The following is a 57671-nucleotide window of genomic DNA, read 5'->3' as shown; positions in this document are numbered from 1 at the left end:
TTGATGTGATGGTCCTGAAGGCGGAAGACCGCCCGATTGCCGAACGGATCGCCGCCACCACCGAGGTCAAGCCCCGGCGGGCCGATATCGTTGACCGCAACGGCGTGGTGCTGGCCACCAACCTGCCGACGGTCAACCTGTATGTTGACAGCACCAAGGTGATTGACCCCGCCGAAGGGGCGGACAAACTGGTTTCCGCCCTGCCGCACCTGAACCGCCATGACGTTCTGACCAAACTCAGTTCCGGCAAGCGGTTCGTTTATCTTGACCGCAACCTGACCCCGAAGGAACAGGCCGCCGTCAACGCCGAGGGCGTGCCCGGGGTGTTCTTTGAGAACTCCGAACGGCGGGCCTATCTGCAAGGGCCCCTGCTCAGCCATGTGCTGGGTGCCACCGACCCGGAAAACAACGGGATCGGCGGTCTGGAACTGAGTTTTGACCAGCGCCTGAAGCAGAATCCCGACCCGCTGCGGCTGTCGATTGATGCCCGCGTGCAGTTTGCCGTCCGCAGCACCCTGATGAAGGCCGTCGAGACGTTTCAGGCGATCGGGGCCATGGGGCTGGTGCTGGACGTGCGGACCGGGGAAATCATCTCGATGGTCTCCCTGCCGGACTTTGACCCGGAATCCTTCGGCAACTCCGACCCCAACACCCGCTTCAACCGCGCCACGCTCGGCGTGTACGAAATGGGCTCGACCTTCAAGGTGTTCAACACCGCGATGGCGCTGGAATCCGGCCAGATCCGGGCCACCGATGTCTATGACACCACCAGCCCGCTGAAGATTGCCCGCTTCACCATCAACGACGACCACCCGGCGCGCTATAACCTGAACGTCGGCGAAATCCTGATCAAATCGTCCAACATCGGCTCGGCGCGGATGGCGGTGCAGATGGGGCCGACCGCCCAGCGCAAGTTCCTCGGCGAGATCGGGCTGCTGGAAAGCGCCAAGATCGAGGTGCCGGAAAACGGCTTCCCGCTGGTGCCGCCGGTGCAGAACTGGAAGGAAATCGCCACCATGACGATTTCCTACGGTCACGGCATTGCCGTCACCCCGGTGCATCTGGCCAAGGGGCTGTCCGCCATGGTCAACGGCGGCGTGCTGCGCCAGCCGACCCTGCTGCTCGGCAATGTGCAGGATGGCAAGCGGGTGATCCGCGAGGAAACCTCGGCCACGGTCCGCAAGCTGATGCGGATGGTGGTGACTGACGGCACCGCCCGCAAGGCCGATGTGCCCGGCTATGAGGTCGGCGGCAAGACCGGCACCGCCGATAAGGCCGCCGCCGGGGGCTATGACACCAAGCGCCTGCTGACCACCTTCGCCGGGGCCTTCCCGATCAGCGACCCGAAGTATCTGGTGATCGTCTCGCTGGATGAGCCGAAGCCGCTGAAGTCCACCTATGGCTTTGCCACCTCCGGCTGGAACGCCGCCCCGACCGCCGGGGCGCTGATCGCCGAGATCGGGCCGATCCTCGGCGTACAGCCGACCAGCGTTGATGACCTGCCCAAGGGCGGGGCCGGTGCGCAGTCGGTCAGCCTGACGTCCCGCGTTGCGGCGGCGGTGGCCTCGGTGGTTCCGGCCTCTTACAACAAGCCCCGCCCGCCTGCTCCGCCCCGGCCAACGGGAGAGACCAATGCGCCTCGCTGATCTGATCACCGCCCCGGCCTTTCCCGGTATCCTGACAGGGGATGCCGGGACCGCCATTTCAGCCCTGACCGCCGACTCCCGGGCCGTGCGCCCCGGCACCCTGTTTGCCGCCCTGCCCGGGGTGAAGATGGATGGTCACAGCTATATCCCCGCCGCGCTTGCCGCCGGGGCCTCTGCCCTGCTGGTCAAAGCCGACTGGGACGGAGAAGCGCCGGTTCCGGTGATCCGTTCGGCGGAACCGCGTCTGGCGCTGGCATGGATGGCCGCCGCCTTCCACAGCGCCATGCCCGCCCATATTGCCGCCGTCACCGGCACCAACGGCAAAACCTCCACCGCCGTTTTCTTCCGGCAGATCTGGGGGCAGCTGGGCCAGCGGGCCGCCAGCATCGGCACCCTTGGCCTGACCGGCCCGGATTTCGAGACCTATGAAGGCCTGACCACGCCCGACCCCGTCACCCTGCATCGCTATCTGGCGGAAGCCGCCGGACAGGGCTGCGCCTATACCTGTATGGAAGCGTCCAGCCACGGGCTGGACCAGTTCCGGCTGGATGCGGTGCCGGTGGAGGCCGCCGCCTTCACCAACCTGACCCGCGACCATCTAGACTACCACAAAACGGTGGAGGCCTATTTCGCTGCCAAGGCCGGACTGTTCACCCGGGTGCTGAAAGCCGGGGGCATTGCCGTCCTGAATGCGGATATTCCGGAATTTCCGACCCTGAAGCGCCTGACCGAAGAGGCCGGACGCCGGGTATGGAGCTTCGGACGCAACGGCACCACCCTGCGCCTGACAGACCGGTCGATCCATACCGGCGGACAGACCCTGTCGCTGGAAGTGATGGGGGTCACCCACACCGTCGATCTGCCGCTGGTCGGTGAATTTCAGGCGATGAACGCCCTGACCGCGCTGGGGCTGGTGCTGGCCACCGGCGGTGCCCCTGCGGCGGCGGTGGACGCCCTGAACCACCTGACCGGCGTGCCCGGACGCCTCGAAAAGGCCGGGCAGCGCCGTAACGGGGCCTCGGTCTATGTTGACTATTCCCACACCCCGGACAGCCTGATCAACGTGCTGACCGCCGTGCGCCCGCATGCCAGCGGCCGGGTGATCGTCGTCTTCGGCTGCGGCGGTGACCGCGACCCCGGCAAGCGCCCGCTGATGGGCGAAGCCGCCGCCCGCTACGCCGATGTGCAGATCCTGACCGATGACAACCCGCGCAGCGAGGATCCGGCGACGATCCGCGCCGCCGCCCGCCCCGGATGCCCGGATGCCATTGAGATCGGGGACCGCCGCGCCGCCATCTTTGCCGCCGTAGACATGTTGCAGGAGGGGGATGTGCTGGTGATTGCCGGAAAAGGCCATGAAGACGGCCAGATCGTCGGCACCGTCACCCTGCCCTTCGACGACCGTCTGGTCGCCCGCGATGCCCTGAACCAGATGGAGGGTCCGGAATGAGCCTGTGGACAACCCGCACCATTGCCGACGCGGTCTCCGGGACCTGCCCGTCCGACATCGCCGTCCACGGTCTGTCGATTGACAGCCGCACGGTTGCCGTCGGGGATCTGTTCATCGCCCTTGCCGGGCCCAGCCATGATGGCCACGACCATGTCGCCGCCGCCCTTGCCGCCGGGGCGGTCGGGGCGTTGGTCCACCGGATCCCGGACGGGGTTGACCCGGCCCGCCTGATTGTCTGCGCCGATACGCTGGACGCCCTGACCGCCCTTGGCCGGGCCGGACGCGACCGTTTTACCGGCACCGTGATCGGCGTGACCGGCAGCGTCGGCAAAACCTCCACCAAGGAAGCGCTGGCCCATGTGCTGGGCACCTTTGCCCCGACCCATGCCGCTGTCGGCAGCTTCAACAATCACTGGGGTGTACCGCTGACGCTGGCCCGGATGCCGCAGGATGCCCGTTACGCCATCATCGAGATGGGGATGAACCACGCCGGGGAACTGCGGGCCCTGACCGCCATCGCCCGCCCCCATCACGGCATCATCACCTGGGTTGCCGGGGCGCATCTGGAGTTTTTCAACTCCATCGCCGAAATCGCCGATGCCAAGGCCGAGATGCTGGAAGGTGTTCAGCCCGGCGGTATTGCCATCCTGCCGCGCGATAATGAGTATTTCAGCCGTCTGAAAGAGCGGGCGCAGACCCTTGGCCTGCCGGTGCGCACCTTCGGGGCCGATCCGGAGGCCGATGTGCGGATGGAGTCGGTGACCATCGCCGCCGACCACACCACCGTCTCAGCCCGAATCGACGGGCGCGCGGTGCCGTATACGGTCGGTGCCGCCGGTCAGCACTGGGCCAGCAACTCGCTGGCGGTGATGGCCCTGATTGAGGCTCTCAGGCTGGATCTGACGCAGGCGGCACAGGCCATGCGCGAGGTCGGGCCGCCGAAGGGCCGGGGCGCACGCAGCAGCCATCCCCTGCCGTCCGGCGGGGTCTTTACCCTGATTGATGAAAGCTATAACGCCAACCCGGCATCCGTCACCGCCGCCCTGCGCACCCTTGGGGCACAGACCGCAGGCCCGGGAGGCCGCCGGATCGCCATTCTCGGCGATATGCGGGAACTGGGGCCGGATGGCCCGGCCCTGCATGCCGGTCTGGCGCAGGAAGTTGTGGCATCCGGGATCGAGCGGGTCTATACCGCTGGCCCCCTGATGACCAACCTGCACAATGCGTTGCCGTCAGCGGTCCGTGCTGAGCACGCCGCCGACAGCTCCGCACTCGCCGCATGGATCGGTTCGCACCTTTCCGACGGCGACGTGGTGATGGTCAAAGGGTCGCTTGGCATGCGTATGGCTACGATTGTGACCACACTCAAAACTCTGACCGGTTCCGGATCCACACACACACACCAGACCGGTTAGGGCGTATCCCGGATCCCCCCAAACGCCTTCCCCAAGGCGACCGGAGCGGGGGATACCGGGGTTTACCCTAAGACTCTGTAAACCATCGTCACGATGTAAATCACACACTTACAGTAAAAAGTTCGTTAATCAGATTAAGAAAGGCCCCTCCCCCCGATGCTCTACTACCTGTCGCAGCTTTCCGGCGACCTCAGCGTGCTGAATCTGTTCCGGTACCTGACCTTCCGGGCCGGGGGGGCCATCCTGACCGCACTGCTGGTCGCCTTCCTGATCGGGCCGGGGGTTATCCGCTGGCTGAAGCGCAAGCAGAAGGAAGGGCAGCCGATCCGCGCCGAGGGGCCGGAGAGCCACCTGCTGACCAAGAAGGGCACCCCGACCATGGGCGGGATGATGATCCTGATCGGCTGTCTGGTCTCCACCCTGCTGTGGGCGGATCTGGGCAACGGCTTCGTCTGGGCGGTGCTGCTGGTCACCCTGTCCTACGGCCTGCTGGGCATGGCGGACGATCTGCTGAAGGTGACCAAGCGCAACACCAAGGGTGTGCCGGGCAAGGTCAAGCTGCTGGTGCAGTTTGGGGTCGGGGCGATTGCCACCGCGTGGATTGTCCGGCTGTCCGATCCGGCCATTGCCGATGGCCTGTCCATCCCGTTCTTCAAGACCGTGATGCTGCATCTCGGCCTGTTCTACATCCCGTTCGGCATGTTCGTGATGGTCGGGGCGTCGAACGCCGTCAACCTGACCGACGGACTGGATGGTCTGGCCACCGTGCCGGTGATGATCGCCGCCGGGGTGTTTGCCCTGATTGCCTATTTTGTCGGCTCCGCCGTCTATTCGAATTATCTCGGTATCCATTACGTTCCGGGCACCGGGGAACTGGCGGTTTTTCTGGCGGCGCTGATCGGGGCCTGTCTTGGCTTCCTGTGGTTCAACGCCCCGCCGGCCATGGTGTTTATGGGCGACACCGGCTCGCTCGCCCTTGGCGGTGCCCTCGGGGCGGTGGCGGTGGCGACCCGGCACGAGATCGTGCTGGCGATCACCGGCGGCCTGTTCGTGCTGGAAACCGTGTCGGTGATCGTGCAGGTGGCCAGCTTCAAGCTGACCGGCAAGCGGGTGTTCCGCATGGCCCCGCTGCACCATCACTTTGAGAAAAAGGGCTGGGCGGAACCGACTATTGTCATCCGCTTCTGGATCATCGCCACCATTCTGGCGATTGTCGGCCTGTCGACCCTGAAACTGCGTTAATCCCCCGGAGAAACCGCCATGATCCCCGTCCTCCGTCATTTCCAGAACACCCTCGCCATCATCGGCCTCGGCAAATCCGGGCTGTCGGCGGCGCGTGCGCTGACGGCTGGCGGGGCAAAGGTGCTGGTGTGGGATGACAAGCCGGAGGCCCGCGAGCAGGCCGCCAAAGCCGGGTATACCGTCGCCGAGCCGACCCGGGAGAACTGGCGTCTGGTCAGGAAGGTGGTGTGGAGCCCCGGCATCCCCCACACCCATCCGGTGCCGCATCCGGCCGCCGATCTGGCGCGTTCGATGGGTATTCCGCTGGTGTGCGATGTGGATCTGCTGTGCGAAAGCCGGATTGATCCGTTCACCGTCGCCATCACCGGCACCAACGGCAAATCCACCACCACCACCCTGATCCATCACATTCTGGACACCGCCGGACACCGGACCGCCGTCGGTGGCAATCTGGGCATTCCGGCGCTGGATCTTCCGGCGCTGGACTTCACCGGAACCTATGTGCTGGAACTGTCGAGCTACCAGCTGGAACTGGTGCCGTCACTTCAGGCCTCCGTCGCGGTCTGGCTGAACATCAGCGCCGACCATCTGGGCCGTCACGGCGGGCTGGACGGTTATGTCGCCGCCAAAACCCGGATTTTTGAGAACCAGCGCCAGCCGTCCACCGCCATCATCGGCGTCGATGACGTGGAGAGCGCGCAGGTCTATGACACACTGGTGCGGGCCGGTCTCGGCACGGTGATTCCGGTGCGGATCGGCCGCCCGGTGCCGAAAGGCATCTATGTGATCGACGGCCGCCTGACCGATGCCACCGATGGCCGGGCGCGCGAGATCTGCGACCTGAAGGACATGAAAACCCTGCCCGGCAGCCACAACTGGCAGAACGCCGCCTGCGCCTATGCCGCCGCCCGGGCCCGCAATGTGCCGGTGGAGACCATCGTCGCCGCCCTGCGCAGCTTCCCCGGGCTGGCCCACCGCCAACAGCTGATCGACACCATTGAGGGTGTCGCCTTCATCAACGACAGCAAGGCCACCAACGCCGATGCCGCCGCCCGGGCGCTGGCCTGCTACGACAACATTCTGTGGATCGCCGGGGGACAGGCCAAGGAAGGCGGGATTGCCAGCCTTGAACCGCTCTTCCCCCGCATCAAGCACGCCTTCCTGATCGGCGAGGCGATGGAGGCGTTTGCCGACACCCTGCGCGGCAAGGTGCCCTTCACCCTCAGCAGGACCCTTCAGGCCGCCGTCGAGACTGCTGACGAAATCGCCGACCACGGCGACACCGTTTTGCTGTCCCCGGCCTGTGCCTCGTGGGACCAGTTCCGCAGCTTTGAGCACCGCGGCGAGGAGTTCGCCCGGATCGTCCACGATCTGGCCGACGACGGTGAGGATGACAGCGACGGCGATGACGCGGAGGGCGATGTATGAAAAACATCACCTTCGGACGGACAGACACCTCAATCGTCGGCCGCTGGTGGTGGACCGTCGACCGCATGCTGCTGACCGCCATCCTGCTGCTGATCGTCATCGGCATCATCCTGCTGATGGCCGCCGGTCCGGCGGCGGCGGGGCGCATCAATGCCGATCCGCTGCATTTTGTGCGGCGTCAGTTCGTGTTCCTGCCCCCGGCGCTGTTCGTGATCTTCATCGTCTCGCTGCTGTCACCGCAGGGGGTGCGCCGGGTTGCACTGGTCGCCTTTGCGACCGCCCTGCTGCTGCTGATGATCGCCCCGCTGACCGGTCCGGCGATCAAAGGGGCAACCCGCTGGGTGTATATCGGCGGCCTGTCGATTCAGCCGTCGGAATTCGTCAAACCGGCCTTTGCCGTGGTCTCGGCGTGGATGTTCTCCGAAGGGCGGATGAACCCCAATTTCCCGGGATTCCGGGTCTGTATGGTGCTGTACGCCATGACGGCCGGGCTGCTGATCATTCAGCCGGACTTCGGGCAGACCATGGTGATTTCCGCCATGTGGGGGGTCCAGTTCTTTCTGGCCGGACTGCCGCTGATTCTGGTGGTGGTGCTGTTTGCCCTGTCGCTGGTCGGGGCGGTTGGCGCCTACATGTTGCTGCCGCACGTACAAAGCCGTGTTGACCGCTTCCTGAATCCGGAAAGCGGCGACACCTACCAGATTGAAAAGGCAATGCAGGCCTTCCGCGACGGCGGCTTCCTTGGCCGTGGCCCCGGTGAGGGCCGGGTGAAGGAACTGCTGCCTGACAGCCATACCGATTTCATCTTCGCCGTCGCCGGGGAAGAGTTCGGCCTGATCCTGTGCCTGCTGGTGGTCGGCCTGTTCGCCTTTGTGGTGATCCGCGCCATGAGCCGGGCCATGAGCCGGGCCATGCAGGAAAACAACCTGTTCGTCATGATCGGCGTCGGCGGACTGACCGTGCAGTTCGGCATGCAGGCGCTGGTCAATATGGCCTCCAGCCTGCACATGATGCCGACCAAGGGCATGACCATGCCGTTTGTGTCCTACGGCGGGTCGTCGATGCTGGGTCTGGCGCTGGGGGTCGGCATGATGCTGGCCCTGACGCGCCGTCATGTTGGTGGTGTCCCCGGGAGTCCGTCGTAATGTCCGCACCTTCGCCCCTTATCCTGCTGACGGCCGGCGGTACCGGTGGCCACGTCTTCCCGGCGGAAGCACTGGCACAGGTTCTGCTGTCGCGCGGGTTCCGGGTTGGCTTCATCACCGACAGCCGGGGCACCGCCTATTCCGGCACGCTGGGCAGTCTGGAAACCTGGCGGGTCAGCTCGGCGCAGATGCTGGGGCGGGGCCTTGCCGATAAGGCCCGGGGGGCGCTGTCGCTGGCCGCCGGGGTTCTTCAGGCCCGCAAACTGCTGAAGGCGCTGCGCCCGGCGGCGGTGGTCGGCTTTGGCGGCTATGCCTCCGTCCCTGCCGTGGCGGCGGCGGTCAACCTGAAGATCCCGACGGTGATCCATGAGCAGAACGCCGTTCTGGGCCGGGCCAACCGCCTGTTCGCCCGCCGGGTCAGCCTGATCGCCACCGCCTACGAAGAGGTTGATCACCTGCCGGACAACCGCCCGGTGCGCCGGGTCGGCATGCCGGTGCGGGAGTCAATCCGCGCCCTGTCAACCGCGCCCTATGCGCCGCCGGTCAACGGCGACAGTATCTCGCTGCTGGTGCTGGGCGGCAGTCAGGGGGCACAGATTTTCTCCTCGGTGGTGCCGGAAGCCCTCGCCCTGCTGCCGGGAGAGCTGCGCCAGCGGGTGAAGATTGCCCAGCAGGCCCGCCCGGAGGATGTCGAGCGGGCCATCCATGGCTATACCAGCCACGGGATGACTGCCGAAGTTCAGCCGTTTTTCCATGACGTGCCGGACCGTCTGGCCGCCTGCCATCTGCTGATTGCCCGCTCCGGGGCCTCGACGGTTGCCGAAGCCACCACCGCCGGGCGCCCGTCATTGCTGGTGCCCTATATGCACGCCGCCGACGACCACCAGACCGCCAATGCCGAGGCGGTGGAGGATGCGGGCGGGGCGTGGGTGGTGCCGCAGCCGGACCTGTCCCCGACCATGCTGGCGGAAAAGCTGAAGGGGCTGCTCGGCTCCCCGGAAACACTGGCCGGGGCCGCCGCCGCCGCCCGGGCGTGGTCGATGCCCGATGCCGCTGACCATCTGGCTGATGCCGTTGAAACCCTGCTGCCATAAGGACACCGTGACGCCATGAACCGCTCTGTAGACGCCCGCACCGGCAAGACCATCGGCAGCATTCCGCTGGATATCGGCACCCTGCACTTTGTCGGGATCGGCGGCATCGGCATGTCCGGCATCGCGGAAATCCTGCACAATCTCGGCTACTCGGTGCAGGGATCGGACCTGACCGACAACGCCAACGCCCAGCGCCTGCGGGCCAAGGGCATCCCGGTGTTCGTCGGCCATGCCGCCGAAAACATCGGCGAGGCCCGGGTGCTGGTGATCTCCTCCGCCGTCAAGCCGACCAACCCGGAAGTGGAGGCCGCCCGCGCCCGCCTGATCCCGGTGGTGCGCCGGGCCGAAATGCTGGCCGAGCTGATGCGCCTGAAGTGGGCGGTCGCCATCGGCGGCACCCATGGCAAAACCACCACCACCAGCCTGATCGCCGCCCTGTTCGATGCGGCGGAGACCGACCCGACCGTTATCAACGGCGGCATCATCAACGCCTATGGCACCAACGCCCGCCTTGGCGACGGCGACTGGATGGTGGTGGAAGCCGACGAATCCGACGGCACCTTCACCAAGCTGCCCGCCACCATCTGCGTGGTCACCAACATCGACCCGGAGCATATGGACCATTACGGCAGCTTCGATAAGCTGCGTGATGCCTTCCATACCTTCGTCACCAATATCCCGTTCTACGGCTTTGCCACCCTGTGCATCGACCATCCGGAAGTGCAGACCCTGATCGCCCGGGTTTCCGACCGCCGGATCGTCACCTACGGCTTCAGCCCGCAGGCCGATGTGCGCGGCGTCAACGTCGATATCGGCGTTGACGGTGCCCGCTTTGATGCCCGCATCCGTGGCGCCAACGGCGAACCGGACCGCACCATCGAAGGCCTGCGCCTGCCGATGTTCGGTGAACACAACGTCCAGAACGCGCTGGCGACGATCTCCATCGGCGTGACCATGGGCTTCTCCGATGCGGTGATTGCCAAAGCCCTCGCCGGGTTCGGCGGGGTCAAGCGCCGCTTCACCAAGACCGGGGAAAGCAACGGCGTCACCGTGATTGACGATTACGGCCACCACCCGGTGGAAATCGCCGCCGTGCTGCGTGCCGCCCGCCATGCCAGCAAGGGCAAGGTGGTGGCGGTGGTGCAGCCGCACCGCTACAGCCGCCTGAACGACCTGTTTGAAGAGTTCTGCACCTGCTTCAACGATGCCGACCATGTGGTGGTCGCCGATGTCTACGCCGCCGGGGAAAGCCCGATTGAAGGCCGGAACCGCGATGCGCTTGTCAAAGGCCTGCGCGACCACGGCCACCGCTCCGTCACCCCGCTGGAGGGTCAGGCGGCTTTGGCCGGAGTGGTCCGCGGCCTCGCCGGTCCGGGCGATCTGGTGGTCTGTCTTGGGGCAGGCAATATCACCGCCTGGGCCCACGCCCTGCCCGCCGAGCTGGATGCACTGGCGGCGGAAGGAGTCCCGGCATGACCGCAGCCGCCCTTTCCTCGCCGCCCGGCGGCGGCCTTCTCGCCCGGCTTCCCGCCGTGCGGGGCCGCTACAGCGAAGGCTATGAGCTGGCCAAGGTGACGTGGTTCCGCGTCGGCGGCCCGGCAGAAGTGCTGTTCAAGCCCGAAGATGCCGACGACCTCGCCGCCTTTCTGGCCGGAACCCCGGACGACGTGCCGGTGACGGTGATCGGTGTCGGATCCAATCTGCTGGTGCGGGATGGCGGCGTCCCGGGTGTGGTGGTCCGGCTGGGCCGCGCCTTCGCCGGGATTGAGGTCCGCGATAACCTGCTGCATGTCGGCGGGGCGGCGCTGGATGTGAACATTGCGCAGGCGGCGCGGGATGCCGGTCTGGGTGGCCTTGAATTCCTGTGCGGCATTCCCGGCACCCTCGGCGGGGCCCTGCGGATGAACGCCGGTGCCTATGGCCGGGAAATCCGCGATGTGCTGGTCAGCGCCACAGCGGTTGACCGCAGCGGCCGCCTGCACAGCCTGACAGCGGAGCAGATGGGCCTGACCTACCGCCACTGCGCCATCCCCCATGACTGGCTGTTCACCGGCGCGGTGCTGCGCGGCGAAAAGGCCGATACCGCCGCCATCAGCGCCCGCATGGACGAAATCCGCACCAGCCGCGAAGACAGCCAGCCGGTGCGCAGCCGCACCGGGGGATCCACCTTCGCCAATCCGGTCGGGGCCAAGGCGTGGGAACTGATTGACCGGGCCGGATGCCGGGGCCTGCTCCGGGGCGGGGCGCAGGTTTCGGAAAAGCACTGTAACTTCCTGATCAACACCGGCGATGCCACCGCCGCAGACCTTGAGGATCTTGGCGAGGATGTCCGCCGCCGGGTCCGCGAGACCAGCGGGGTCGAACTGCGCTGGGAAATCCGCCGTATCGGCCTGCGGGCTGCCACTCCCCCTTCCGCCGGAGACGTCTGATGGCCGTCGAAATCACCGTAACCTCGGTTGCCCAGCCGCAGAATACCGCCGCCATCGCCACGGTGGCCGAAGCGGTGCGGACGCGCCGCCACCGCAAGGTGACGGTGCTGATGGGCGGCTTTTCGGCGGAACGGGAAGTGTCCCTGAACTCCGGGGCCAATGCCGTGCGGGCACTGGAAGCCGCCGGATACGCGGTGCAGGCCATCGACGTCTCCCGCGATGTCGGCAGCCTGCTGCACCATCTGGAACACACCAAGCCCGACGTGGTGTTCAACGCCCTGCACGGCCGGTACGGTGAAGACGGCTGCGTTCAGGGGATGCTGAACATCCTTGAGGTGCCTTACACCCACTCCGGCCTGCTGGCCAGCGCTCTGGCCATGGACAAGCCGACCGCCAAGCGGGTGTTTGCCACCGCCGGGCTGACCGTGGCGCAGGACCGTCTGGTCACCCGCGAGACCCTTATCGCCGGAGATCCGGTGCCCCTGCCTTACGTGGTGAAGCCGCATAACGAAGGCTCCTCAGTCGGGGTGACCATCGTGCGCGAAGGCGACAACGACCGCCCGTTCGCCCGTCACTGGCCCTATGGCCCGCAGGTGATGGTGGAGGAATACATCCCCGGGCGGGAACTGACCGTCGCCGTCATGGACCGCCATGCGCTGGGTGTGACGGAGATCAATACCCACCGCGGTTTTTACGATTATGAAGCGAAGTACGCCTCCGGCGGCTCGGCCCATACCCTGCCTGCCGATCTGCCGGAAGCGGTGTACCGGACCGTGCAGGAACTGGCGGTGAAGGCCCATCAGGCCCTTGGCTGCCGGGGCGTGTCGCGGTCGGACTTCCGCTATGACGGCACCCGTCTGGTGATTCTGGAAACCAACACCCAGCCGGGGATGACCGCCACCTCGCTGGTGCCGGAACAGGCGGCGCTGGCCGGTATTTCCTTCCCGGATCTGTGCACATGGATGGTGGAGACCGCCCAATGCGACATCTAGGCTTTCTGCAGAACCGGCTGGTCCGGGCTGCCCTCGGGGTTCTGGGGACGGCTGCCGTCCTCGGCGCCGCCGGGGTCAGCCTGTGGCTGAGCGGGCTGCCGCAGGCCTATTATGCGGAAACACGGCAGTCGGTCTCGATGTCCGTCACCGATTACTCGGCGATGGCCGGTGTCCGTTTGCGTCAGGTCGCGGTGGCCGGGCGCAAACGCACACCGGCGGTCGACGTGCTGGATGCGCTGGACCTGCCGCAGGGTGCCCCCCTGCTGGGGTTCAGCCCGGAGGAAGCGCGGGAACGGCTGGAAAGCCTGCCGACCGTCAAAGCCGCGACCGTGGAGCGCCGCCTGCCCGATCAGGTGTTCGTCACCCTGATTGAACGCACCCCGATCGCCATCTGGCAGAACGGGGACGATAACCTGCTGATTGACGCGCAGGGCATGGTGCTGGGCGAAATCAGCGCCGAGCATCTGGCCCTGCCGCTGGTCAGCGGCAAGGGGGCCCCGGAAGCCGCCAGTGATCTGCTGCTGATGTTTTCCACCGAACCGGCGCTGGCCGCCCGGGTGAAGGCGGCCATCCGCGTCGGGTCCCGCCGCTGGGACCTGTGGCTGGACGGCTACGCCGGCAGCGGCCTTCAGGTGAAACTGCCGGAAGTGGGTATGGAAAGTGCTTTCAACCGTCTGGCCATGCTGGAGAAAACCCAGTCCCTGCTGGAACGGGATCTGGTGATGATTGATATGCGGGTTCCCGACCGCCTGATCGTGCGGAACACCCGCGATCCGGAGGACGAAACCGGCCCGAAGGGTAAGGGAAACTTTAAACTTCCGGCCCAGAATGGACCGGGGGTCAAAGCCCCGGCCGCCAAAACCGCACCGCTGCCGATGAGCGGCGGGCGAGACGCCTGACGCAGAGGGAGGACGCCAAACCGTGGCACGACCGAGGCAAAAGACCGGCCCGATTACCGCCCTTGATGTCGGCACGACCAAGGTTGCCTGCTTCATCGCCCAGCCCGATGAAGACGGCACCCTGCGCGTGCAGGGGGTCGGCCATCACCGGTCGCGCGGGATGCGCAACGGCATGGTGTCTGACATGACCCAGCTGGAGGAATCGATTCGGTCTGCCGTCGATGCCGCCGAGCAGATGGCCAACCTGCGGGTGGACAGCGTCTACCTGAACGTCACCGGCGGGAATTTGCACAGCAGAAATGTGAATGCCGAGATCCAAGTGGGCGGAAATGTGATCCGCGACACAGATATAAGCCGAATTGTGGATCATGGTCGTCATATTCTGGCCTCGGAAGGCGGTGATCGTGAACTGATCCATTGTCTGTCCACCGGGTATTCCATCGACGGCGGCGACGGGATCATCGATCCGCGCGGCATGTATGGGGAACATCTGGGCGTCCGGATCCACATGGTGGCGGCGGCCCACGGGCCGCTGCGCAATCTTCTGACGGTGATCGACCGCTGCCACCTGAGTGTGGTGGAAAAGGTGGCATCACCCCACGCATCGGCGCTGGCCTGCACGGTCGACGACGAAAAAGAAATGGGAGTTACAGTACTGGACATGGGCGGCGGGACCACATCCGTTTCGGTCTTTGTCGAAGGGCACCCGATGTTTGCCGACGTTATCCCCATCGGCGGCAACCACGTGACCAACGATCTGGCCAAAGGTCTGTCGTCCCCGACCATTCACGCCGAGCGGCTTAAGACCATGTGGGGCACGGTGCTGGCCACCGCCACTGACAGCCGCGAAATCATCAAGGTGCCGCAGGTTGGTGAGGATGAGGAGATCGAGGCGCAGGAAGTGCCACGGTCGGAACTGATCCGCATCATCCGCCCCCGGATCGAGGAAACCTTCGAACTGGCGCGGGACCGTCTGTCCGCCGCCGGGATGCTGCATGCCGCCGGCCGCCGTCTGGTTCTGACCGGCGGTGCCAGTCAGTTGCAGGGCCTGCGGGAAATCGCGGAAAAAATTCTCGATAAACAGGTCCGGCTCGGGCGGCCCCGTCGCCTGAAGGGCCTGCCGGAAAGCGCGGGCGGCCCCGCCTTCGCGACCTGCGCAGGGTTGCTGCGCTATGCCATTCAGGATCAGGTGGCACAACCTGGGCAGGTTGTTCAGGAAGAGCTGCTTGACGAGGAAACGCGCAGAAAAAGCGGGGCATTAGGACGAATGTTCAGTTGGCTAAAGGACAATTTCTGATATCTCTCTACAACACACACACACAGAGTAAACCGGGCCGGAACAGGACCGGATCAAAAGCAAGAACGGCCAGAGCAAGAATTGCCAGCGCGCCGCTGTATCGACCAAGGGCAACCCCTAGACACTGAGACATCCCCCCCTCTGTCCCGCCCGGGGCAGTGATGAAACCGGAGGCACACCATGATCAACCTGTCCGTTCCGCAGGCAGCAGAACCGACCCTGAAGCCTTGCATCACCGTCATCGGTGTCGGCGGCGCCGGCGGCAACGCCGTGAACAACATGATCAACGACAACCTTCAGGGTGTTGATTTTGTTGTCGCCAACACCGACGCGCAGGCCCTTTCCATGGCCCGCACCAACCGCCGCATCCAGCTGGGCGCCGATACCACCCAGGGCCTGGGCGCCGGTGCCCGCCCGGAAATCGGCCGCGCCGCCGCCGAAGAAACCTACGAGACCATCGCCAAGGAAATTCAGGGCGCCAACATGGTGTTCATCACCGCCGGTATGGGCGGTGGCACCGGGACCGGCGCCGCGCCGGTGATCGCCCGTGTCGCCCGCGAAATGGGCATCCTGACCGTCGGTGTGGTGACCAAGCCGTTTCAGTTTGAAGGCGCACACCGCATGCGCCTCGCCGAATCGGGCATCGAGGAACTGTCGCAGTACGTCGACACCCTGATCATCATCCCGAACCAGAACCTGTTCCGAGTCGCCAACGAGAAGACCACCTTCGCCGATGCCTTCAAGATGGCGGACGATGTGCTGCATCAGGGCGTGCGGTCGATCACCGACCTGATGATCATGCCCGGCCTGATCAACCTCGACTTCGCCGACGTCCGCACCGTGATGTCTGACATGGGCCGCGCCATGATGGGCACCGGCACCGCCACCGGCGACCGCCGGGCGCTGGATGCCGCCGAGGCCGCCATCAGCAACCCGCTGCTGGAAGACACCTGCATGAAGGGCGCCAAGGGCGTTCTGATCAATATCACCGGCGGCATGGACGTCACCCTGTTCGAAGTGGACGAAGCGGCCAACCGCATCCGCGACGAAGTGGAAGGCGAAGCCCACATCATCTTCGGGTCCTGCTTCGATCCGGAAATGGAAGGCAAGATGCGCGTGTCGGTGGTTGCCACCGGCATCCAGACCCAGGCGGTGCAGATGCCGGTGCCGCGCCCGCAGCAGGCTGCCCCGCAGCAGGCGCAGGCCCCGCGCCATGCCCCGATCCCGGCCCCGCGCGGCGTTGGCATCACCGCTCCGCCCGCCATGCCGCAGGCCGCTGCCCCGCAGCCGTCCTATCAGCAGCCGGTCTATCAGCAGCAGCCCGCCGCCCCGGCCCCGCAGCAGCCGATGAAACAGGCCCCCGCCGCCTACGCCGCGCCGCAGCAGGCTCCGCAGATGCAGGCTCCGATGGGCTCGGATCTGGATGCCCTCTACGCCCCGCCGTCCCAGCGGGCCCCGGAAGCCCCGGCCTGGCAGCAGCCTGCCCCGCAGCAGGCCCCGCAGATGGTGCGGGCCGGCGAGTCGTTCATCCCGGCTCCGGCCGCCACCCGTGATGTCTCCGGCGGCCAGCCGATGAGCCAGAACCCGATGGGCCAGAATCCGATGGGCCAAAATCCGATGGGTATGCCGGCCCCGCGTGCCTTTGCGTCGGAACCCCGCACCATGGCGCAGCCGTCGCACCCGACCCTCGGGGCGCAGCTGGGCGGGCCGCAGATGGGCAACAGTCAGGCCGCCGTGCAGCACGCACCGCAGCATCAGCCGATGGTCGCTGACCGTCCGGCCCCGGCGGCGGCTCCGGCTGCCCGTCAGGGCGCGGGAAACCTGTTCTCCCGCCTGACCCGTCTGGCCAGCCGGGATCATGCCGATGATGGCATGCAGCAGGCGGCCCCGGTGGATCACCGCCAGCAGGCCTACCATGCCGAACCGGTGGCCCCGCCGCAGCCGGAACGTCAGCCGATGTCCCGCAAGGACGAAGACGAGCTGGAAATCCCGGCCTTCCTGCGCCGTCAGGCCAACTGACCGTCCTGCCCGGCCCGGGGCCTTCCCCGGGCCGGGACAGGGGACCACTCCGGCCAGCTGTGTGTGCTGTCTACCGGCCGGATCCGTCCCCGTGCAGGCATGATGCGGGGTTCGCCCCACAACGCCTGCCCTGCGTAGAGTAAGCCCTTGTAATTTCTGGGAGAGCCGGAGGTTTGCCTCCAGACCGGCTCTCCCTTTTTTCCTTTTTAATCAGCCTCTTCCTCTGCGCTCCTCATCATGCAGGCGAATAGATGCCCGTATGATTCTGCTTTTCCTGTTATTCCCGGCTGCCACCGTAACAATCCGAAACAATGATTGATTTGATCCGGGACGGCCGATCCCCTAAACCTTAGCCTGTCAAAGCGGGCCTTCCGCCGCGGCGCAACAGTCGGATCCCGCAGGATCCGGTCTCAGGGTTTCCGGGATACTCCCGGCGCCTGCAAGGGTTTAAGGATGATGATCATGGCTTTTGACGGACTGACCGCTGCCCCCGCTGCTGAGGTGACCTCTCTCGCCGCCGTCCGCGCCCTGTCGTATTCCACCCCCTCCAGCACTCCGGTTCCTATGTCTCAGACCACCCTGAAGAACGCGATCTCCTGCACCGGCATTGGCCTCCACACCGGCAAAAAGGTGTCGATGACCCTGCATCCGGCAGCGGAGAACACCGGGGTGGTGTTCCGCCGCACCGATATCGCCGGTGGCAATGCCGAGATCCCGGCGCTGGCGACTCACGTTCTGGACTCCCGTCTGTGCACCGTCATCGGCCTGAACCCGCAGCAGTCGATCGGCACCGTTGAACACCTGATGTCGGCGCTGGTCGCCATGGGCGTCGACAACGTGGTGGTCGAGGTGAACGCCCCGGAACTGCCGATCATGGACGGATCCGCCGCCCCGTTTGTGTTCCTGATTGAATGCGCCGGTCTGGTCACCCAGTCCGCCACCCGCAAGGCCCTGAAGGTCCTGAAGCCGGTGACCGTCAGCAACGGCGCGGCGGAAGCCACCCTGATGCCTTCGACCACCACCCGGATTGACTTCGAGATTGATTTCGCCGCCGCCGCTATCGGCCAGCAGGCGATGACCTTCTCGGTGTCCTCCTCGGCCTTCGTCGCCGAAATCGCCCGCGCCCGCACCTTCTGCCTGATCGACGATATCGCCAAGATGCGCGACGCCGGTCTGGCCCTCGGCGGGTCTCTGGAAAACGCCATCGTCGTCAACGGCGGCGAAATCCTGAATGAAGGCGGCCTGCGGTACGCCAACGAATTCGTCCGTCACAAGGTGCTGGACGCCATCGGCGATCTGGCGCTGGCTGGCAAGCCGATCATCGGTCACTACACCGGCAAGCGCTCCAGCCATGCCCTGAACACCACGCTGGTGAAGACCCTGCTGGCCGATCCGTCGGCGTGGACCGTGGTCGATATGCTGCCGGAAGAAGTCCCGGCGGCGGGCCTGCCGTCCCTCGCCCGGGTCGCCGCACTCTGATCCAGCCCGGCAGAGAGCCTGATCTTTTTGAAAAAATGCGGTAATCCGACCGGGATTGCCGCATTTTTTCATGATACGTTCCGCGGACACTTGCCCTTTGCGGCCCTGCCCGTGATATAGTCCGACACCTTGTTTTCCCGTGTCCTGTTTTCCTGTGCCCTGTTTTCCCGTGCCCTGTTTTCCCGTGATGGCGACTCCGGATCCGACGATGCCCAAGTTCAGTTTGCGCCGCCTGCTGCCGCCCCTCGCCGCCCTTGCCGTGGCAGGGACCCTTGCCGCCTGTTCCGGGGCCGACAAGGAACCGGAGTATGTCGAAAAGCCGGTGACCGACCTGTATAATCAGGCCGTCGACCTGATGAATGCCGGGGAAAACATTGACGCCGCCAAGGCGTTCGATGAAGTCGAGCGTCAGCATCCCTATTCCAAATGGGCCACCAAAGCCCAGTTGATGGCCTCCTATGCCTATTATCAGGAAGGCAAATACGATGATGCCATCATCGCGCTGGACCGTTTCATTCAGCTGCACCCCGGCAGCCCGGATACGCCCTACGCCTATTACCTGAAATCGCTGTGCTTCTATGAGCAGATCAGCGATGTCGGCCGCGACCAGAAGATGACCAAGCTGGCCCAACAGGCCCTTGAGGAGGTCGTCACCCGCTTCCCCAATACCGAATATGCCCGTGACGCCCGCCTGAAGCTGGACCTGACGCAGGACCATCTGGCCGGGAAGGAAATGGAAGTCGGTCGTTTTTATCTGAAAGCGCAGCAGTATCTGGCTGCGGTCAACCGCTTCCGCACCGTGGTCGATAAATTTGACCACACCAGTCATGTCCCCGAGGCCCTCTACCGCCTGACCGAAGCCTATACGCTGCTGGGCCTGACGGCTGAGGCCAAGAAAAGCGCCGCCGTTCTGGGGTACAACTACCCGGGCAGCGACTGGTATGACGACGCCTACGATCTGGTCGAACGCGGCGTCACCGACCCGGAATCGAACAACAACGGCGAAGGAAACGGCGAAAACAACAAGAGCTGGCTGTCCAAGGCCACCAAGTGGTTCTGACCGCCTTTTCCCAGACTCTCTCCGCCCCCACCGGAACGGATCATCGAGGCAAACGGTATGCTGGTTCGCCTTTCCATTCGTGATGTCGTGCTGATTGAACGGCTGGACCTGAGCTTTGCCGACGGTCTGGGCGTGCTAACCGGGGAAACCGGTGCCGGGAAGTCGATTCTCCTCGACAGTCTCGGTCTGGCCTTGGGGGACCGCGCCGATGCCGGTCTGGTCCGCACCGGTACCGATCAGCTGTCGGTCACCGCTGAATTTGATCTGCCTAAGGCCCACCCCGCCCGCGACATCCTGAAAGAACAGGGCCTTGCTGACGAAGATACGCTGATCGTGCGGCGCATCGTCACCAAGGACGGCCGTTCCCGCGCTTCGGTCAATGACCAGTCAGCCAGCGTCGGCCTGCTGCGGCGCATCGGCGATACGCTGGTCGAGGTGCACGGGCAGTTTGATACCCATGGCCTGCTGGACCCCGCCACCCACCGCAGCGTGTTGGACGCCTATGCCGGACAGGCCCTGGGCCGGACCGGCTGCCGTGCCGCCTGGAAACTGTGGCAGGCGACCCGTGCCGCCCGCGACATGGCCGAACGGGACATGAAGGCCGCGCGGGACGAGGAAGACAGCCTGCGTCACGCCGAGAAGGAACTTTCCGCCCTCAAGCCGCAGCGGGGGGAAGAGGCAGACCTGGCAGAACGCCGCCAGACCCTGATGAACGGCGAAAAGCTGGCCGAAGGGCTGAACGGTGCCCTGTCTTCCCTGACCCCCGGCGGGGCCGACATCGCCACATCCCTGCGCAGCGCCCAGCGCCATCTGGAACGCATTGCCGGGATGGCCGGTCCGGCAGTGTCGTCCATTATCGACGCCCTTGAACGCGCCGCCATCGAGGCCGCTGAAGCGCACGAGCTGCTGGAACGCACCGTCGCCGACATCGACCTCGACCCCCGTCGTCTGGAAGAGGTGGAGGAGCGCCTGTTCGCCCTGCGCGCGGTTGCCCGCAAGCACGGGTGCGAGGTCGGCGATCTGCCCTCCTTGCTGGATACCGTCCGCCGCCGTCTGGCCGCACTGGAAGATGGCGGCAGCGATCTCGCCCGCCTCGCCAAGGAAGAGCAGGCGGCCCGCTTGACCTATATTGAGGCGGCCCGCACCATGTCCCGCGTCCGCCAGACCGCCGCAACCCGCCTCGATGGACTGGTGGCGGCAGAACTGCCACCGCTGAAGCTCGACCGCGCCCGGTTTGTCACCACCATCGCCGATCTGCCGGAAGACCAGTGGGGCCCCGATGGCCTTGACCGCGTGGCGTTCGAGGTGGCGACCAATCCCGGCGCTGCCCCCGGCCCGCTCGGCAAGATTGCCTCCGGCGGCGAACTGGCGCGCTTCATGCTGGCCCTGAAGGTGGTGCTGGCCCGGGTGTCGTCGGTACCGACACTGGTGTTTGACGAAGTGGACGCCGGTATCGGCGGGGCCACCGCCGCCGCAGTCGGGGAGCGGCTGGCCCGGCTGGCCGATGACGTGCAGGTGCTGGTGGTCACCCATTCCCCGCAGGTGGCGGCCAAGGCCCGCCGCCACTGGAAGGTGGCCAAGTCCGTCACCGATGGCCAGACCGTCACCACGGTCAGCCCGCTGTCGGACGAAGACCGGCTGGAGGAAGTGGCCCGGATGCTGTCCGGCGAGTCGATCACCGACCACGCCCGCGCCGCTGCTGCCAGCCTGATGGGCTGACCGCCGTCCTGTTACGCCCCTGTGTTGTCTGTTTTGGGAAAGAGGCCCCCGTGACTCCCGCCCCCCTTGATCCGACCCTGCTGACCCCGGAGCAGGCTGCCGAAGAGCATGCCCGTCTGGCCGCAGAGATCCGCCGCCATGATGTCCTGTATCATCAACAGGATACCCCGGAGCTGTCCGATGCCGACTACGACGCCCTGAAACGGGCGCTGCTGGCGCTGGAAGCCACCCATCCGGCGCTGGTGACGGCGGACAGCCCCAGCCAGAGCGTCGGGGCCGCCCCGGCGGCGGGGTTCGGTAAAGTCCGCCACAGCGTGCCGATGCTGTCACTGGGCAATGCCTTCTCCGAAGAGGACGTGACCGACTTTCTCGGGCAGGCCCGGCGCTTCCTGAAGATGGAAAGCGATGCGCCTTTGCCGGTTCTGGCCGAACTGAAGATTGACGGCCTCAGCTTCTCCGCCCGCTATGAACATGGGGTGTTTGTCCGCGCCGCCACCCGGGGCGACGGTCAGGAAGGGGAAGACATCACCGACAATCTGCGCACTCTGAGCGAACTGCCGCAGCGGCTGCGCACGCTGGCCCCTCCGGCGGTGCTGGAGGTGCGCGGCGAAGTCTACATCCGCCGCGATGAGTTCGCCGCCATGAATGCCCGGTTTGCCCAGACCGGCGGCAAGACCTTCGCCAACCCCCGCAATGCCGCCGCCGGATCCCTGCGACAACTGGACCCCAAAATCACCGCCAGCCGCCCGCTGCGGATGTTCTGCTACGCGTGGGGGGAGCTGGACGGTTACGAGCCGGAAACCCATGCCGGATGGCTGGAGCAACTGGCAGAGTGGGGCTTCGCCGTCAACCCGGAACGCCGCCTGTGCCGGAACGAGGCCGAGGTGATGGCCTTTTATACCGAGATCTACGGCCGCCGGGCTGACCTGCCCTATGACATTGACGGCATGGTCTACAAGGTCAACAGCGTTGATCTGCAACGGCGTCTTGGCTTCCGCTCCAACAATCCCCGCTGGGCGATTGCCCATAAATTCCCGGCAGAACAGGCGCAGACCCGCCTTCAGTCGATCGAAATTCAGGTCGGCCGCACCGGGGTGCTGACCCCGGTGGCGGTGCTGGAACCGGTGACGGTCGGCGGCGTGGTGGTCAGTCGCGCCACCCTGCATAACGAAGACGAGATCGGCCGCCTTGGCGTGCGGGTCGGCGATCTCGTGACCATCCAGCGGGCCGGAGATGTGATTCCGCAGGTGGTTTCGGTGGTGCTGGATCACCGTCCGGAGGGGTCGGAACCCTTCCTGTTCCCCCACGCCTGTCCGGAGTGCGGGTCGGCAGCGGTGCGCGAAGAGGGGGAAGTGGCGTGGCGCTGCTCCGGCGGGCTGGTCTGCCCGGCGCAGGCGGTGGAGCGGCTGAAGCATTTTGTCTCCCGCAATGCCTTTGATATCGAAGGCTTCGGCGGCCAGCGCATTGAAAGCTTTTACACCGACAACCTGATCCGCAGCCCGCAGGATATTTTCACCCTTCAGGCCCGCGATGCCGCCAGCCTGACCAAGCTGAAAAACCGCGAAGGCTGGGGCGCGGCCAGCACCAAAAAGCTGTTTGAGGCCATCGAGGCCCGCCGCACCATTCCGCTGGAACGGTTCCTGTTTGCCCTTGGCATTCCGCAGGTCGGGCAGGCCACCGCCCGCCTGCTGGCCCAGCACTACGAAACCCTGCCCGCCCTGCGCACCGCCCTTGATGCGATTACCGAAGGCAGCGAGGACCCGAAGGCCGATGGCCCCTTCAAGGACCTGATCAACATCGAAACCATCGGCCCGGCGGTTGCCGGAGAACTGCTGGCCTTCTTCCGGGAACCCCACAACCGGGCGGTTGTGGATGCGCTGTCAGAGGCCCTGACCATCGAGGCGTTTGTCCGCCGGGATACCGCCGGATCGCCGATTGCCGGAAAAACCGTGGTGTTCACCGGCACGCTGGAACGGATGGGCCGGTCAGAGGCCAAGGCCCGGGCGCAGGATCTGGGGGCCAAGGTCGCCGGATCAATCTCCGCCAAGACCGATTACGTGGTGGCGGGCCCCGGTGCCGGATCAAAGCTGAAAACAGCGGCGGATCTGGGCGTGACCGTCCTGACCGAAGACGACTTCTTCACCCTGATCGGGGAGTAAGCCGATGGGACGGATGGGGCTGGACTGGGTGACTCCCTACGACACTGCGGCATTGCTGTGGTTTCTGGTGCTGTGGGTTGGCTACACCCTCTACACGGACCATACACCGGCCCGGCACCGCACCATCTCCAGCGCCATCAGCAGACGGCGGACCCTGTGGCTGCGGGAAGCCGGGCACCGTGACCTCCGCATGATTGATACCGCTATTCTCGGCAACCTGATCACCGGCGTTGGATTCTTCGCTTCCACCACCATTCTGGTGATCGGCGGCCTGATGGCAATGATGGGGGTGACCGCACAGGTCCGTACCGCGCTGTCCAGCCTGCCTCTGGCAGGGGCTGCCAGTGAAGCGGCACTGGAGGCCAAGATCGCCTTCCTTCTGGCGATCTTCATTTACGCCTTCTTCAAGTTCGCCTGGGCCTTCCGGTTGGCCAACTACTGCTCCATCACGGTCGGTTGCCTGCCTGCCTCGGCCCATGCGGACAGCGAACGCTCACGGGCGATTTCGCAGGCGGCGGCAGTCCTCAGCATCCGTTCCGGCCATCACTTCAACCGAGGCCTCCGCGCCTATTTCTTCGCCCTTGGCGCCCTCGGCTGGCTGGTCCACCCATGGCTGTTTGCCCTGGTCTCAACCGGCGTGGTCATCGTCCTGTATCGCCGGGAATTCAATTCTCAGGCCGTCATCGAGCTACGACGGCTGGAAGAGACTGAAAGCCGTTCAGACTGAAGCGCCTTCTGTCTTTTTCGGAACCTGCACCCGGTTCAGGAAACCATGGGCCATCGCCTTGTAGAACGGCTCCGGGCAGACAATCTTCGAAACAGCATAGGCAATAACGGCGGTTGCCATCAGCGGAATGGTCATTTCACTGTTGTCCGTCATCTCCAGCACAATCACCACTGCCGTAATCGGTGCCTGAACGACGCCGGAGAAATACCCAACCATCCCCAGCAGGACAACAGCTTCAACCGGTGCCGACGGCAGCCACGGTGCCACCGAGGCCCCCAGACCGGCCCCGATCGACAGGGAAGGCGCAAAAATCCCCCCGGGGATTCCGCTGAGGTAGGACAGAACCGTTGCCGCCATCTTTTCCACGGCAAAAGTCGGGGAAAGCCCGGAGCCCGTCAGGAAACCCTTTGCCTGCTCGTACCCGGTGCCATAGGTTGCGCCCCCGGAAATGATCCCGATGATGGCAATCAGCAGGCCGCACAGGGCCGCGAAGCGGACCGGAGACTCCCGCCGGAAGGCCCCCAGACGTCCCGGCAGGCCACGACGGGACGCCAGAATCAGCCCTTGGCTGAAGATCCCACCCGCCAAGCCACCGACAATCCCGCAGGCCAGAACCGCCACCCAGGCATGCCCCAGTACCAGCCCCACCGAAGTGACCCCAAAATAACGGTAATTGCCAAGGACGGCCATCGAGGTCACACCAGCCAGAATGACCGCTGTCAGGACCAGACCATTGGTCCGGGCCTCGAAGGAACGACTCAGCTCTTCAATCGCAAACACAACCCCGGCCAAAGGCGTGTTGAAGGCAGCAGCAACTCCGGCGGCCCCACCCCCCAGAATCAGCCCCCGCTGCATTTCAATCCGGGTCATATGCATCTTCTGGCCCAGCGTATGCAGGATCGCCGCACCAATCTGGACAGTCGGCCCTTCACGCCCCACGGATGCGCCACCGCAGAGTCCCAGCACAGTCAGGAAAATCTTGCCAATGGCAATTCGCAACGACAGAACCTTGCTGCGGGCTTCCGGATCGATCATCTCCAGCGCAGCAATGGTCTGCGGGATCCCGCTACCCTCAGCCCCCGGAAAAACCCGCTGGGTCAGCAGGACCCCGACAGCCAGCGTCAGCGGCGTCGCCAGAAGCATCAAAAAAGGACTGACCGCTTCAACATTCTGAAAGATATGGGTCGCCAGATCAGCAAGCCACGCAAACCCGATCGCCACCAGCCCCACGGTCAGGGCTCCTCCCCAGAAGACAGTCCTTTGCAGCCACTTGCGCGACTGTAAACGCAGGTAACGCTGGAAACGGGGAACTCTCATGGACAGGGATCCAGATGCCATGGCGGGGACGTCGGAAGATGGGCAGCATAGCCCCCGTCATAGAATTGAAACAAGGTAAGGTTTTTCATGACAGGACTGTCCTCACCGCAGCCTTCCCCACAAAAAGCCAACCGGACAGACAGAAACACCCTGCGGTTTTTACCACGGGGTGTCTCACTCCGGATTTCCGGGTCAATCATTCCGCAGGCAAGGGTCCGGTATCACACCGGTCCGGCATCCTCCGCCTTCACCGGCAGACGCGGCGGCGTAATCGACAACCGCTTCTCCACCCGCTTCAGCACCCATGTCACCCCGTACACGATGATCAGATACAGGATCCCGGCGGCCAGAAACACCTCCACCGGCTTATAGGTGCGGGCAACAATCTTGCGCGCCATCCCGGTCAGGTCGAGCAGGGTGATGGTCGAGGCCAGCGCCGACCCCTTGATCATAAAGATGATCTCGTTGCCATAGGCTGGCAGGGCAATCCGGAACGCGCGCGGCAGGATAATCCGCCGGAACGCCTGCACCCGGGTCATGCCGATTGCCTTGGCCGCCTCAATCTCGCCGAACGGCACCGCCATGATCGCCCCCCGGACGATTTCGGCGGAATAGGCGGCAGTGTTGAGAGTAAAGGCGATCAGCGCACACCAGTAGGCTTCCCGCAGGATCGGCCACAACAACGGGCTATTGCGCACCACCTCGAAAGAGCCCAGCCCGTAATAGATCAGGAAGATCTGCACCAGCAGCGGCGTCCCCCGGAAGAAGAACACGTAGGAAAACGGCAGGGCCTGCACCAGCGGGTTGCGGCTGGTGCGCAGGATTGCCACCGGAACGGCAATGAAAAAGCCCAGCGCCACCGCCACCGCCACCAGTTGCAGGGTCATCCCGACCCCGGTCAGAAGCTGCGGCAGGCTTGCAATAATCAGTTCGAAACTGAAATCCATAATCTGTCCCCCCTCCCTTACGCCGTGCGCCGGATGCCACGGTTGGCCCGGCGTTCCAGAAGGTGCAGGGTCAGCGTCGTCACGGCGGTCAGCAGCAGGTACAGCACCGCCGCCGCCGCATACATGGTAAAGGAATCCTTGGTGACACTGCGGGCGATATCGGCCTTGCGCATCAGGTCATCAACCCCGATCACCGACACCAGCGCGGTGTCCTTCAGCAGGCTGAGGAACAGGTTGCCAAGCCCCGGCAGGGCCAGCCGCCACACCTGCGGCAGCACAATCCGCCGCATGATCTTGATCCCTGACAGGCCGACCGCCTTCCCGGCCTCGATCTGCCCCGGCGGAATCGACTGAAACGCCCCCCGGAACACTTCCGTCGCATAGGCCCCGAAAGTGGTGGCCAGCGCCAGAGACCCGGCGGTGAAGGCGTTCAGCTCCGCATCCTCGGAAAACTGTGCCAGAATCAGCGATCCGCCGAAAAAGGCGATCAGCACCACCAGAAACTCCGGCAATCCCCGGAAAATCGTGGTGTACACCTCCGCCACGCCGCGCACCGCCCGGTTTCCGTAAACCTTGGCGATCCCGCCGCTGAGGCCGAGGATCAATCCGACCCCCAGCGCCACCAGTGCAACCTGCACGGTGATCGCCAGTCCGGCCAGCAACTGCGGTCCAAATCCTTGCAGCACGCCTAACCTGCCTGAAAATCTATGAGACTGTGAGGAACCGGTCCAAATAGAAACGGGGGCGGCCCCGGCAGGAGCCGCCCCCGTTCCCCCCGGACTCAGTAAATGTCGAACGGGAAGTACTTGGCGTTGATCTTGGCATAGGTGCCATTGGCACGGATCGCCTTGATCGCCGCGTTCAGCTTCTCGCGCAGGGCATCGTTCTTGCGCACGGCAATCCCGATCTTGTCGTCGTCATACACGACCTTGCCCTTGTATTCGAAGGCCTTGCCGGCATCGCTTTGCAGCCAGTCATAGGTGACATAGACGTCGTTCAGCACCACGTCGGTGCGCCCGGCGGCCAGATCGAGGAAGGCTTCTTCCTGCGTGCCGTACAGCTTGGTCTCGATGCCCGGCATGTTCTTTTCCATCCATTCGGAGGAAATGGTGGCACGTTGGGCGCCCACAGCCTTGCCCTTCAGGCCATCGGCGGTCAGGGTGTAGTCCACACCCTTCTTGGCCACAAACTGGAGCTTGTTGGAATAGTACGGGTCGGTGAAATCAACCGCCTTCTTACGTTCGTCGGTGATCGACATCGACGACACGATGGCATCGTACTTCTTCGCCAGCAGGCCGGGGATGATACCGTCCCAGTCCTGAGTGACGATCTGGCATTCCACCTTCATTTCGGCGCACAGGGCATTGGCGATATCGACGTCAAAGCCGATCGCCTTGCCTTCCTTGCTCATGGCGCTGAACGGAGGGAAAGCGCCCTCGGTGGCAATCTTGATCTTCTGGGCGGCCTGCGCGGCGGTGGCACCGGTCATCAGGGCAGCAACGGCGGCAACCGCCAGCAGGGACTTCTTGAAAGTGGCCACGGAAACCTCTCCTTCTTTGATGCTCCGGCTCAGACGGCCGGGTTAACCGGGGGCGGGAACAGGGCCACAGGCCACCTGCCCCCTCCCCGGAACGTGTTGGCAGGCCGGAGAGAGCAGGCACCGGGATCCGGCCCCCTGCACACCCCGGCCCGCAGGTCAGTGCAGATGGCTGGACAGGAACTGTCGCAGGCGCGGCGAGTCCGGATCGACCAGCACCTTGCCGGGCGGCCCCTGTTCCTCAACCCGTCCCTGATGCAGGAACACCACCTTGTTGGAAACCTCGCGGGCAAAGCCCATTTCGTGGGTGACGATCAGCATGGTCCGGCCTTCCTCGGCCAGACCGCGCATCACCCCCAGCACTTCCGCCACCAGCTCCGGGTCAAGGGCGGAGGTCGGCTCGTCGAACAGGATCACCTGCGGGTCCATCGCCAGCGCCCGGGCAATCGCCGCCCGCTGCTGCTGGCCGCCGGACAGATGCGACGGATAGGCGTGCCGCTTGCTGTCGATGCCGACCTTGGCCAGCAGGGCCTCGGCCTTCTCAATCGCCTCTTTCTTCGACAGGCCGCGCACCTGCACCGGGCCTTCGATGACATTCTCAAGGATTGTCATGTGCGGCCACAGGTTGAAGTTCTGGAACACGAAGCCCAGACGCTGCCGCAGCTTCACCAGCTGACGGTCACTGGTCTGCAAAGTGCCGTTGCGCTTCTGGCGCACCTCGATCTGTTCCCCGCCGACCCGGATCCGTCCGGCATCCGGGGTTTCGAGGAAATTGATACAGCGCAGGAAAGTACTCTTGCCCGAACCCGAAGAGCCGATGATCGAAATCACGTCACCGTCATAAGCAGTCAGGGAAATGCCCTTCAGCACTTCCAGCCCATGGAACTTCTTATGAATATCCTCGACTTCCAGTGCCGGGGCCCCTGCCCCTGCTCCGGCGTCCCTGTTCATGTTTTTGGTCACCTGGACCTCATTGAAAACCGCGGCTGTAGACAGACGCCCACGAACGGCCGGGAAAAGGCCGGTCCGGATCAGCGCCGTTGAACGGGCTCCGGTCAGTCCGCCCCGGATCTATCAGGGGGCATCCCGAAGGGATCAGTTTCAAGGGGCAGGCGAAGAGGTGTCAAGAAAGAAAGTTGCCGTGCAGGCAACGCTATTGCGTGGCATGGCTGAAGTCTCCCGGAGAACCGCTGTTAATCAGCGGTTTCGCATATTGATGTGAAGCCTGTTGTCTTGCGGTTTCCCTGTTTTATCGGGCCGCGTTCTTATGAAAAAAAGCCTGCCAGACACTTCCGCCAGCCGTAACCGGGCGATCTGCCCGAATAGCGTTTTTCATCCGGCGGATTGCCGAAATTTTTCGGCAAAATGTCATACGGAACAAGAAAACGCTGCACAGACACCGCCAAATCTGCTGATGATGGCGCACCGGATCCCCCCGGCCCGCCACAGCGACACAGGATTCCCCATGCTCAACTTTGCCTCTGACAACGTCGCCGGCTGCTGCCCGGAAGTGGCGCAGGCCCTGCTGGAGGCCAGCACCGGCACCACCCCGTCCTACGGCAATGACGAATGGACCCGGACCACCGAGGCCGAACTGCGGGAACTGTTTGAAAAGCCGGATCTGGTGGCCTTTCCGGTGCTGACCGGCACCGCCGCCAACTGTCTGGCGCTGGCCACCCTGTGCCCGCCGTGGGGCACCATCCTCTGCCACGCCGACTCCCACGTGAACAGTGACGAGGCCACCGCCCCCGGCCTGCTGACCGGCGGGGCCAAGCTGGTGCCGCTGACCGGGGCTGACGCCAAGCTGACCGTGGAGTCCGTGCGCGAGGCTGCCGCCACCGCCGGATCGCGGGGCGTGCACCGTGCCCCGGCCAAGGCCCTGACCCTGACGCAGGCGACCGAACTCGGCACCCTCTACCATCCGGAAGAGATCGAGGACCTGTGCAGCGCCGCCCGGGAACACGGCATGGCGGTGCATATGGACGGGGCCCGCTTTGCCAATGCGGTGATGGCCCTTGGCGTCTCCCCGGCGGACATGACCTGGCGGCTGGGGGTCGATGCCCTGTCTTTCGGGGCCACCAAGAACGGGGCCTGGGCGGCGGAAGCGGTGATCTTCTTCAACCCGGACCATGCCGAGGCCTTCCAGTACCACCGCAAGCGCGCCGGGCACCTGCTCAGCAAAAGCCGTTTCCTCGGCATTCAGCTGTCGGCCTATCTGCAAGACGGGGTGTGGCTGCGCAATGCCGCTCACGCCAACGCCATGGCGGCGATGCTGTCGGACGGGCTGACCGAGGTCCCGGGGGTGGAACTGCTGCTGCCGACCGAGATCAACGAAGTGTTTGTCCGGCTGCCGGACACGGTGCGGGCCGCCCTGATCGCCGCTGGCGTAATCGTGGCCCCATGGCCGGATCTGGGGCCGGGGGCGGTGCGGATGGTCACCGCCTTCGACACCCGGGCCGAAGACGTGGCCACGGTGATTGCCACCGCCGCCACCGCCTGAGTTTACTGTTTGTTTGGCCCCTCAGACGCCGGGCGCGGGCATCCGCCCGCTTGGCTTACGTGCCCACGCGGGCACGGGCCCTCAATGGGCCAGTCGGCCCGGCTGGGCCTCCGTTTGTCTGGCTCCTTAGACGCCGGGCGCGGGCATCCGCCCGCTTGGCTTACGTGCCCACGCGGGCACGGGCCCTTCAGACCGCCACCATATAGACGGCCACCCCGACCATCAGCCCCGCGAAGAGCAGGCCCTGAATCCGCAGGGCCTTCTCCGAGGTGAAGCGCCCGAGGATCACCTTCCCGCCGTAAATCCACGGAAAATGGCAGACAATCCCGACCAGCAGGAACGCCACGGTCAGCGCGGCCACCTGCGGGGCCAGCGCCCGGTCCGGCCGCAGGAACTGAGCGAACATCACCGCCACCATCGAATGAATCTTGACGTTCAGCAGCACGGAAATGATGCCGCTGCCCACCCCCATCCGCTCCACCTCCGGCGCTTTCTTCCCCGGGGCTGCTGACTTCAGGAATCCCCACGCCAGATACAGCACATAGGCCGCCCCAGCCCACAGCATCACCGTATGGCTTTGCGGATATTGCAGCAGCAGGGCACCAAACCCGAGGCCATAGAGCAGGCACAGCAGGATGTTGCCGATCTCAAACCCCAGCCAGAACGCCCCGGTGCCCCGCACCCCGAACCGGGCCCCGGACAGGGCCAGCACCGTATTCCCCGGTCCGGGGCTGATCACCATTGGCACCGCATACCCCAAGAACACCGCCCAGACTTCCGGTGACATCGCCTGTTCTCCTTCAAAAGGTTATCTGACCGGGGAGTTAACCGGCGTTTGCGGCGATGGGGAAATGATCTAATCTCAGGAAATGGATAAACACAGCTAATGGAAGCCGCTGATGCGCCGTCTGCCACCGCTGGGGGCGGTGCGTGCCTTTGAGGCCGCCGCCCGCCACCTGCACTTCACCCGGGCCGCCGATGAACTGGCGGTGACACAGGCCGCCATCAGCCATCAGGTGCGCCTGCTGGAAGACTGGCTGGGGCAGCCGCTGTTTGAGCGCCGGGGCCGGGTGCTGGCCCTGACCCCAGCCGGAGCCGCCTATCTCGCCGAGCTGACCCCGGCGCTGGACCGCATCGCCACCGCCAGCACCAAGGCCCGTCGTCCGGCACAGGGGCCGGTGCGGCTGACCGCCCTGCCCTCCCTCGCCACCCGCTGGCTGCTGCCGCGCCTGCCTGCCTTTCAGGCCGCGCATCCGGACATTGACCTGCAACTGACCACCACGGCTGACCTGTGGGATGGCAAGGATCCCCGGTTTGATCTGGGCCTGCGCTCCGGCCCCGGCGGCTGGCCCGGCCTGACCGCCGCCCTGCTGGCGACTGAGACCCTGACCCCGCTGTGCAGTCCGGTTCTGAGGCAGACCCTGCCCACCCCCTGCACACCGCCGGATCTGCTGCGCCTGCCCCTGCTGCACGACACCCCGAAAGGCAATTGGAACCGCTGGTTTGCCGCCGCCGGATACCCGGACCTGCCGGTACCCACCGGGCTGAACCTGAGCGATTCAGCCCTCGCCCTTCAGGCCGCCGCCGACGGACAGGGGATCGCCCTCGGACGGCTGTTTCTGGCAGCGGAGGACCTGCGGACCGGGCGGCTGGTGATGCCCTGCCCGGACCGGAGGATTGCCAACGATTATGCCTACTGGCTGGTGTGGCCCCCGCGCCATGACAGGACCCCGGCCATCGCCGCCGTCCGCAACTGGATTCTCCAGACAGCGGGGGCTGCTCCCCCACCAAAAGAACACCCGGCAGAACGCTAAGAAAACAGACGGATCGCTGGACAGGCTGCATCTTCCCCCGTAAAACGGGGGTTCATTTCTTTCAAGGAACAGCCCCGGCACAGGCCGCCGCGGGCTTTCGCGCCCGTAGTATGAAGCGCCTGTCGTGTGAAAGTGTGCCGCCATGAAGACGACCAACGATATTCGCACCACGTTTCTGGATTACTTCGCCCGGAATGGTCACGAGGTGATTGACTCCAGCCCGCTGGTCCCCCGCAACGACCCGACGCTGATGTTCACCAACGCCGGGATGGTGCAGTTCAAAAACGTCTTCACCGGGCAGGAACACCGCCCCTATTCCCGCGCCACCACCTCGCAGAAGTGCGTACGCGCCGGGGGCAAGCATAACGACCTTGATAACGTCGGCTACACCGCCCGCCACCACACCTTCTTTGAAATGCTGGGGAACTTCTCCTTCGGCGACTATTTCAAGGATGACGCGATCGCCTTCGCCTGGAACCTGATCACCAAGGAATTCGGCCTGCCGAAGGACAAGCTTCTGGTCACCGTGCATTCCAGCGACGAAGACGCCGCCGGGATCTGGAAAAAGGTGGCCGGTCTGTCCGATGACCGCATCATCCGCATCCCGACCAGCGACAACTTCTGGATGATGGGCGAAACCGGCCCCTGCGGCCCGTGCTCGGAAATCTTCTTCGACCACGGCGATAAGGTGTGGGGCGGCCCGCCCGGCAGCGCCGAGCAGGATGGCGACCGCTTCATCGAAATCTGGAACCTCGTGTTCATGCAGTATGAACAGGTTGATGCCAACACCCGCATCAGCCTGCCCAAGCCGTCGATTGACACCGGCATGGGGCTGGAACGTCTGGCCGCCGTCCTTCAGGGCCAGCACGACAACTACGACATCGACCTGATGCGCGGCCTGATCGAAGCGATCGCCGATGCCGCCAGCACCGATCCGAACGGCCCGCACAAGGTCAGCCACCGGGTGATCGCCGACCATCTGCGTTCCACCTGTTTCCTGATCGCTGACGGCGTGCTGCCGTCCAACGAAGGCCGTGGCTATGTGCTGCGCCGCATCATGCGCCGCGCCATGCGCCATGCGCATATGATGGGCTGTCAGGACCCGCTGATGTACAAGCTGGTTCCGGCACTGGTGCGCCGCATGGGGCAGGCCTTCCCGGAACTGGAACGGGCACAGGCCCTGATTACCGAAACCCTGAAGCTGGAAGAAACCCGCTTCAAGCAGATGCTGGAACGCGGCCTGCGCCTGCTCGACGGCGAAAAGTCCAAGCTGGTCAGCGGCGGTACCCTGCCGGGCGAGGTCGCCTTCACCCTGTATGACACCTACGGCTTCCCGCTGGACCTGACGCAGGACGCCCTGCGCGGTGACGGCTATGCGGTTGATACCGATGGCTTCAACGCCGCCATGGAAGAAGCCCGGGCCAAGGCCCGCAAGTCGTGGGCCGGATCGGGCGAAGCCGCCACCGAAAAGGTGTGGTTCGAGCTGCGCGAACAGGTCGGTGCCACCGAATTCCTCGGTTACTCCACCGAGACCGCTGAAGGTCAGGTGGTGGCGCTGGTGGTTGACGGGCAGCCGGTGCAGTCCGCCGAAAAGGGCCAGACCGTTGCCGTCATCGTCAACCAGACCCCGTTCTACGGCGAGTCCGGCGGCCAGACCGGCGACCATGGCGTGATCACCGTATCCGACGGCAAGGGCCATGTCACCGTCACCGACACCCAGAAGAAGCTGGGCGATCTGGTGGTGCACATCGGCACCGTCACCGATGGCAGCATCCATGTCGGGGCCGCGGCCTTCCTGAACGTTGATGGGGCCTACCGCTCTGCCGTGCGGGCCAACCACTCCGCCACCCACCTGCTGCACGCCGCCCTGCGCCATAAGCTGGGCGAGCATGTGACCCAGAAGGGCTCGCTGGTGGATGCCGAACGCCTGCGCTTCGACATCTCCCACCCCAAGGCGATCACCGCCGAGGAACTGGCGGCGGTCGAAGTGGCGGTCAACGCCGAGATCCGCGCCAACGTCGAGGTTGCCACCAAGCTGATGGATCCGGAGTCGGCGATCAAGGCCGGGGCGATGGCGCTGTTCGGTGAAAAGTATGGCGATGAAGTCCGGGTTGTCACCATGGGCGGGTTCTCCACCGAACTGTGCGGCGGCACCCACGTCCGCCGGACCGGCGATATCGGCCTGTTGAAAATCATCGCCGAAAGCGCCGTCGCCTCCGGCGTGCGCCGTATCGAAGCCGTCACCGGTGCCGGGGCGCTGAGCTGGGTGGCCGAACGCGACAGCCACCTGCTGCGCGCCACCGATGCCCTGAAGGCCCAGCCGTCGGAACTGGCCGACCGCATCACCGCCCTGATGGACGAGAAGCGCCGGCTGGAAAAGGATCTGGAAGACGCCCGCAAGAAGCTGGCCCTCGGCGGGGCGGGTGGCGGATCGTCGGAAAAGACCGTCAATGGCATCACCTATGCCCCGCGCCTGCTGGATGGCGTTCCGGCCCGGGACCTGAAGCCGATTGCTGACGAACTGGTGAAGCAGCTCGGCTCCGCCGTCATCGCGCTGGTGTCGGTGATCGATGGAAAGGCCAATCTGGTGATTGCCGTCACCGCTGACCTGAAGGACCGCTTCAACGCCGTCGATCTGGTCCGCGCCGGTTCGGAAGCCGTTGGCGGCAAGGGCGGCGGTGGCCGTCCGGACATGGCGCAGGCCGGTGGCCCGGATGGCGATAAGGCGCAGGCCGCGCTGGACGCCATTGAAGCCCTGCTGGCGTAAGACAGTCAGCCCTCTGTTAAAGATAAAACCCCCGCCGGAGCGCTCCGGCGGGGGTTTTGTCATGGGCGGCAGATCATCCGCCTGTCAGTCCCCTTCAGCGGTCCGCAGCCGGGGCAGAGACGCAGAAGCCAGCACCAGCATCGCCACCGCCAGAACCGGAACGATACCAAGATTGACGGCACTCCAGCCGGTTCCGGCGATCAGGGCCCCGGAGGCCAGCGCCCCGAAGGCCCCGACCGATCCATTCCCCAGTTCCATCAGGCCCTGCGCCGCCCCGCGTTCTTCCGGGGTGTGCCCTTCGCCCAGCAGGGTGGTCCCCGCCACCATCATCAGGTTCCAGCCCGCCCCCAGCAGCACCGATGCCACCAGAAAGTTGAGGAAGGCGACATCGCTCAGGGCCAGCGCCATACTGGATAGCAACAGGACCACCCCGGCCAGCGCCACCCGGCGGCTGCCGAAACGGTCCACCAGCGGGCCGGACAGGAACCCCGGCAGAAACATTCCCAGCACATGCCACTGAATCACCATGGCGGTGTCATCGACCCCGAAGGAACAGAACTGCATCGCCAGCGGCGTCGCGTTCATCACCAGCACCATGATGCCATGCCCGGCGGCGGTGATCGCCACCGCCGCCCGCACCAGCGGCCGCTTCAGCAGCGCTCCGGCCAGCCCGGGCTGACGGGTGGCCACCGCCGCCTGCGCCGGATTCTTCAGAAACAGCAGGATCACGATCACCGCCAGACCCAGCGCCGCCATCATCAGGAAGGACCCGGCAAAGGGCACCACCAGCGCGTTGCGGCTCCACAGGCCCAGTGACGGGGCGATCAGGGCGGCAACCACCCCGCCGCCCAAAACGTAGGAGGCTGCCTTGCCCTTATCGCCCAGCCCGACCGCATCCTGCGCGGTAAAGCGGAAGAAGTTGGACGATGCCGCAAACGGCCCGATCAGCGCCGACCCCAGACAGACCAGCCAGAACGATGCCAGCATCACTCCGGCGAAGATCACCAGCGCCCCAAGGGTACCGCTGACCGCCCCGGCCAGCAGACCGGCCCGGCGGCCTTTCTGCTGCATGAAGCGGGACAGCGGCTGAACCACCAGCAGGGTTGCCAGCAGCATCAGGGCCAGCGGCGCCGTTGCCGCCCCGGCCACCGGGGATAATTGCAGCCCGATCAGGGACAGCAGGGTAAAGCCGATGACGATACAGCTCATGTACAGCACCTGCGCCACAAACAGCAGGCGGATCGTCGGATTTGATAACAACAGCATGGCAGGTCTCACAGCGGGGGAGTCAAAACAGGGGTGTCGGAACACCAGCAGATCCGGACGGGCCGCCAAAACGGCGGGCATAGTCAGCCGGGCTGAGTTTCAGGGTTTTCTGGAAAGCCCGGCGCAGGGCTTCCGGGTGGTCATAGCCGCAGCGGCGGGCCACCTCGGCCACCGGAATGGATCCAGTATGCAGCAATCCCCGCGCCGCTTCCAGCCGCAGGCTTTCCACATACCGGCCCGGCGGCTGTCCGGTGGCCTGCTGAAACCGGCGGATAAAGGTCCGCTCGGTCATCCCGCAGCGCTCCGCCAGACGGTCCAGCGTCAGGGACTCGGCCAGATGTTCCGGCAGCCAGTCCAGCAGGGTGAGAATTCTGTCATCGGCACTGGAGGACCGGGTTCCCGGCGGACCCAGATGCGCCGAGAACTGGGCCTGATCCCCCGGACGGCGCAGAAACAGCACCAGATAGCGGGCCACCGCCAAGGCCATCGCCGGTCCGGCATCGGCTTCCAGCAGGGCCAGCGCCAGATCAATCCCCGCCGTCACCCCGGCCGAGGTGAAGACGTGCGGGTCCCCGGCTTTCCCGGAGGCATCATAGGTATGCAGCCGGTCAATCTCCAGCCGCAGACCGTCATAGCGTCCGATGTCCCGTTCCCGGCACCAGTGGGTCGTCACCGCCCGGCCGTGCAGCAACCCGGCTTCCGCCAGCAGCAACGCCCCGGAACAGACCGACCCCAGACGCCGCACCTGCGGTTCCACCCGCCGCAGCCAGCCGAGGCAGTCCGGGTCCTGACGGATCGCATCCACCCCATTGCCTCCGGCAACCAGCAGGGTATCGACTCCGCACGGGTTCCACTCCGCGATGCCGGAATCGGCCACCAGCCGCAGCCCGGAGGAGGTTTCCACCGCCCCGGCCTGCGGCCCGACCGTCTCCAGCCGGTACAGCGGCGGTAGCCCCTGCCGGGAGGCAACCTCATTGGCGCTGGCAAAGACCTGCATCGGCCCGGTGACATCCAGCGCCATCACCTGTGGAAACATGAAACACGCCACACGGCGCGGATTTGGCGGACGGGTGTCCATCAGCGTCAGCCCCAACAGCGGAAACGGCCCCCGGATCAACACCGGAGGCCGTCAGTATGCCGGGCAGACCGGCTGTCAACAATGACAGCAATCCCCCCTATTTTGCCAAAGAAGGGATCAGCCGCCGAACAGCTTTGCCAGATGCGGAACCCCGCCGAAAACCACCCCGGCCGAAACTGCCAGCAGCACGAGTGCCAGCAGCGGCGACACCATGCGCGGGGCCGGTTCCCCCGGCGGCAGGCTGGACCGGTCCTTGTAACCGGTCACCATCGGCTTCACCAGATTCTCGCCCTTCAGGCGATAGACCACCACCGCGCAGATATGCACCACCACCAGCGCGATCAGCGCATCAGCGATCAGCCCGTGTACCCCGGTCAGGGTATCGGACAGGTCCTTGCCGACCGCAGCGGCCAGCGGCCCTTCCGAGAGAATGTCATCATTGGCGAACAGACCGGTGCCCGCCTGTAGCAGAAGGACGGTCAGCACCCCAAGGATCATCAGCGCCCCGGCCGGATTGTGCCCGGTGAACAGCGGATGTTGTCCGGAGCGGACCGCCTTCAGATAGGCAATCACCGCGCCCGGCCCCCGGACAAAGGAGGAAAACCGCGCCGTGGACGACCCGACCAGCCCCCACAGCACGCGATACAGCACCAACGACAGCACCACCTGCCCCAGCAGCATGTGCAGGTCGGTGTTCATCAGGGTCTTTCCGCCGGGAAGGGGCAGATCAACGCCGCCGACCGTGCCGGAAATCCACAGCACCGCAAACAGCAGCACCAGAACCCAGTGAAACACCCGGGTCGGGAGATCCCATACCTTAACCATCTTTTCTCCTGCTCCCTGTCTCTCTGTCCCCAGCCGAAAGGGGCACGCCATCATCAAAGGGGTCTGCCACCGCACGGGCAGGTCATTCCGCCCTTATGCACAGCCCCGGCTGAACAGAACCTTAAGCACTCCGTCCGGATCCGGCTTCCCTCCCGTAAGAAGGTATAAGAAGGTTACCGACCGGTAACGCCTTTCTGTGCCCCTTCCGTTCCAGCCGCTGACCGCCCCCTTGACGGCAGCCATGCCCCTCCCCATACTTTTCACCGTGAACGCCGCTGATGCGGGTTTACTCCCGAGCCGGACAGACGGTTGCGCGCCAGAGTGTTGGGCGGGCCGGACCGGACGGGATAACAGGACCGGACCATGGTGGGGCACAGCCCCGGATGATCCGGAGTGACCGTGGTAGCTCGACCGGAGGACCATGGGTTTGGATTTTCGCCTCTGTCAGTCACGCCCGTCAACCGGGGATGCCCTGATGGAGAAAACAGTCCGGTGCGGCTGATCCGCATGGACCGTTGGAAATCCGGCTCTGCCCAGTCCCCGATTGCGTTGCCACCCGTCTGATCCTCAGGCGGGTTTCGTTGTTTTCGGGCCCTGTGCCGGAAGGAACCGGACAGGTCCACGGAAACCGAGTGCAACCCTGCCGCCCTGGCCCTGATGAACGGGCAGGTCTGGCACAGACATCGCTTTTCGGAGGATGTACCATGTCTCAGTTTGATTTTTCCCCGCTGTTCCGCGCCGGCGTCGGCTTTGACCGTCTCGCCCGTCTGGCTGAAAATGCGCTTCAGCAGGCCAGTGAACAGTCCACGGCTTACCCGCCGTACAATATCGAAAAGTATGGTGACGATGCCTATGCGATCACTCTGGCCGTGGCCGGGTTCGCCGAAGCTGACATCGACATCGAAATCACCGGTGAGATGCTGACCGTCCGCGGCAGCCGCAAGCCCGCCGAACCCACTGCCGCTGCTGACTCCCCTGAAAGCACGGTGGCGGATAATACCGGCGCGCCCGCCCGGCCCAGCCGCCAGATCCTGCACCGTGGCATTGCCGAACGCGATTTTGTCCGCCGCTTCCAGCTGGCGGATCACATGCGCGTCACCGGTGCCGCGCTGGAAAACGGCCTGCTGACCATCACCCTGCTGCGTGAAGTGCCGGAGGCCGCCAAGCCCCGCCACATTGCGATCACCCGTCCGGGGACAACCCCGGCGCTGTCGCACGCCGCCTGATATCACCCGCACACCGGGACGGGGGTTCGCCCGCCCCGGTGTGCACCGTCAAAACCGGCAGCCAGACTCCCCGGCTGTTCCCCCTATCCCTCCGGTTTACAGGGTGTCCCGATGAGCTTTATCTCCGCCCTTCCCGCCTTCTCTCAGGATGGCAATCTGCCCGGCTATCTGGCCCGGATCCGCAGCTACCCTCTGCTGACCCCGGAAGAGGAAATGGATCTGGCCACCCGCTACGCCGAAACCCGGGATGAACGGCTTGCCGACCGCATGATCACCAGCCACCTGCGGCTGGTGGTGAAAATGGCGATGCAGTATCGCCGCTATGGCCTGCCGATGGCTGACATTATTGCCGAAGGCAACCTTGGCCTGATCAAGGCCGTCCAGAAATTTGAACCCAGCCGGGGCTTCCGGCTGTCCACCTACGCCATGTGGTGGATCCGTGCCTCGATCAACGAATACATCCTGAATTCGTGGTCGCTGGTGAAGATCGGCACCGTTTCGACCCAGAAGCGGATTTTCTATAACCTGCGCAAGCTGAAGGCCCAGCTGGGTGCCTACGAGGACGGCCCCCTGAAAGACGAGCAGGCGTCGCGCATTGCCGCCATTCTCAATGTCCGCAAGGATGACGTGCTGGCGATGGATGCCCGCCTGAGTGGCCGTGACAGCTCCCTCAACGCCCTGATCGGTGAGGACGGCGACAGCGAACGTATCGACCTGCTGATGGATGACAGCCCGAATCAGGAAGAGACCTTCGTCTCCCTACAGGAACGCAGCCGGTCGCACACGCTGGTCCACACCGCAATGGCGGTGCTGAATGACCGCGAAAAGCAGATCATCACCGCCCGCCGCCTTCAGGATGATCCGGCAACGCTGGAGAGCCTTGGCGAACACTACGGCCTGTCGCGCGAACGCGTCCGTCAGATCGAAGTGCGGGCAATGGAAAAGCTGGAAGGCAAGATCCGCGAGCTGGTGAACCGCGAAAAGCAGGGAATCCGCCGCGCGCTCGACACTTTCCGCAAGCCGCTGTCTGCCTTTACCAGCGACCAGATGACCCCGGTCTGCTGCTGACCCTGTCTCCTCCTCTCCGTCCCGCCCCTCCCCTCGATAGAGACAGCGGGCCGCACCGGTTTCCCCCCGGTGTGGCCCGCAGACGTTTCAGTCCCGGAAACAGCAGCCCGGTCCGGACCGAAGAAAGAACCCTCTCATTGCAGGCACTGGATCAGGGCCTGCATCACCTGCCGGTTGGCATCTTCCCCGATCAGACGGTCGAGCTTCAGGCGCGTGATCTGACCGGCATACCGGTTGCGTTCCGTCAGGGCCTGCATCACCTCGGAAACGTTGCCCCGGGTCCAGACCGCCCGGGTCTGCCCCCAGAAACAGCCGCAATCGGTGCGGGCCAGCGTAGCGGCACAGGCGGTGATCACCTCCCGCCCGACATCATCCTGAACTCCCGCCGCCGGATCTTCCCCGCCGCTCAGGGCCTGAAGGATCGGCTGCGGATCCAGCATGCCGGTTGCCAGTGCCCCGCCCAAGCCGATCAGCCCCAATGTCAGGCCGATCGCAAACCCCTTGATGGCGGACCGGAACGGATGGAGACGCCGCCGCACGCGCTGGCGCAGCCCCCGCCGCCCGGCCACGGCCACCCCCTGAGGAGGCTTATGACCGTGATCCGAACCGCGCCCCTGACCATGGTGATGGTCGGGACCGTGACCGTCACCATGGTCCCGATGCCCATCACCGGCATGCGCCCCCTCCGGATGCCTGCCTTTTCCGGTGGTGGATCCCCCGGGGCCGTCATCGTGGTGATAGGGGCCGGTATAAGGATTCCAGTCCGGTGGCAGTGATCCCGGCGGCACCGGCGGTAAAGAACCTCCGCCGTGAACAGTTTCGCCCTCCGGCGGCGGCGGCCCTGATACCGCCGGACCGGGCGCAGGACCATGGCCCCCAAAGGAGGCCCCAGAGGAGGGTTTGGAGGAGGGTTTGGAGGAAGGTCCGGAGGAGGCTTTGTCCTGCACCGGCCCATGGACGGTTCCCATCTGTGCTCTCCCTGCGCCTGCCGGTTCTCCCGGTCGCCCCGCGTCTTAACTGCCCATGGGAACAAAGATATCACGAAAGCGGTTCAAGTGAGAATTCCTGCTGGTTTCCCGACCTTGCCCCGCACTATACTGCGCCCGCAATGCTGAAAATGACCCGTTATCTTCTGCGTCATCTGACTGCCGGGACCGTACTGGTCACAGCCGGCCTCTTATCGATTCTGTGGCTGACCCAGTCGCTGCGCTTCGTCGAGATGATCGTGACGCAGGGCCTGTCGATCACCAATTTCCTGACCCTGACCGGGCTGCTGCTGCCGAATTTTCTGGTGGTGATCATGCCGATTGCCCTGTTCGGAGTGGTGCTGTTCACCTACAACCGCCTGTCGGCGGACCGGGAGCTGGTGGTGCTGCGGGCGGCCGGGATCGGCCCGGTGATGCTGTCCCGGGCGGCGCTGATTCTGGCAACGACCGTCACCCTCCTCACCTACAGCATCACCCTGCACCTTGGCCCGGCGTCGGCCCGGGCCTTCAAGGACATGCAGTGGACCTTCCGCAATGACATGTCCCGCCTGCTGATTCAGGAAGGGGCCTTCTCGCAGATCGGCCGGGGGCTGACGCTGTATGTGCGGTCCCGCAGCCCCGATGGCGAGCTGCTGAACATCATGCTGAATGATGAGCGGCGGGAAAAGGTCGTGACCACCATGATGGCGGAACGTGGGGCACTGGTTGACGGCCCGCACGGCCCCCGGGTGGTTCTGGTCAACGGCAACCGTCAGGAAGTGGACCGGAATACCGGCCATCTGTCCCTGCTGCATTTCCAGACCTATACGATGGACATCGACACCGGCAACAGCACCACCGGGGAACGCAGCCGCGAAGCGTCTGAACGGTCCCTGCGGGAGCTGCTTTCCGCCACCGTCGGCGATGACAACGGGGCGATCGGGGAACCGCAGGTGATGCGGTTCCGGGCGGAGGCGCATCAGCGCCTCGTCAATCCCGTCAGTTCCATCACCTTCTGTCTGGTGGCGCTGGCCATCCTTCTCGGTGGATCCTTCAACCGCCGGGGCAATGCGCCCCGGCTGATCGCCGCCGTGGTGACGATGGTGGCGATTGAGGCGCTGATCGTCAGCGCCGGGAACATCGCCGCCAAATCCAGCGCCATGATCCCCTTGATTTATGCTGTTGTGCTCCTGCCTATTCCGGTGGCACTTTTCGCCCTTCTGCGGCCGGATTATTTTTCCGCTCTCTCCCGGCGGCTGACTGCCCGCCCGACTGATCAGGAGCCCCAGTGATGCGCCAGGCGCGCCGCCTGTTGACCGCACGCGGTCTGTCGTACGCCTCTGTGGTCCTTGGGGCTGTGGCCGGCCTCAGCCTGCCCGGTCTGGCCGGGGCCACCGCGCTGTCTTCCGGCAGCGTTCCGGCCGCCGCCGCAGGGGAAACACCGCCTACGGAGGGCCGGGCCGTCATCACCGCCGATGAACTGTCCCATGACAAAAACCTTGATACCGTCACCGCGCGCGGCAACGTCGAGGTGCAGTATCAGGGCCGGATCCTGCTGGCCGATACCGTCAACTATCAGGTCTCCGCCGACCGGGCCAGCGCCACCGGCAATGTCACCATGACCGATCTGGACGGGACCACCACCTTCGCCGATTTCGCCGAACTGACCGGCGACATGAAGGAAGGCTTCGCCCGGGAAGTCAAAATCCTGCTGACCGACGGCTCCCGCGCCGCCGCCCAGAAAGCAACCCGCAAGACCAACGAGAAGGGCAATTCCGTCACCACGATGGAAAATGCCATCTACTCCCCCTGCGATGTCTGCTCGACCACCCCGGGCAGCGACACCCGCATCTGGCAGATCAAATCCAGCCGCGTCGTCCACGACCAGCAGGCGGGGGAGATCACCTATAATGACATGTGGTTCGAGCTGTTCGGCGTCCCTGTCGCCTACACACCCTATCTGTCCCACCCCGATCCGACCGTCAAACGCCGCTCCGGCTTTCTGCCGCCGCTTTACCGCAGCAACAAGCAGCTCGGCGTCGGTGTCAGCATTCCGTACTATTTTGTGATTGATGACCGGCAGGACGCCACGCTGGCAATCATGCCCAGCACCAGCGAAAACCCGGTGCTCAGCGGGCAGTACCGTGGCGTCAGCGAAAAAGCCTCCATCACCATGGAAGGCTCGATCGTGCAGGAAAAGAGCGACCGGATCCGCAACCATTTCCGCAGCAAGGCCGTCGCCAGTCTGGATGACACCTTCCGCGTCGGGGCCGATGTTAACCTCGCGTCCGACCGCACCTACATGCGCCGCTACCGCTTCGGCAACAAGACCTATCTGACCAGCCGTGGCTACCTTGAAGGGTTCAGCCGCCGGTCTTACGGGGCCGTCGAGGCCCTGTACTTCCAGAATCAGAGCACCCTGACCCCCAGCCGGGGCGACCTGCCGATCGCCGCCCCGATCGCGACCTGGAACTACACCAGCGAACCCGGGGCCCGTGGCGCCTATACCACCGTCGATATCACCTCGGCGGCGGTCAACCGGATGTCCGGTGCCAGCAGCCGCCGCGCCAGCGCCCGTTATGGCTGGCACCTGCCCTATATCGGCCCGGTGGGGGATGTCTACCGTCTGGATGTCGGCCTCAGCGGCGACGCCTATCAGGTGGAAGACGTCAAGACCCGGTCCGGGGAACTCTATTCCGGGGCCAGCGGCCGGATGACACCGGAACTGGCCCTGACCTGGAGTCTGCCGCTGGAACGGCGGAGCGGCCGCTGGAGCGAGGTGGTCCGCCCGATCGTGCAGGGCGTCAGTACCCAGGGGGCCCGCAACCCGACGAAGATCCCGGATGAAGACAGCTATGCCGTCGAATTTGACGACACCAACCTGTTTTCCATCAACCGCTACAGCGGCCGGGACCGGGTCGAATCCGGCACCCGGGTCAACTATGGTGTGGAATACACGGCCCGCCACACCTGGATGGGCACCGTCAACAGCATGGTCGGCCAGTCCTACCGCCTGAGCGGCACCGAGAAATCCGCCTTCCCGGTCGGGTCCGGGCTGGAGCGGGACCTGTCGGACGTGGTCGGGCGCGTGATGTTCCAGCCGCACCGCAATCTGGATTTCGTGTACCGCTTCCGCGCCGACAAGGACACGATGGAGCTGCACCGCAGCGAAATCGGCTCGCGGATCGGACCCCGTTCCTTCAATGTTTACACCAGTTATATCGAGCTGGACCGGCAGGAAGACTCCTCCGCCGTGCTGAAGAAGCGGCAGGAAGTGACCGTCGCCCTGCGGTCGCAGATGTCGCAGTACTGGTCCGGCTCGCTCAGCGGGCGGTATGATCTGGCCGAAAACGGCGGGCCGATTGATATCGGCGGCACCGTCGCCTATGAAGATGAATGCTTCGGCGTGTCTCTTTTTGCCAACCGCAGCTACACTTACGACAGTGACTATGAGGGCAGCGTGAACATTGGTCTGCGCTTTGCTCTGAAGACACTGGGTGATTTCAGCACCTCGCTCGGCAGCATGGAGTTTTAAGGAATGGCGACCGTGACCATGCCGGTAGTGAAGGGATCAGACACCATGCAGCCTATGCGCCACCGGCCCTGTCCGCAGTTTTCCGGCCGCAACCGCGCCGCCGCGCTTCTGCTGGCCGGGTTGACGGTCCTTCCCCTATCGCTGACCGTCGCCGGATCCCCGGCGCAGGCACAGCAGATGCAGGTGCAGCGGATTGCCGCCGTGGTGAATGACGACGCCATCACGGTGCGGGATCTGGAGGACCGGATGGACCTTCTCCTCTCGGCCTCCAGCCTGCCGGATAACCCCGATACCCGCCGCCGCCTGATGCCGCGCGTGCTCCAGATTCTGGTCGAGGAACGCCTGAAGTTGCAGGAAGCCAAACGCCGCAACATCACGGTTTCCGACGCCGACCTCGACAGCGCCCGCCAGCAGATTGAATCCAACAACCGGATGGCTCCCGGCTCTCTGGCCGCCAATATGCGCCAGAAAGGGGTCAACCCGGATACGCTTGATAAGCAGCTGCGGGCGGATGTCGCCTGGCTGAAGGTGGTGCAGTCCGGCCTGCGGCGGCAGATTTCCGTCGAGCAGGAGGAAATCGAAGCAGTCCTCTCCACCCTGCGGGAAAATCTGGGCAAGCCCCAGCGGCTGCTGGCCGAGATCGTTCTGCCGTTCAACGATGCCGGGGAAGAACAGCAGGCCCGGGCCCTCGCCGAACGGCTGGGGGAACAGATGAAGCAGGGCGCCGCCTTCACCGCGCTGGCCCGGCAGTTTTCCAGCGCCCCGACCGCAGCCGTCGGTGGGGATCTCGGCTGGGTTCCGAAGGGGGAACTCGACCCCGAGCTGGAAGAGGCCGTCAATGCCCTGCGGCCGGGGACCGTCAGTTCTCCGGTGGTCAGCGGCAGCAGCCTGCACATCATCCTTCTGCGCGATGTCCGGGAAACCAAAAAGCTGGATCCGGCGGTGACACCGGTGCAGATCAGCCAGCTGTTCTTCCCGGCCCGGGGCGCGGCGGCCATGCCGACCGAAAGCCGCGACGACATCATCGCCACGGCGGCGGAAACCGCCAAACGCTGCGATGACATCAATAAACTGTCGGATCAGCTGCGCCTGCCGAACTCCGGCGATATCGGCACCGTCAAACCGGCAGACCTGCCCCCGGCGGTCGGCACGGTGGTGGCGGAGCTGAAGGAAAACACCCTCAGCACCGCGATTGACCTGCCATCCGGCACCGTCGTGGTGATGGTCTGCGCCCGGAAGGATGCCGATGGCCTGCCCAGCCGGGAAGAAATCGAACGTCGCCTTGAGAACGAAAAGCTGGACCGTCTGGCCCAGCGCACCCTGCGCGACCTCCGCCGCAAGGCGCTGATTGATATCCGGATTTAACATGGCCGACCACCCGACGCCCCCCCTTGCCGTCACCATGGGGGATCCCGCCGGGATCGGCGGCGATCTGACCCTGATGGCGTGGCTGCGTCGGGAAGACGGGCCGCTGCCGGTGTTTATGGCCGTAGATGATCCCGACCGTCTGCGCACCCTCGCCCGTCGCCTGACCCTGCCGGTGCCGGTTGTCGAAATCAGCACCCCGGAGCAGGCCGCCGCACAGTTTCCGACCGCCCTGCCGGTTCTGCCGGTCCGTCTGCCGTCTCCGGCATCGCCCGGCCAGCCGGACCCGGGGCACACCGAAGCTGTTCTGACCTCAATCCGCACGGCGGTCACCCTGTGCCGGTCCGGGGCCGCCGGGGCGGTGGTGACCCAGCCGATCAATAAAAAAGTCCTTCAGGACGGGGGCTTCACCTTCCCCGGCCATACGGAATTTCTGGCACATCTGGCCGCAGAGGACGGGAAACCGGATCCGCTGCCGGTGATGATGCTGGCCTGCCCGGCGCTGCGGGTGGTCCCGGTGACCATCCACCAGTCCCTGCGCAGCGTTCCGGAAAGCCTGACCACCGACCTGATTGTGGAACGGGGCCGGATCACCGCCGACGCCCTGCGGACCCAGTTTGGCCTTCCGGCCCCCCGGCTGGCCATCGCCGGACTGAACCCGCATGCCGGGGAAAACGGGGCGATGGGAACCGAAGATCTGGCGGTCGTCGCCCCCGCCGTTGACCGGCTGCGGACGATGGGCATCGCCGCCACCGGCCCGTTACCGGCCGATACCCTGTTCCATGCCGAGGCCCGGGCCACCTATGATGCCGCGCTGTGCATGTACCACGATCAGGCCCTGATCCCGATCAAGACCCTTGATTTCCATGGTGGCGTCAACGTTACGCTCGGCCTGCCGTTCATCCGCACCTCGCCGGATCACGGCACCGCCTACGCTCTCGCCGGGACCGGCTCCGCCAATCCCTCCAGCTTTCTGGCCGCCCTGCGGATGGCAGGACTGATGGCCGGTGCCCGGGAACGGGCGCGTGTCTTTGCAGTGCCCGGGATCGGGTGACCGCACTTGCATCGACCGGCTGAGTCAGGTACTCCGCTGTGACCGGCCCCCGGCACCGATGACGGACCGGGCCGTTATCCCCTTTTCCTGCCCTGCCCGTCGCCCCGACGAAAGGTCCTGCGTCCATGCCGTCCGCGTTCCCGGATCATCCGGTTCATCCTCTGCCGCCGCTGCGCGATGTCATTGCCCAGCATGATCTACAGGCCCGCAAGAGTCTGGGGCAGAACTTTCTGTTTGACCTCAACCTGACCGGACGGATTGCCCGGGGCGGCGGCGACCTTGGCACCGGCACCACCTTCGAAATCGGCCCCGGCCCCGGTGGATTGACGCGGGCGCTGCTGGAAGAAGGTGCCCGTCAGGTCATCGCCATTGAACGCGATCCCCGGATGCTGCCGATTCAGGCCGAGATCGCGGCGGCCTATCCCGGGCGGCTGACCGTGGTGCAGGCCGATGCGCTGGAAGTGGACCTGACCACTCTGGGCGATGCCCCGCGCCGGATTGTCGCCAACCTGCCCTACAACGTTGCCACCCCGCTGATCCTGCGCTGGCTGGCCTCGATCAACAGCTTTGCCTGTATCGTGGTGATGCTGCAAAAAGAGGTTGTAGACCGTCTGGCCGCCGTCCCGCGCACCAAAGACTATGGCCGTCTGTCGGTGATCACCCAGTGGCTGTGCACGGTTGAACCGCTGTTTGACGTCAATCCCCGTGCCTTTGTGCCACCGCCGAAGGTAACGTCCACCGTTGTCCGCCTGACGCCCCGCTCCGCTCCGCTGGCCCCCTGCGATTTCAGGACGCTGGAGGCGGTGACCGCCGCCGCCTTCAATCAGCGCCGGAAGATGCTGCGGGCCAGCCTGAAGGCCCTTGGCCCCCTGCTGCCGGAGGGGATGGATGCCGAAGCGCTGTGCGCCGCCGCAGGGATTCCCCCGACCGCCCGGGCCGAGGAACTGACAGTCCAGCAGTTCTGCACCCTTGCCCGTCTGTGCCGGCCGGACTGACCTGCCGCAGCGCACACATCACAGGACCACAAGAAGGGCCTCCTGCTCCCGTCTCAGGCCACAGCAGCCCAGATCCCCGTCAAATTTGATCAAATTCTTGTAAAATCTATAGGGTAGCAGCGATTTTTTGGGGATAGGCATTCGCAAATCGCTGCAACATTACGCCACCTGGTGTACACATAAAGAAGATCCGGGGAGGGATCAGGCGGGCAGGACCACAGTCTGCGTCCGCACAGGATTGCGGATGACTGTCCGAACGGACGCAGGAGTCCCCCGCCGATATCGTTGATGGCAATCGAGGAGCACGATGATGCCGTCGGTAAACACGAGTGAAGCAGTCGCGCCTGCTGACGCTGACGCCGCCGCAGACCTGTCTCTTCTGACGGTCTGCGTCTGGTGCCCGGACCCGCTGGTGGCGGAGGCTTTACTCTCATCGCTGGCCGCTGAAGGCGTTACGGCACCGATCATGCCGGACAGCTGGGCTCATCTCCTGAAAATTCTCGATGGTGAGAGCCCTGACGTGCTGTACGCACTGGTCAGCCCGGCGACACTGCCGCAGATCGCCGATCTGTTCCGGGGCATCCGCACCGGGGATATCGGCAGCAACCCGTTCCTGGCACTGGATGTGGTCACCCGCTACCCGCAGTCGCCGGTTCTGGAAACCATGGTCGATTCCGGGGCGGATGATATCCTGCCCTATCACTGGCCTCAGCAGTACGTGCGGGAGCGCCTGATCCATCTGGCCCTGAAGCGGAAGAAGTTTGTCATCACCTCGGCCTATGTCGGGCCGGACCGCCGCCGCACCCCGCGCCCCGGCGGCGGGCAGCCGGAACCGCTGTTTGACGTTCCCAACCCGGTGAAGGCCAAAGCGGTTGACGGCCTGTCGGTGGAAGAGCTGATCGCACAGGTCGAAGTCGCCCGCGACCAGATGCTGGCGGAACGGATGGGGCGTCTCGGCCTGTATCTGGCCCGCTGCGTCATGGATATCCGGGAGTCCACGCTGGCCCCCCGCGACGGCATGGTGATGCCGCTGACGCAGGATGACAAGCGGATCATCGCCGCTTCCACCACCATCACCGCACTGGCCCAGCGCCTTGATGGCCCGGCCCGCTGGAGCGCCACCTCAGCCAACGACACCATCCGTCTGGCCCGGCTGGTCATGGCCCTGTCCCATGAAGGGACCGAGCATCCTGACCCCAAGGCCCTGCAAGTGGCGGCGCGGCAATTCCTCAGCCGTTTCGGCTCCCCCAGCGATACGGCAGCCCTGCATCCGACGGCCTGATCAGGAAAGCGGTCAGGGGTCTTTCCGGTTCAGGGGTCTCCGGCCAATCGGAGAAAAAGAGACCGTCAGAACATTTTCAGAAAACAGGGGGCCGGATGATCCGGCCCCCGTCTTTCCATCTGGGCTTACATAAAAAATTCCGGACGCGTTTTTCCGGGCGCGGGACAGACCACAGCCAGCCCGGCCTCAGCCATCTGTCCGCATGCCGTTGACAAACTGCGCCAGCCCCATCTGCCGGTTCCGTTTCAGCCGTTCAGCCCGCAGGATCGCCTGCACCGCCTGAATGCTCTCCTCGATATCGACATTGATGACGACGTAGTCGTATTCCGGCCAATGGCTCATCTCGTCACTGGCCTTCGACATCCGCTTGCGCACCACCTCTTCCGGGTCCTGCGCCCGCCCCCGCAGGCGGCGCTCCAGTTCCTCCAGCGACGGCGGCAGAATGAAGACGCTGACCAGATCCTCGCGGGCATTCTGTGCCAGCTGCTGGGTGCCCTGCCAGTCGATGTCAAACAGCACGTCCCGTCCGGTCCGCAGGGCATCTTCCACCGGCTGGCGCGGCGTGCCGTAATAGTTGTCGAAGACCCGGGCATGCTCCAGCATTTCGCCCTGTTCGACCATTGCCTGCACCTCCGGGATCCCCCGGAAGAAATAGTGGACGCCGTCCACCTCGCCCGGGCGCGGCGACCGGGTGGTCACCGACACCGACATCGACAGGTGCGGGTCCCGTTCCAGCAGGGCGCGGGAAATCGTCGACTTCCCCGCCCCGGACGGGGACGACAGCACCAGCATCACCCCCCGGCTCCGCACCGGCACCCCGGACTCCTGCATCACGCTCTCCCCCCGATCACTCGACATTCTGAACCTGTTCCCGCAACTGATCGATCACCGTCTTCAGATCCAGTCCGATCCGGGTCAGCGCCGTATCCTGCGCTTTCGAACACAGGGTATTGGCCTCGCGGTTAAATTCCTGACACAGGAAATCAAGGCGCCGCCCGACCGGACCGGCACTGTCCAGCAGCTCCGTCGCCTGCGCGACATGGGCGGTCAGGCGGTCCAGTTCCTCCCGGACATCCTGCCGGGTGGCGATCAGGGCCAGTTCCTGCGCCAGCCGGTCTTCACTGACCGGCACCTTTGCGTCCAGCAACTGGTTCAGCGCCGCCCGCAGCCGGTCCTGCACCGCCTCCGGACGGGCGGATGCGGTCTGCGCCGCCTTGCCGATCAGATCAGCAATAGTGGCCAGATGGGCGCGCAGGATGGTGTTCAGCCGTCCGCCTTCATCGCGGCGGGCAGCCTCCAGCGCGGTCAGCGCCTCCCCCAGACTGGTCAGCATTTCTGCTTCCAGCCCCTTGCGGGTTTCCTCATCCGGCTCCGCCGACTCCAGCGTTTCCAGAACGCCCCGGACCTGCAACAGACCGTCAAAGGTCGGCGGCTGCACATGCAGCGGCAGATCGCGCGCCAGATCCATCAGTTGCGCCAGAAGGGCCTGATTGATCCGCACCTGCGGGACCCCGGCCCCGGCATCGGTGCGGGTTTGCAGGCTGAGGGTCACGCTGCCCCGGGTCAGCCGTTTGCCGACCAGATCCTTCGCCGGGGCTTCCAGCGCATCAAAGCCGTTCGGCCAGCGGACGCGGACATCCAGCCCCTTGCCGTTCACACTGCGGGCTTCCCACGTCCACGACAGGCCAAGGTCAGGGCGCTGCCCCCCGGCCCGGGCAAAACCGGTCATACTGGCGATGGTTTTCATCGGTCGGATCTCCTGTCCCGTCGGACGCTGGTCATGCCGACAGGGCAGGCGCGACACTGCTGCCCCATCGGACCGAGTTATACCGCCCGCCGCCCGCAAAGGCCAGCCTGCCAAAAAAGCCGCGCCGGACCCGGAAAATCCGGCTAAACTCATGACATGACCAGACATTCCGCCAAGCCCGGCCGCCAGAGCCACAGCGACAGCACCGCCCCCCGGCACCGGAGTGGCGGCAACAGCCACCATTCTCCCGATCACCGGCCCGGAGACCGGCCGGAGATGGTTTCCCTGACCGTTCTGGTCCCCCGCGACCGCGCCGGTCAGGTCAAGCATTACGCCCAGCGCATCAGCCGCAACCGCCCGGCCCGGCGGGAAGACGTGCTGTACCAGCTGCGCCACCACGCGCGGGAGCTTCAGTCCCGCTTCGGGGTGCGCAGTCTGGCGCTGTTCGGCAGCGTCGCCCATAACGAGAGCCGCCGCGAAAGTGACGTCGATCTTCTGGTCGAGTTCCTCCCCGGCCGCCCGGAGGGGATGCTGGAATTCGTCACCCTGAAGGGCTGGCTGGAAAGTCTGCTCGACCGCCCGGTCGATCTGATCACCCCGGATAACATCAAACCCCGGATCCGTGACCGCATCCTTCAGGAGGCCATCCATGTCTTTTAAGGATAAGGACTGGCGGGTGCGGATTGATGACATGCTGGAAGCCCTGTGCCGCTGCCTGCGTTACACCGACGGGATGAATGAGGCCGCCTTCACCGCCGATCACCGGACCATCGACGCCGTCGCCCGCAATCTGGAAATCATCGGCGAGGCCGCCAACAAGGTGCCGGATGACATCACCGCCGCCCATCCGATGATTCCCTGGGCAGCACTGGCGGAAATTCGCCACATTCTGATCCATGAATACCATTCAGTGGATGCTGCCCTGCTCTACCGCACGGTGCGGAACGACCTGCCACCGCTGCAACCCCTGCTGCTGGCCGTTCTCGGTCCGGGGGCCACACCTCCCACCTGCTGACCGGACGATTTCCCTCTTCTGACAGGAGCCCCTGATGCCCAAACGGCCTGCCCCCCGCCATATCTGCATTACCGGCGCCTCGTCGGGCATTGGCGAGGCGCTGGCCCTGACCTATGCCGAACCGGGCATCCGGCTGCTGCTGACCGGACAGAACCCGATCCGCTGCAAGGCCATTGCCGATGCCTGCCGCCAGCGGGGTGCCCTTGTTGAAAGCGTGATTGTCGATGTCACCGATGTCGATGCCATGGCCGTCCTGCTCCGGGCGGCTGACGACCTGCAACCGCTGGATCTGGTGATCGCCAACGCCGGGATTGCCGACAGCACCGCTGATCCGCGCCGGGTGTTTGAGGTCAACGTCATGGGGGTGATCAACACCGTTGACCCCATTCTGGAGCGCATGAAACACCGGGGGGCCGGGCAGCTGGCGCTGGTATCTTCCATTGCCGGGTATCGCGGCCTGCCCGGGGCGGCCGCCTACAGCGCCAGTAAGGCGGCGGTCCGGGCGTGGGGGGAAGCCCTCCGCGGTGCCCTCGCCCCGCACGGAGTTGGGGTCACAACCATTCTGCCGGGCTTTGTGGTCAGCCGGATCACCGACCGCAACACCTTCCCGATGCCCTTCCTGATGCCCGCCGACAAGGCGGCCGCACTGATCCGCAGGCGGCTGGCGAAAAACCGGGCGCGGATTGCCTTTCCGTGGCAGATGGCGCTGATCGGCTGGCTGCTGTCAGCCCTTCCCGGCTGGCTGAGTGACCGTCTGGTCAACCGCCTGCCCGCCAAGGACGGTTAAACCTTCTGCGGTTCCTTCAGCACCAGACGCTCGTGCCAGAACCCGCCGAACTCGGCGGCTGGCAGCGGCTTGGCAATCCAGTAGCCCTGAAAGGTATGACAGCCCATGTCCCGCAGCAGGGCGGCATGGTCTGAGGTTTCCACCCCTTCCGCCACCACGCTGAACCCCAGATTCTGGGCCAGCGTGACAATGGTGGTGACAATCGCCGCATCCTTCGGGTTGCGGGCGGCATCCCGGACAAAGGTCTGATCGATCTTCAGGGTGTCAATCGGGAAGGTCTTCAGATAGTTCAGCGAAGAATAGCCGGTCCCGAAGTCATCCATCGACAGGGTGACACCCAGATCCTTCAGTTCGTGCAGAATCGCCACCGCCCGGGTCACATCGCCGGACATCACGCTTTCCGTGATTTCCAGATCCAGCCGCGACGGGGACAGCCCGGTCTCTTCCAGAATCTGTGCCACGCTGACCACAAAGGCCGGATCCTGAAACTGCCGGACCGAAACGTTGACCGAGACACTGGGAATATCCATGCCGTTGCGCAGCCAGCGGACCATTTGCAGACAGGCCCGGCGCAGGACCCAGCGCCCGATCGGCACGATCAGGCCGGTTTCCTCGGCAATCGGGATAAATTCCGCCGGATTGACCATTCCCATTACCGGGTGCCGCCAGCGCACCAGCGCCTCCGCCCCCTGCACATCCATGGAATGGGCGCAGACCTTCGGCTGGTAATACAGCTCCAGTTCGCCACGGGCGGCGGCCAGTCGCAGGTCATTTTCCAGACTCAGCAGCTCCGGGGTCGACTGCGACAGCGACGGGTCGTAGACCGTATAGCGGCGGACCGCGTTTTTCTTCGACTGATACATGGCGATATCGGCGGTGCGCAGAATATCGCTGACCGTCCGGCCATGATCGGGGAAGTAGGAAATCCCGATCGACGGCAGGCAGAACTGCTCCGACAGGCTGTAAAGAACCTTGTCGGCCATATCGATGCCGTCCTGATCCTGCGCGACATCCGTCATCAGGATCAGGAATTCATCGCCGCCCAGACGGCCGATGGTATCATCCGGCTTGGTGCAGTGGCGCAGACGCTTGGCGACCATCCGCAACAGTTCATCCCCGACACCATGGCCGTAGGTATCGTTGATCACCTTGAAGCGGTCGAGATCGAGGAACAGGACGCAGCCCTTCCGCCCTTCCGCCAGACACTTCTCAAGGGCCTGCTCCAGCCGTTCTATCACCAGACGGCGGTTGGGCAGCCGGGTGAGCATATCGTAGTTGGCGTGGAACCGGACGTAGGCCTCATCACTCTTACGGCTGGTGATATCGGCGACATGCAGCACAAAATGGCTGATGGTCCCATCGGGCAGCCGCACCGGGGCCACCGACAGTTCGGCGGGAAAAACCTCGCCGTTCCGGCGGGCGGCGAAGATCTCGCCGTTATAGGTCCCGGAGTCGCGCACCCGCTCCAGAATGGTGGTCAGATAGCTGCGCTCATGCAGGCCATCGGCCACCAGCGGCAGGACCTGCCCGGTGAGGTCGGCGGGATCATGCCCGGTCACGGCGGTGAAGGCCGGATTGACCGCGTAGACCCGGCCCCCGGTATCCAGAACCGCAATTCCTTCCGCCGTACTGTCAAACACCTGCGCCAGCAGCCGGATTTCCTCTTCCCGCTGCCGCCGTTCCGAAATGTCTTCGACGGTGCCCTCATAATAGCGGATCTGCCCGCTGGCATCCCGCACACAACGGGCATTTTCCGTGATCCAGATCACCGTCCCATCCTGCCGGAAGATCCGGGCCTCGAAGTCATGGACGACTCCGTCACGGTCCATCAGGCCGAGGAAAGCGGTACGCCGGTCGGCATCAACATAAAGTTGGCTGGCGATGTCCGTCAGTCCGGCCATCAGGGCGTCAGGAGAACTGTAGCCGTAAATCCGGGCCAGTGCCGGATTGACCCGCAGATAACGGCCATCCGGGGTGGTCTGATAGATCCCTTCCTGCGCATTTTCAAAAATACTGCGGTACTGGGCTTCCGAGTCCCGCAACTGGGCCGACAGCTGTTCCGTCTGGGCAGAAGCCGCCCGCAGGGACACGATACACTGCCCCGTCGGCGAACCGGCGTCACCGCCCTGCCCATCCAGTGCCCGCAGCGAAAGGCAGACCGTCTGCCCGGCCTGCGGCCCGACCGCAACACGGGCTGCCGAGGCATATCCCCCGGGCTGGTCTTCCTCAGCAACCGGAAGATCGGGAAAATCTTTGAAGAGGACCGTGGCATCCTGACCGATCAGATCAGCCTGCGGCATCCCGAGCAAAGCGCTGCCGGATGAATTGACCTGAACAATGACGGTCCCCGACAGAATCATCATTCCATCGGGGAGGACATTCAACAGGAGGTCTGACAGCAGCCTCCCGGAGGAGTCTCCGTACACGCTCACCCAACTTCCCCCAAGCGTCTTTGCGCCCACCTCCCCCGCTATGGAAGGTGTTGTTGGGTTTGGAGTTTACGGTAAGGACACGCATCAGTGCAACGCAAACAGCAGCCATTGCACCGGCGAATAGGTATATTACATGATACTAAGTCTTAAGACCATACCATACCCCGCGTGACACCTCATTAAACACTGCACTGATATATATAAATTAATTTATCTTTAAAGAAATGAATGGCCGCAGAAAGACACTCTCATCAGAGGATTTATATGAAAAAATTCCCCATTCCCGGATAAGACTCGAATACCGCCCCGGACAGCCTCCATCCCCCCAAAAACAATGGGGCGCGCACCCTTTGGTACGCGCCCCGCGATCCTGGCCCCTTGTGCGGGGGGCCATCCGGGAAACCTTACTCTTCCTTACCGCTGGCCAGCGCGGTGGTCACCAGCAGCATGATCGCCGTCATCGCCAGACCGAAGTAGATCACGGAATGCGCAATCCCCAGCCCGTAGACCGAGCCGATATAAATGCCGAGATAAACCAGCAGCCCGACCAGACCGATCAGAACAATCCCCAGTGTTTTTCCGGTAACCGACATGACAGCACTCTCCTTTGATGTCTGTCTGCCCTGCGCCCTTCAAGCCCCCTCGGCTTTGGCGCACGGCTCCCCTTCAACATTCTGTGACAGCCCTGCGGATCCTGCAGTGACGGATCGCAATTTCCGCACGCCCCGGACCCATTCCGGCAAAACCGACACCGATATTACCCGTAAATTTTTAATGGAATGACTGAGGAGAGTCCACCACAACCCCTTGCACTCTGGAGGCACTCCAAAAGATCGCCCGCTTTACCGCCCCATCTCAAAGCATCCGGGCGGCATATGTCTCCTCCGACATAGTTTTTAGACAGTAGAACCGTTGCTTTAAGCCATTTTATCAAAAATCATTCATTTCGCCGCGACCGGGCTTTGACCGAAGATCGGCGATCATGGCTAACTTTCATATGCTTTCGATGCCGACGATCCTTATGGATTCCCCCATGACCAAAGCCCATCCCTCTAAAGATCAGCCAGCCCCCGCCACAACGGCAAAGGACCCGGCGCAGACAGCGGCGGAACAGGGCACGTCACGCACCTTCATCGGCCATCATCAGCAGATCGACCATGCCCTGCAACGCCTGCAACAGGCGGCGGAAAGTCTGTCGCCCCCTCCCTCCGGTGACGGAGACAGCCCCGACACCCTGCCCGACTGCCTGCCCGACCGCCTGATTGCCGCCCTGACCGATGTGCGGGAGGCTGCGGCTGAGCATTTCGCCCATGAAGAGAAGCTGATGGAAGACACCGGCTTCTCGCAGACCGACGAACATCGCCAGACACACCGCTTCTTCCTGACCCTGATCCAGATGGAGCTGGAATCCCTGCACCGTGGCACTTTTGGGCGGGGGGACCCGCTATGTCAGACCCTTGGCAGCTGGCTGATCAGCCATTCCCGGCATCAGGATGCCGAACTGGCCCTGTTCCTGTGCCGGGGCGGCCCGGCAGCGCAAAACGCCTGACCCCTTTTCCGGTCACACGGGCTCCACCCGCAGGCTCCGGCTCTTCGAAAAGAAACCTCTTTCAGCAGAGGCTCTGAAAGGAAGACCCTTCAGCCCCCCAAAACAAAACGGCAGCCCCTGCGGCTGCCGTTGCGAAAGATCGGGCTGGGATCCCCCGAAAGACCGGGATCACCAGGTTCTCTGGCGACCGCCTTCCTGCAATCCGATCAGCTTATCCGCCGGATGATTGCTCGGCTGGGCATAACACGACACATTGCCGAGGGTGCGGTAGCAATACAGTGGCTGGGTGACCGGATCATTCTCATAGGGCTGAACACACCAGTGCCCCCCCTTCTCGGCCCGGACGCTGGAGCAGTCTTCCCCGGTTGTCCAGCCGGCCACATGGTCAATCACCGTTTTA

At 64.7% G+C, this 57671-nt stretch carries 48 protein-coding genes (2 of these 48 only partly in view); 33 read left to right on the top strand and 15 right to left on the bottom strand.

Annotated elements, in window-relative coordinates; genetic code table 11:
* From FHS48_RS04610 to FHS48_RS04525, 18 genes are all read left to right on the top strand, one after another.
* Positions 1-1646 carry the 3' portion of a peptidoglycan D,D-transpeptidase FtsI family protein gene (locus FHS48_RS04610; RefSeq protein WP_184261859.1) on the top strand. Its footprint begins 220 nt before the window's first position, so 1646 of the gene's 1866 nt are visible here — the last part of the coding sequence; the start codon falls outside the window, past its left edge; it ends in the stop codon at positions 1644-1646.
* A complete protein-coding gene (locus tag FHS48_RS04605) occupies positions 1633-3096 on the top strand; it encodes a UDP-N-acetylmuramoyl-L-alanyl-D-glutamate--2,6-diaminopimelate ligase (RefSeq protein WP_184261857.1) in 1464 nt (487 codons plus the stop codon). Before FHS48_RS04610 ends, FHS48_RS04605 begins: the two co-directional genes overlap by 14 nt.
* The gene (locus FHS48_RS04600; RefSeq protein WP_184261855.1) at positions 3093-4511 is read left to right on the top strand and encodes a UDP-N-acetylmuramoyl-tripeptide--D-alanyl-D-alanine ligase; all 1419 of its coding nucleotides are present in this window, start codon (positions 3093-3095) and stop codon (positions 4509-4511) included. The genes FHS48_RS04605 and FHS48_RS04600 overlap by 4 nt, the downstream gene beginning before the upstream one ends.
* A 156-nt stretch (positions 4512-4667) precedes the next feature.
* The gene (mraY, locus tag FHS48_RS04595; RefSeq protein WP_184261853.1) at positions 4668-5753 is read left to right on the top strand and encodes a phospho-N-acetylmuramoyl-pentapeptide-transferase; all 1086 of its coding nucleotides are present in this window, start codon (positions 4668-4670) and stop codon (positions 5751-5753) included.
* An 18-nt stretch (positions 5754-5771) separates the two neighbouring features.
* Positions 5772-7181 (top strand): UDP-N-acetylmuramoyl-L-alanine--D-glutamate ligase, encoded by a 1410-nt coding sequence (gene murD, locus FHS48_RS04590; RefSeq protein WP_184261851.1) that lies wholly within the window; start codon positions 5772-5774, stop codon positions 7179-7181.
* On the top strand, positions 7178-8326 hold the full coding sequence (locus FHS48_RS04585) for an FtsW/RodA/SpoVE family cell cycle protein (RefSeq protein ID WP_184261849.1): 1149 nt from the start codon (positions 7178-7180) through the stop codon (positions 8324-8326). Before murD ends, FHS48_RS04585 begins: the two co-directional genes overlap by 4 nt.
* Entirely contained in the window at positions 8326-9420 is a 1095-nt protein-coding gene (gene murG / locus FHS48_RS04580; protein WP_184261847.1) for an undecaprenyldiphospho-muramoylpentapeptide beta-N-acetylglucosaminyltransferase, read from the top strand. Before FHS48_RS04585 ends, murG begins: the two co-directional genes overlap by 1 nt.
* A 51-nt stretch (positions 9421-9471) precedes the next feature.
* Positions 9472-10896: a UDP-N-acetylmuramate--L-alanine ligase gene (gene murC / locus FHS48_RS04575; protein ID WP_184262043.1), complete on the top strand. Its 1425-nt coding sequence runs from the start codon at positions 9472-9474 to the stop codon at positions 10894-10896.
* The gene (gene murB, locus FHS48_RS04570) at positions 10893-11849 is read left to right on the top strand and encodes a UDP-N-acetylmuramate dehydrogenase (protein WP_184261845.1); all 957 of its coding nucleotides are present in this window, start codon (positions 10893-10895) and stop codon (positions 11847-11849) included. The genes murC and murB overlap by 4 nt, the downstream gene beginning before the upstream one ends.
* A 110-nt stretch (positions 11850-11959) precedes the next feature.
* Positions 11960-12841 carry a D-alanine--D-alanine ligase gene (locus tag FHS48_RS04565; protein WP_416046502.1) on the top strand — a complete coding sequence of 294 codons (882 nt, stop codon included), beginning with the start codon at positions 11960-11962 and terminating at the stop codon, positions 12839-12841.
* Positions 12829-13740 carry a cell division protein FtsQ/DivIB gene (locus tag FHS48_RS04560; protein WP_184261841.1) on the top strand — a complete coding sequence of 304 codons (912 nt, stop codon included), beginning with the start codon at positions 12829-12831 and terminating at the stop codon, positions 13738-13740. The genes FHS48_RS04565 and FHS48_RS04560 overlap by 13 nt, the downstream gene beginning before the upstream one ends.
* 22 nt (positions 13741-13762) lie before the next feature.
* Positions 13763-15037 (top strand): cell division protein FtsA, encoded by a 1275-nt coding sequence (ftsA, locus tag FHS48_RS04555; RefSeq protein ID WP_184261839.1) that lies wholly within the window; start codon positions 13763-13765, stop codon positions 15035-15037.
* 180 nt (positions 15038-15217) lie between these two features.
* A complete protein-coding gene (gene ftsZ / locus FHS48_RS04550) occupies positions 15218-17056 on the top strand; it encodes a cell division protein FtsZ (protein WP_184261837.1) in 1839 nt (612 codons plus the stop codon).
* A gap of 462 nt (positions 17057-17518) precedes the next feature.
* Positions 17519-18535, top strand: a complete 1017-nt coding sequence (gene lpxC, locus FHS48_RS04545; protein ID WP_184261835.1) for a UDP-3-O-acyl-N-acetylglucosamine deacetylase — start codon at positions 17519-17521, stop codon at positions 18533-18535.
* A gap of 208 nt (positions 18536-18743) precedes the next feature.
* The gene (locus tag FHS48_RS04540) at positions 18744-19595 is read left to right on the top strand and encodes an outer membrane protein assembly factor BamD (protein WP_184261833.1); all 852 of its coding nucleotides are present in this window, start codon (positions 18744-18746) and stop codon (positions 19593-19595) included.
* Positions 19596-19652: 57 nt separating this feature from the next.
* Positions 19653-21314: a DNA repair protein RecN gene (gene recN / locus FHS48_RS04535; protein ID WP_184261831.1), complete on the top strand. Its 1662-nt coding sequence runs from the start codon at positions 19653-19655 to the stop codon at positions 21312-21314.
* 50 nt (positions 21315-21364) lie between these two features.
* The gene (gene ligA, locus FHS48_RS04530) at positions 21365-23473 is read left to right on the top strand and encodes an NAD-dependent DNA ligase LigA (protein WP_184261829.1); all 2109 of its coding nucleotides are present in this window, start codon (positions 21365-21367) and stop codon (positions 23471-23473) included.
* 4 nt (positions 23474-23477) lie between these two features.
* Complete coding sequence (locus tag FHS48_RS04525; RefSeq protein WP_260402337.1) at positions 23478-24200, top strand: DUF599 domain-containing protein; 723 nt, start codon at positions 23478-23480, stop codon at positions 24198-24200.
* Here FHS48_RS04525 and FHS48_RS04520 read toward each other — a convergent pair.
* The 5 genes from FHS48_RS04520 to FHS48_RS04500 form a co-directional block, all read right to left on the bottom strand.
* Entirely contained in the window at positions 24192-25517 is a 1326-nt protein-coding gene (locus FHS48_RS04520) for a chloride channel protein (protein ID WP_260402336.1), read from the bottom strand. The genes FHS48_RS04525 and FHS48_RS04520 overlap by 9 nt on opposite strands.
* Positions 25518-25738: 221 nt before the next feature.
* Positions 25739-26464, bottom strand: coding sequence for an ABC transporter permease (locus FHS48_RS04515; protein WP_184261825.1), 726 nt, complete (start codon positions 26462-26464; stop codon positions 25739-25741).
* 17 nt (positions 26465-26481) lie between these two features.
* Positions 26482-27150 carry an ABC transporter permease gene (locus FHS48_RS04510; RefSeq protein WP_184261824.1) on the bottom strand — a complete coding sequence of 223 codons (669 nt, stop codon included), beginning with the start codon at positions 27148-27150 and terminating at the stop codon, positions 26482-26484.
* A gap of 95 nt (positions 27151-27245) precedes the next feature.
* On the bottom strand, positions 27246-28004 hold the full coding sequence (locus FHS48_RS04505) for an ABC transporter substrate-binding protein (protein WP_184261822.1): 759 nt from the start codon (positions 28002-28004) through the stop codon (positions 27246-27248).
* Between the two features lie 156 nt (positions 28005-28160).
* Entirely contained in the window at positions 28161-28952 is a 792-nt protein-coding gene (locus FHS48_RS04500) for an ABC transporter ATP-binding protein (protein WP_184261821.1), read from the bottom strand.
* 514 nt (positions 28953-29466) lie between these two features.
* On the opposite strand from FHS48_RS04500, the gene FHS48_RS04495 reads away from it, so the two are divergent.
* Positions 29467-30501: a threonine aldolase family protein gene (locus FHS48_RS04495; RefSeq protein ID WP_184261820.1), complete on the top strand. Its 1035-nt coding sequence runs from the start codon at positions 29467-29469 to the stop codon at positions 30499-30501.
* Positions 30502-30688: 187 nt separating this feature from the next.
* Here the strand turns inward: FHS48_RS04495 and FHS48_RS04490 are convergent, their stop codons facing one another.
* Positions 30689-31288 carry a LysE family translocator gene (locus FHS48_RS04490; RefSeq protein WP_184261819.1) on the bottom strand — a complete coding sequence of 200 codons (600 nt, stop codon included), beginning with the start codon at positions 31286-31288 and terminating at the stop codon, positions 30689-30691.
* A gap of 112 nt (positions 31289-31400) precedes the next feature.
* Here FHS48_RS04490 and gcvA point away from each other — a divergent pair, with 112 nt between their 5' ends.
* Both gcvA and alaS read left to right on the top strand, forming a co-directional pair.
* Entirely contained in the window at positions 31401-32315 is a 915-nt protein-coding gene (gene gcvA / locus FHS48_RS04485; protein ID WP_184261818.1) for a transcriptional regulator GcvA, read from the top strand.
* A 142-nt stretch (positions 32316-32457) separates the two neighbouring features.
* On the top strand, positions 32458-35082 hold the full coding sequence (alaS, locus tag FHS48_RS04480) for an alanine--tRNA ligase (RefSeq protein WP_184261817.1): 2625 nt from the start codon (positions 32458-32460) through the stop codon (positions 35080-35082).
* An 84-nt stretch (positions 35083-35166) separates the two neighbouring features.
* Here the strand turns inward: alaS and FHS48_RS04475 are convergent, their stop codons facing one another.
* From FHS48_RS04475 to FHS48_RS04465, 3 genes are all read right to left on the bottom strand, one after another.
* On the bottom strand, positions 35167-36348 hold the full coding sequence (locus FHS48_RS04475) for an MFS transporter (protein ID WP_184261816.1): 1182 nt from the start codon (positions 36346-36348) through the stop codon (positions 35167-35169).
* Positions 36349-36370: 22 nt separating this feature from the next.
* Positions 36371-37426 (bottom strand): GlxA family transcriptional regulator, encoded by a 1056-nt coding sequence (locus tag FHS48_RS04470; RefSeq protein WP_184261815.1) that lies wholly within the window; start codon positions 37424-37426, stop codon positions 36371-36373.
* Positions 37427-37543: 117 nt separating this feature from the next.
* On the bottom strand, positions 37544-38251 hold the full coding sequence (locus tag FHS48_RS04465) for a cytochrome b/b6 domain-containing protein (RefSeq protein ID WP_260402335.1): 708 nt from the start codon (positions 38249-38251) through the stop codon (positions 37544-37546).
* 704 nt (positions 38252-38955) lie between these two features.
* Here FHS48_RS04465 and FHS48_RS04460 point away from each other — a divergent pair.
* Together FHS48_RS04460 and rpoH are read left to right on the top strand one after the other, a co-directional pair.
* Complete coding sequence (locus FHS48_RS04460) at positions 38956-39477, top strand: Hsp20 family protein (RefSeq protein WP_184261814.1); 522 nt, start codon at positions 38956-38958, stop codon at positions 39475-39477.
* 111 nt (positions 39478-39588) lie between these two features.
* Positions 39589-40545, top strand: a complete 957-nt coding sequence (gene rpoH, locus FHS48_RS04455) for an RNA polymerase sigma factor RpoH (RefSeq protein WP_184261813.1) — start codon at positions 39589-39591, stop codon at positions 40543-40545.
* Positions 40546-40679: 134 nt separating this feature from the next.
* Here rpoH and FHS48_RS04450 read toward each other — a convergent pair whose 3' ends face one another.
* Entirely contained in the window at positions 40680-41114 is a 435-nt protein-coding gene (locus FHS48_RS04450) for a hypothetical protein (RefSeq protein WP_221443362.1), read from the bottom strand.
* Between the two features lie 548 nt (positions 41115-41662).
* On the opposite strand from FHS48_RS04450, the gene lptF reads away from it, so the two are divergent.
* From lptF to FHS48_RS04420, 6 genes are all read left to right on the top strand, one after another.
* Positions 41663-42802 (top strand): LPS export ABC transporter permease LptF, encoded by a 1140-nt coding sequence (gene lptF, locus FHS48_RS04445; RefSeq protein ID WP_260402334.1) that lies wholly within the window; start codon positions 41663-41665, stop codon positions 42800-42802.
* Positions 42802-45045 carry an LPS-assembly protein LptD gene (locus tag FHS48_RS04440; protein WP_184261807.1) on the top strand — a complete coding sequence of 748 codons (2244 nt, stop codon included), beginning with the start codon at positions 42802-42804 and terminating at the stop codon, positions 45043-45045. Before lptF ends, FHS48_RS04440 begins: the two co-directional genes overlap by 1 nt.
* A 3-nt stretch (positions 45046-45048) precedes the next feature.
* Positions 45049-46410, top strand: a complete 1362-nt coding sequence (locus FHS48_RS04435) for a peptidylprolyl isomerase (RefSeq protein ID WP_184261806.1) — start codon at positions 45049-45051, stop codon at positions 46408-46410.
* Position 46411: 1 nt separating this feature from the next.
* On the top strand, positions 46412-47464 hold the full coding sequence (gene pdxA / locus FHS48_RS04430; RefSeq protein ID WP_184261804.1) for a 4-hydroxythreonine-4-phosphate dehydrogenase PdxA: 1053 nt from the start codon (positions 46412-46414) through the stop codon (positions 47462-47464).
* A 125-nt stretch (positions 47465-47589) separates the two neighbouring features.
* Positions 47590-48459, top strand: coding sequence for a 16S rRNA (adenine(1518)-N(6)/adenine(1519)-N(6))-dimethyltransferase RsmA (gene rsmA / locus FHS48_RS04425; protein WP_184261802.1), 870 nt, complete (start codon positions 47590-47592; stop codon positions 48457-48459).
* Positions 48460-48766: 307 nt separating this feature from the next.
* On the top strand, positions 48767-49741 hold the full coding sequence (locus FHS48_RS04420) for a hypothetical protein (RefSeq protein WP_184261800.1): 975 nt from the start codon (positions 48767-48769) through the stop codon (positions 49739-49741).
* Positions 49742-49927: 186 nt separating this feature from the next.
* Here the strand turns inward: FHS48_RS04420 and gmk are convergent, their stop codons facing one another.
* Together gmk and FHS48_RS04410 are read right to left on the bottom strand one after the other, a co-directional pair.
* On the bottom strand, positions 49928-50575 hold the full coding sequence (gene gmk, locus FHS48_RS04415) for a guanylate kinase (protein WP_416046501.1): 648 nt from the start codon (positions 50573-50575) through the stop codon (positions 49928-49930).
* A gap of 13 nt (positions 50576-50588) precedes the next feature.
* The gene (locus tag FHS48_RS04410; RefSeq protein ID WP_184261798.1) at positions 50589-51488 is read right to left on the bottom strand and encodes a YicC/YloC family endoribonuclease; all 900 of its coding nucleotides are present in this window, start codon (positions 51486-51488) and stop codon (positions 50589-50591) included.
* Between the two features lie 156 nt (positions 51489-51644).
* On the opposite strand from FHS48_RS04410, the gene FHS48_RS04405 reads away from it, so the two are divergent.
* The 3 genes from FHS48_RS04405 to FHS48_RS04395 are packed head-to-tail and all read left to right on the top strand — an operon-like array spanning position 51645 to position 53290.
* Positions 51645-52148 (top strand): nucleotidyltransferase family protein, encoded by a 504-nt coding sequence (locus FHS48_RS04405; protein ID WP_260402333.1) that lies wholly within the window; start codon positions 51645-51647, stop codon positions 52146-52148.
* Entirely contained in the window at positions 52138-52503 is a 366-nt protein-coding gene (locus FHS48_RS04400; protein WP_184261796.1) for a HepT-like ribonuclease domain-containing protein, read from the top strand. Before FHS48_RS04405 ends, FHS48_RS04400 begins: the two co-directional genes overlap by 11 nt.
* A gap of 34 nt (positions 52504-52537) precedes the next feature.
* Positions 52538-53290, top strand: coding sequence for an SDR family NAD(P)-dependent oxidoreductase (locus FHS48_RS04395; protein WP_184261794.1), 753 nt, complete (start codon positions 52538-52540; stop codon positions 53288-53290).
* Here the strand turns inward: FHS48_RS04395 and FHS48_RS04390 are convergent.
* Both FHS48_RS04390 and FHS48_RS04385 read right to left on the bottom strand, forming a co-directional pair.
* On the bottom strand, positions 53287-55716 hold the full coding sequence (locus FHS48_RS04390) for a sensor domain-containing protein (RefSeq protein WP_311769085.1): 2430 nt from the start codon (positions 55714-55716) through the stop codon (positions 53287-53289). The genes FHS48_RS04395 and FHS48_RS04390 overlap by 4 nt on opposite strands.
* Positions 55717-56126: 410 nt before the next feature.
* The gene (locus FHS48_RS04385; protein WP_184261790.1) at positions 56127-56315 is read right to left on the bottom strand and encodes a hypothetical protein; all 189 of its coding nucleotides are present in this window, start codon (positions 56313-56315) and stop codon (positions 56127-56129) included.
* Between the two features lie 440 nt (positions 56316-56755).
* On the opposite strand from FHS48_RS04385, the gene FHS48_RS04380 reads away from it, so the two are divergent.
* A complete protein-coding gene (locus FHS48_RS04380; protein ID WP_184261788.1) occupies positions 56756-57271 on the top strand; it encodes a bacteriohemerythrin in 516 nt (171 codons plus the stop codon).
* Between the two features lie 168 nt (positions 57272-57439).
* On the opposite strand, the gene FHS48_RS04375 is transcribed toward FHS48_RS04380, so the two are convergent.
* Positions 57440-57671, bottom strand: the 3' portion of a protein-coding gene (locus FHS48_RS04375; protein ID WP_184261787.1) for a hypothetical protein. The gene runs 152 nt beyond the window's last position; the window shows 232 of its 384 coding nt (coding positions 153-384); its start codon lies off the right edge, out of view; it ends in the stop codon at positions 57440-57442.

Source organism: Novispirillum itersonii (genome assembly GCF_014205675.1).
In the GTDB taxonomy this organism is placed as follows: Bacteria; Pseudomonadota; Alphaproteobacteria; order Rhodospirillales; family Rhodospirillaceae; genus Novispirillum; species Novispirillum itersonii_A.
This window is presented reverse-complemented; position numbering and strand designations above follow the sequence as displayed.

Excerpts from the sequence above, each read along its gene's own strand:
- FHS48_RS04605 (WP_184261857.1), top strand. The coding sequence starts at position 1,633 with ATGCGCCTCGCTGATCTGATCACCGCCCCGGCCTTTCCCGGTATCCTG.
- FHS48_RS04600 (WP_184261855.1), top strand. The coding sequence starts at position 3,093 with ATGAGCCTGTGGACAACCCGCACCATTGCCGACGCGGTCTCCGGGACC.
- mraY (WP_184261853.1), top strand. The coding sequence starts at position 4,668 with ATGCTCTACTACCTGTCGCAGCTTTCCGGCGACCTCAGCGTGCTGAAT.
- murD (WP_184261851.1), top strand. The coding sequence starts at position 5,772 with ATGATCCCCGTCCTCCGTCATTTCCAGAACACCCTCGCCATCATCGGC.
- FHS48_RS04585 (WP_184261849.1), top strand. The coding sequence starts at position 7,178 with ATGAAAAACATCACCTTCGGACGGACAGACACCTCAATCGTCGGCCGC.
- murG (WP_184261847.1), top strand. The coding sequence starts at position 8,326 with ATGTCCGCACCTTCGCCCCTTATCCTGCTGACGGCCGGCGGTACCGGT.
- murB (WP_184261845.1), top strand. The coding sequence starts at position 10,893 with ATGACCGCAGCCGCCCTTTCCTCGCCGCCCGGCGGCGGCCTTCTCGCC.
- FHS48_RS04565 (WP_416046502.1), top strand. The coding sequence starts at position 11,960 with ATGGGCGGCTTTTCGGCGGAACGGGAAGTGTCCCTGAACTCCGGGGCC.
- FHS48_RS04560 (WP_184261841.1), top strand. The coding sequence starts at position 12,829 with ATGCGACATCTAGGCTTTCTGCAGAACCGGCTGGTCCGGGCTGCCCTC.
- ftsZ (WP_184261837.1), top strand. The coding sequence starts at position 15,218 with ATGATCAACCTGTCCGTTCCGCAGGCAGCAGAACCGACCCTGAAGCCT.
- lpxC (WP_184261835.1), top strand. The coding sequence starts at position 17,519 with ATGGCTTTTGACGGACTGACCGCTGCCCCCGCTGCTGAGGTGACCTCT.
- FHS48_RS04540 (WP_184261833.1), top strand. The coding sequence starts at position 18,744 with ATGCCCAAGTTCAGTTTGCGCCGCCTGCTGCCGCCCCTCGCCGCCCTT.
- recN (WP_184261831.1), top strand. The coding sequence starts at position 19,653 with ATGCTGGTTCGCCTTTCCATTCGTGATGTCGTGCTGATTGAACGGCTG.
- FHS48_RS04525 (WP_260402337.1), top strand. The coding sequence starts at position 23,478 with ATGGGACGGATGGGGCTGGACTGGGTGACTCCCTACGACACTGCGGCA.
- FHS48_RS04520 (WP_260402336.1), bottom strand. The coding sequence starts at position 25,517 with ATGAGAGTTCCCCGTTTCCAGCGTTACCTGCGTTTACAGTCGCGCAAG.
- FHS48_RS04515 (WP_184261825.1), bottom strand. The coding sequence starts at position 26,464 with ATGGATTTCAGTTTCGAACTGATTATTGCAAGCCTGCCGCAGCTTCTG.
- FHS48_RS04500 (WP_184261821.1), bottom strand. The coding sequence starts at position 28,952 with ATGAACAGGGACGCCGGAGCAGGGGCAGGGGCCCCGGCACTGGAAGTC.
- FHS48_RS04495 (WP_184261820.1), top strand. The coding sequence starts at position 29,467 with ATGCTCAACTTTGCCTCTGACAACGTCGCCGGCTGCTGCCCGGAAGTG.
- FHS48_RS04490 (WP_184261819.1), bottom strand. The coding sequence starts at position 31,288 with ATGTCACCGGAAGTCTGGGCGGTGTTCTTGGGGTATGCGGTGCCAATG.
- gcvA (WP_184261818.1), top strand. The coding sequence starts at position 31,401 with ATGCGCCGTCTGCCACCGCTGGGGGCGGTGCGTGCCTTTGAGGCCGCC.
- alaS (WP_184261817.1), top strand. The coding sequence starts at position 32,458 with ATGAAGACGACCAACGATATTCGCACCACGTTTCTGGATTACTTCGCC.
- FHS48_RS04475 (WP_184261816.1), bottom strand. The coding sequence starts at position 36,348 with ATGCTGTTGTTATCAAATCCGACGATCCGCCTGCTGTTTGTGGCGCAG.
- FHS48_RS04470 (WP_184261815.1), bottom strand. The coding sequence starts at position 37,426 with ATGGACACCCGTCCGCCAAATCCGCGCCGTGTGGCGTGTTTCATGTTT.
- FHS48_RS04465 (WP_260402335.1), bottom strand. The coding sequence starts at position 38,251 with ATGGTTAAGGTATGGGATCTCCCGACCCGGGTGTTTCACTGGGTTCTG.
- FHS48_RS04460 (WP_184261814.1), top strand. The coding sequence starts at position 38,956 with ATGTCTCAGTTTGATTTTTCCCCGCTGTTCCGCGCCGGCGTCGGCTTT.
- rpoH (WP_184261813.1), top strand. The coding sequence starts at position 39,589 with ATGAGCTTTATCTCCGCCCTTCCCGCCTTCTCTCAGGATGGCAATCTG.
- lptF (WP_260402334.1), top strand. The coding sequence starts at position 41,663 with ATGACCCGTTATCTTCTGCGTCATCTGACTGCCGGGACCGTACTGGTC.
- FHS48_RS04440 (WP_184261807.1), top strand. The coding sequence starts at position 42,802 with ATGCGCCAGGCGCGCCGCCTGTTGACCGCACGCGGTCTGTCGTACGCC.
- FHS48_RS04435 (WP_184261806.1), top strand. The coding sequence starts at position 45,049 with ATGGCGACCGTGACCATGCCGGTAGTGAAGGGATCAGACACCATGCAG.
- pdxA (WP_184261804.1), top strand. The coding sequence starts at position 46,412 with ATGGCCGACCACCCGACGCCCCCCCTTGCCGTCACCATGGGGGATCCC.
- rsmA (WP_184261802.1), top strand. The coding sequence starts at position 47,590 with ATGCCGTCCGCGTTCCCGGATCATCCGGTTCATCCTCTGCCGCCGCTG.
- FHS48_RS04420 (WP_184261800.1), top strand. The coding sequence starts at position 48,767 with ATGATGCCGTCGGTAAACACGAGTGAAGCAGTCGCGCCTGCTGACGCT.
- FHS48_RS04410 (WP_184261798.1), bottom strand. The coding sequence starts at position 51,488 with ATGAAAACCATCGCCAGTATGACCGGTTTTGCCCGGGCCGGGGGGCAG.
- FHS48_RS04405 (WP_260402333.1), top strand. The coding sequence starts at position 51,645 with ATGACCAGACATTCCGCCAAGCCCGGCCGCCAGAGCCACAGCGACAGC.
- FHS48_RS04400 (WP_184261796.1), top strand. The coding sequence starts at position 52,138 with ATGTCTTTTAAGGATAAGGACTGGCGGGTGCGGATTGATGACATGCTG.
- FHS48_RS04395 (WP_184261794.1), top strand. The coding sequence starts at position 52,538 with ATGCCCAAACGGCCTGCCCCCCGCCATATCTGCATTACCGGCGCCTCG.
- FHS48_RS04385 (WP_184261790.1), bottom strand. The coding sequence starts at position 56,315 with ATGTCGGTTACCGGAAAAACACTGGGGATTGTTCTGATCGGTCTGGTC.
- FHS48_RS04380 (WP_184261788.1), top strand. The coding sequence starts at position 56,756 with ATGACCAAAGCCCATCCCTCTAAAGATCAGCCAGCCCCCGCCACAACG.